Below are 57671 nucleotides of genomic sequence, written 5' to 3' on the forward strand. Positions count from 1 at the left end.
GGCGGTCGAAATCGGGAATGAAATCCAGAGTGGGGAGTATGGCGGAAGGGGCAGAGCATTGCGGCAAGGCAAGCGGTTGAGGGGCGTCGCAATAGCTGCTCCAGAAAAGCCGCTTCTCCTGCCGGTCGAAGACATAGGCGCCATCATAGCGGGCCACGCTCAGACCGGGGATAAACGGCGCATGACGCGAGGGAATCCCCTCGAACGCAAGACCGGCTTCATAGCTGGCCAAACCAATCAGACCGCCGCTGAAAGGGAGTGTATGCTCGGCGCTTTTCGGGGGTAGAAGCTCAGGCAGGTGCGCCCAGTCGCTGACCGTATTACCAGTCAGGGTCGCCGAGGGGCGAGAGCAGAAAAACGACCATCGCGCGCGCTCATTGATCGGGCCGCCACTATCGAGCAGCGCCGACCAGGGCTCGTCGCCATAATGCGCGATAAAGGCATCGGGCGAGCGCCAGGGCAGTTCCTCGATGCGCATCAGCGGATGCGCCCGTCATGATGGCAATACGCGCGTGGCGCTGCGATGGTCACCGGAGAGGGGGAGAGCAAAAGCCGCATGGATCGGCCTTAACGCGCAGCTCCCCCGTCGTCCAGAGAGCCGGCGCGCCTGCTCCCCGGATCAGGTGTTTTTCGGGTCGATCGTCCTGAAGCCATAGGAGATATATTCAGGCAGGACACGGCCTTTTTCGACACGCACGCTCAGATAGCCCTCTGGCGTGCCAAGCCGCGTGCCGTGCCACCAATTGCCCGATACGGCGCCGCCGGTGATATAGGGCACACCATGCCAGGTGACGGTCTCGTACACATGGGTATGACCCTGGAAGACACCGATCACATTGTAATGGTCGAAGAGATCCAGCACCTGATAGGCGTTCTTTATGCGTATCCCGAGATGAGCGGGTGGCCTGTTTGGCGGGGGTGCGTATTCCTCGACTGCGGTGACGAGCGGAATATGGGTCGAGACGATGACCGGCGTACCCACGGGCATGGACGACAGATCATGGCTCAGCCAGGCAAGCTGGGTCGGGTCGATATAGCCCTCATAGGCGCGATCGGGCGTGATGCCGATTGAGTCGAGCACGATGAAATGCACGCCTTTATGGTCGAAGGAATAATAGGGCGAGCCGAAATTATCGATATAGTATTTCTTGCCATAAAGCGGATCTGAGGGCTCGATACCGCTCTTCGTATAGATGCCAAGGCAATCATGATTGCCCATGGTATTATAGACCTGATGACCCAGCGTATCGGCTGTCTGCTTGTACAGATCCATCAGGCTCATCGCGCGTGATTTCGGCACGCCGAGCGCATCGAAAACATGATCGCCACCCTGCAGGGTGAAATCCGCCTTGTGGGTGCGCGCCTGATTGAAGCAGTCGAGGCAGCCTTTTGACGCGTTGAGCTCCGGCTGGATGTGGGTGTCGGTCAGAAACAGGAAGGTGAAGTCGTCATGAGGCAGCAGGGCTGGGCGCTGGGGCACCAGAGCCAGGGCGCTTTTGTTGACGCCGAGCGTGCCAGTTGCGAGGCCGGCAAGCGCGGCTGAACGAAGAAAACGGCGCCGAGGGAGAAGCATGATGACACCCGGTCTGCTGAAGAGGTTGTGTGACCCCTCGCAATAGACGCGTCCCAGATAGGATTGGGTGAAGTTTCAGTGACAGGAACGGACGATATGCAGAGGTTTGTGCTGTCGCTGCTTCAGTCTGCTTCCAGAGCCAGGAAGGCGGCTTTCGTGGTGATGTTGATCAGGCTCAGAAACAGGTTCTGTGCCTTGTCGCTTGTGCCTTCTGCAGCAAAACAATTCTGAGCTTCGCTATAGGCGCGGCTCCATCCGGCAACGAGCAGCGTGGCTGCGAGGCGAAGGCGTGGCGTTCCCGAATGAAGGCCAAGAGCGGAGGCTGTACCTTGCGCCACGTCGGTCGTGATTTCATCGCGCAGGGCGCGTGCCCGCGATTTGAGCGTCTCGCTCTGGCTTAATGTGACGATGAAACTCTGACTTTGGGGTGTAAAGCGCAGAAACGGCGCGTCTTCGGCAATGAGGCGATGCGCGCATAGCCTCAACGCCTCGAACGGATGCTTCGGGGCCGATTGGGCGAGCGTCTCGCGCAGAAGCGCGCGTATCTCCGGCTCGCGATCGAAAAACAGGTCTTCCTTGCGGGCAAAATGGTTGAAGACCGTCATGCGCCCGACATCGGCAGCCTCGGCGATGGTGTCGATCGTGACCCTGTCGAAGCCGTGCTCGGCAAAGAGTGCTGTGGCGATATCCGAGATTTTCTGACGTGTCGCCATGCGTCGGCGGCTGTGGCGGTCTTTTCCGATTGACATGAACTGACCCTATCAGAAAACTATACTCAGTACAAATATGGATTCGGTCTATGAGTCATGTTGACGTCGCCATTATCGGGGCAGGGCCTGTGGGGCTGCTTCTGGCAATCGAACTGGCGATCGCGGGTGTTGACTGCGTGGTGCTCGAAACGCGGGCCGAGCCTGATACGGTGCAAAAGGCGTTGTCTCTTGGGCCGCTAGGCGCCGAGGCTCTGATGCGTCGCGGGTTTTCCAGTCAACTCGACGCGCTGGAGGCGCACACACGGGCTGTCATGGCGCCGTTCATGCAGCGTGGCGGCTGGGGCACCAATGAGGCAGGCAAGCCGCGTTTCTCCGGGCATTTCGGCGGTATCCCGCTTCTGACCCAACCCATTGATCGCGCCCGCCCGACCAGGCTGATCGACCAGCGCTTTTTGCAGGAGTGTCTGCTCAGCGAAGTGCAAGAGCGTGGCATTCCGCTCAGGCGCCCCTGCACCGTGACGGACGTACAGTCGAATGAGGAGAGCGTGACACTCAGTCTCCACGGCGCTGATGGTCGCAAAGAGGCTCTTGCCTGTCGCTATGCCATTGGATGCGACGGAGGGCGCAGTTTTATGCGCCGCCATGGGCAATTTGCCTTTCCCGGTACGGCGCCCAGCCTGGCCTTCTATCAGGTCTTTGCCGAGTTTGCCGACCCGGATCAGACGCCACCTCCGGGCTGGCTGATGCAGCCCGGAGGCGTACTGGCCTATGGCCCGGTGCCGGGCAGGTTGTTCATGGTCGATTTCTCAGGACCTTCGCCCAAGGAGTTGCGCGCGCCTTCGCAAACCCAGGTGGAGGAGGCGCTTGCCCGCGTCTGTGGGCATCCTGTTCCGCTCAAGGCGTTTACTGGTGGGCGCTGCTGGGCGGATCACACGCGCCTCGTTGATACCTATCGAAAGGGACGGCTCATTCTGGCGGGGGATGCTGCCCATATTCATCCCCCTTTCGGGGGGCAGGGTCTCGGACTGGGCCTCGTTGATGCGGCCAATCTGGGCTGGAAGCTTGCGGCAGTAGTCAATGGCAGAATGCCCGAGACGCTGCTCGACAGCTACGAGGCCGAACGACGCCCTGTGGCGCGCGAGGTTCTCGACAACACGCTGGCCCAGACCGCCCTCATGCGTCCCGATCCGCAATCCCGTGCGCTGCGTGCGCTCATGGCTCAGCGTCTCTCTGACGAAGGAGAAAGTGCGACGCTCAGCAGCAGAATAAAGGGGTTTACACTACGCTATTCGTTGGGAGGCAGTCACGACGCCGTCGGGCGGCTTGTGGCCGATCAGCCGCTTTGTGACGGGCGACAACTCTACGATCTGATGGCAACCGGACGGGGCGTTTTCCTGCAGGCGCAGGGCGTCGCTTCTGGCAGGAGAAGCCGCTTTCCCTCCTCCATCGCGCAGGGCGAAAGCGAAGGCAAAACATCCTGTCTGATCCGCCCCGATGGCTGCATTGCCTGGGCAGGAGAGGGGAACGACGTGTCCGGGCTGGATGACGCCATGGCACGCTGGTTTGAAAGTAATTTGCCGGGTGCTGCATTGACGCCCTGCTCCTGACAGGTCGTTATGCCTGCGAATTGTTTTGTCAGGAGGCAGGATGCGCGTACTGTTCAGGAAGAAATCCTTATCCGGTCGCAGGGTTGCCCTGCTGATGGGGATTGGTCTGGTTCTGGCGCCGCTTCCGGCGCATGCCGATGATGTCGGCTCACTCGTCAGCGACTATGATCGCTTTACGGCGACGCTCGATCCGGTTTCGGCAGCGTCGCGTGGAGATCAGGATGCGGCGGAACGCTGGCCTGATGACAGCCCCGCCGCAGAAGCTGCGCGCCTGAAGCAGAGACTGGCCTTCAGGGACCGTCTGGCACATCTCGACCTTGCCACACTCAAGGGCGAGGCTCTGCTCAATGCGCGTCTGATGATGTGGGAAAATGATCTGGCGATCGAAGGTCAGAAATTCGACCCGTCGCGCATACCCTTCACGAGCGATGAGGGTTTCTATCAGGAAATCGGTTATGCGGCCGATAATACGCCCCTGCGCAGCGAGGCCGATGCCCGGCATTGGCTGGTGCGCATGAGCCGTATTCCCGCCTATGATTTACAGCAGACAGAAAACATGCGTCGCGGCATCGCCACGCATTTCGTTCAGCCGCGTCTCATCGCCGAGATTGCGCTGCGTGCCGTCAAGGCGCAGGCGGCACTGCCGGAAAATGAAAATCCGGCTCTGCGTCCTTTCGATACGCTCCCTGCCGCCATGCCCGCAGCACTGCGCCAGTCGCTGCGGGCAGAGGGCGAGCGCATCGTGCATGAGAAGATCAAGCCTGCCGAACAGGCCCTGGCCCGGTTTTTCGAGACAGAGTATCTGCCCGCCAGTCGCACCAGCCTTGGCGCCTCCTCCCTGCCTGACGGGCGCGCCTATTATGCGTATCTCGTCAAAAGCGAGACGACCACGACGCTCACCCCCGATCAGATCTTCGCGTTGGGTCAGTCGGAAATCGCGCGTATCCACAAGGAAATGCAAAGCCAGATGGACGCTGTTGGCTTCCACGGTGATTTCAAGGCTTTTGTCGCCACCATCAAGGCGGATCCACGCTTTTACGTCACGAGCCGTCAGGCCCTGATGGAAAAGGCGAGTTTTCTGGCCAAGAAGATCGACGGTGAATTGCCAAGGGTCATCGGCAAACTGCCGCGCCTTACCTATGGCGTGCGCGAAGTGCCGCGTGCGATCGAAGAAGGATACACGACGGGTCGTTATGATCCGGGCAGTCCGGCTCTGGGCATTTCGGGCGGGTTGATGATCAACACCTCGCATCTCGACCAGCGTCCGCTTTACGAATTGCCGTCCCTTGTCGCTCATGAGGGGGTGCCGGGCCATCATATCCAGATTGCCCTGGCACAGGAGATGACCGATCTGCCCGGTTTTCGCCGCGACTATGCCACGACGGCTTTTGTCGAGGGCTGGGCGCTCTACGCCGAGCAGTTTGTGAGCGAAATCGGCCTCTATCCGACGCCGTATGATCGTTTCGGCCAGCTTTCGATGGAAATGTGGCGTGCCTGCCGACTGGTCATGGATGTCGGTATTCACTGGAAGAACTGGTCGCGTGACCAGGCGCTCTCCTGCCTGCGAGACAATACCGCGCTGGCCGAGAAAAACATCCAGAACGAGACCAACCGCTATATTTCATGGCCGGGTCAGGCGCTGGGATACAAGATCGGCGAGTTGACCATTCTCGATCTGCGTCATCAGGCGGAGAAAGCCCTCGGGGCGAAATTCGACGAGAGACGTTTTCACGATCTGGTTCTGGACGAGGGGGCAATGCCTCTGGCGCTGCTGCGCGAGCGCGTGAAAAACTGGATCGAAACCGAAAGACAGCGCGCCGGTTAAGGCCGGCGGGCCGGTCACGGAACAAGACATCCGTGACCGGCCCTGAATGGTTTAGCGCAGGCCACCCGACGCGATGAGCGTCTCACCTGTCAGCCAGCGTGAGTCTTCCGAGGCGAGGAACACGGCAAGCGGACCGATATCCTTCACCTCTCCTGTGCGGCCCAGCGGTGTCTGGGCGATGATGGCCTGCTCCATTTCCGAGCCGATGACGCTGGCGGTCTGCGTGCCCTCGGTCTTGATCAGACCCGGATTGATGGCATTCACCCTGATCTGGCGCGGGCCGAGCTCCTTTGCCAGAGAGCCGGTAATGGCATCGACGGCGCCCTTGGTCCCTGTATAGACGGCGCTGTTCGGCGGAGTGATGCGTGAGACAACCGAGCTGATATTGATGATGCTGCTGCCAGCCTGAAGATGCGGGCTTGCGGCCTGCGTCACGAGCAGCGTGCCCAGCACGTTGATGTCGAACAGGCGATGAAAATGCTCTTCGGTGATGTCTTCTATCCCGGCAAATTCATAGACACCTGAATTATTGACCACGATGTCCAGCCGCCCGAACGTGCTGATGGCCTTGTCGATAATGGCGGCAGCCCCGGCCTTTTTGGAAACATCCCCCTGAACCGCAACGGCCTTGCCGCCCGCAGCGCCGATGGCGGCAACGATCTGGTCGGCGCCTTCGCGGCTCGACGCGTAGTTGACGACAACAGAGGCGCCTGCCTCGGCCAGGGCTCGCGCAATTTCGGTGCCGATCCCCTTGGAGGCACCGGTAACGACAGCGACTTTTCCTGAAAGCTTGCTCATGATCCTGATACCTGTCTGGTGGCGGGTCCGTCTCAACTGCCTGAGCTGGGAACACGCGATGGTGAGAAAAGAGAGAGAAAGAACGACTTTATTTGTGGAGTGATCGCTCCAACATCATGCATATGAGGGGCGTTCTGGCGGTTTCAAGGATTTGTGGAGCGATGGTTACAAAAAATATCCAGACACAGCGTAAGGCGCGTGGGCGCCCGTCTTCCTTCGATCGAGAGACTGCGCTCATGGCGGCCATGCGTCTGTTCTGGGATCGTGGCTATGAAGGCACGAGCTTTGACGATTTGACCGCTGTCATGGGTATCAGCGCCTCCAGTTTCTACAACAGTTTCGGCAGCAAGGAGGCGCTCTATCATGAGGCGATCGACGCCTATGCCAGACAGGCAGGTGCCTGGTTCGTTGCAGCGCTTGAGACGGGACAGACCACAGCCGAGGCCTTTCGCGCCCTTTTCGAGGCGGCAGCCTGCGCCTTTACGCGTTGTGACAGCCCGTCAGGATGTATGATCGCGAGTGCTGCGACCCAGTGCTCACCTGCTCAAAGTCGCCTGAAGGAATTGATGATCGAGCAGCGACGCCTTGCGGAAGACGCCATGAAGCAGCGCCTTGCCCTTGGTGTCGAGGCTGGTGATCTGGCGCCCACAACCGATCTCGATGCTTTGGCCGGTTATTTCAGCACGGTCATGCAGGGGCTCGGCATTCAGGCACGTGATGGGGCCAGCCGCGAAAAGCTGATCGAAATTGGCCATATGGCCCTGTCTGTTTTCAAGCAGTGACACAAAACAAAAACGTCGTGCAACAGTAACAAGGACTGCGCAGGAACGTGGCTGAACGATATGATTTGAAAGAGTGTAAAAAGATTCTTACGTTGTAGAATGGCAAACGGGGTTTTAGATAGAGCCACCCGTTTCTGCCCGTTCGGAACACGGGTCGGTTATTCGGATCACGGGGAAAAAATCGACCCGGGATGTATCCGTCTGCGTTCATCTCATGGAAACAGCTAAGAAGGCGTAAACGCGGCCCATGTCCACAGATAGCTCTGCCAACGCCCCGACCTCAGAGGCTCAGACGGCACCTGCGGCCTCCCCGATGCCGAATCCCTATGTTCTGCCGCCAGACCTGCCCACAAATGACGCGGGGCAGGGCATTCATTTTGATTTCAACTGGGGCGCGCGTGTCCTTCTGCCGAAAAAAACCGGCGGCCGTTGGCGCGCCACACTGACCGATCTTGATAACTCGACGATCATCTTTCAGGGCGAACTCGAAGAGGGGCATCTCTCCTCGACCAAGAAATTCTTCATACGGTTCGCGGTCGATGTACAGCGCATTGCCGATGACGGCACGGAAACTGTCGTACTGCACCATGAGTTTGATGCGCGTGGCAAGATTGTGCTGGTGCAGCTTCCGGTCGGTACGCTCGGCGATACGCTCGGCTGGTTTCCCTATGTGGCGCGCTTTGCTGCCAAGAGCGGGGCACGTGTAATCTGTTCCCTGGCTGGCGTCTTCATTCCGCTTTTCGCCAAGGCCTATCCTGAGATCGAGCTTACGACGCGAGAAGAGCTGGAAAAAAGCCCGCTGCGTTCGCAGATTTACGCCACCTATAATATCGGTCTGTTTTTCGACGATACCGATAACATCCATCAGCCCTGCGATTTCCGTTATGTCGGGCTGCATCGCACGGCAGGGTATATTCTGGGCGTCGACCCCACAGAAGAACCGCCCAAAATCGTGATCGAGGATGATACGCGGCCGATCGAAGAGCCCTATGTCTGCATCGCGACCCAGGCTTCGGCACAGTGCAAATACTGGAATAATCCGGGCGGCTGGCTTGGCGTGATCGCCTATCTTAAGAAGCGCGGCTATCGCGTGATCTGTATCGATCAAAAACCATATAGCGGCGCGGGGATTGTCTGGAACCAGATCCCCCACGGTGCTGAAGATGAAACGGGTAATCGACCTCTGAGCGAGCGAGCGCGCTGGCTCAAGCATGCCGATCTGTTTATCGGACTGAGTTCCGGTCTTACATGGCTTGCCTGGGCGACCGGCACCAAGAGCATTCTGATCTCTGGTTTTACCCATCCGAATAACGAGTTCCACACGCCATGGCGTGTCATCTCATGGCATGCCTGCAATTCATGCTGGAACGACCCGCGCCACATGTTTGATCACAATAATTTTCTGTGGTGCCCCCGTCATGCCAATACCGACCGTCAGTTCGAATGCTCCAAACTGATCTCGACAGACGTGGTCACCAAGAACATCGCTCTGGCCCTGGAGGCCTGATAGTGCGGCAAAGACGGGCGCCTCTCGGGGCGCCTGTCATTTGAGCGGCAGATACAGTTCGGCAACTGACTCGTGCTCAGGCACTTCCGGGAAGAACGCGATACGCTGGCAATAGAGCGGGAAATCACGCATCTCTTCCCCGCTTTGGGGCAGCCATTGCTGATAGAGTTCTGTGGCGGCCTCTTCCAGATGGTCGATTATGCCGGTGACACGCAACACCGCACAGCGCCCCGCGGACAGGCTGCTGATCTCGATTGCCTCATCAAAAGCAGAAAACGGTTTGTCTGTGCCGACGCAAAGCCCGACACGATAATGATCTGGTGGTGTCGTTGCCGGGTCGTCAGGGAGCAGCGTATAGGTGGCACTGTTACGCGGGGTCAGGCCATTGGCACGGCGCCAGGCGATAAAGCGCTGTATGGTCTGCCCGAGACCCTCCGGCGCCCCCTGATGGGTCATGACCGCAATGCGTGTTGCGGCGACTTTCCGGATGGTGACGGCATCAAGCGTATAATGCTGGGTCATCAGGGTGCTTCTTGCGAGATCGAGTGCCGTGCAACTCGCCTCCCACGCGGCCCAGTCAGGGCTCTTGCGGAAGGAGGAGGGGATCTGTCCCGCACGAAGGCGAAAGGCGCGGGAGAAAGCCTGCGGCGTTTCATATCCGGCCTCAAGCGCAATCCGCGTGATGCTTTCGCTGCCATAGGCAAGCCGGGTGGCAGCGCGCTTGAATCGCGCAAGCTGGATATAGCGATGCAGCGTGACGCCAAAAAGCGCCCTGAACTGTCGATGGAAATGGGCGGGTGAAAATGATGCCACGGCGCTGATTGTGTCGAGATCGAGCGCTTCGTCGAGATGGCTGTCGATATGGTCACGCGCCCGACGCATACGGGCGAGGTAATGAGAGCGGGCTTTGTCAGCGGCATCGGTCATGGGGCCATCCTGCGAAAGGGACGCCTCTTCTGAGCAGGTTCTGTCGTGCGCCGCGTGTCCGATCCTGCTTTTTTCTGCGGTGCCGATGCCTCCCGGTGAGGTCGGTCTTCAGCCTGTTTTTGCCTGGGCAAGCCTGATCTTGACCTCGCGCCAGAGCGCTTCCTGCGCCGCAAGGTCGAGATCGGCAAGAGTGCTGCCGGTTTCGGCCAGTACGGATTCCATGGTTTCGATACGTCGGGTGAACTTGGCATTGCCCTGCCTTAGGCAGGCTTCCGGGTCGAGACCGAGCTTGCGGGCCAGGCTGGCGACCGTAAAGAGCACGTCGCCGATCTCATCCTCGAGACGGGTCTTGTCGCCAAGGGGTAGTTCGGCGCGTACTTCTTCAAGCTCTTCGTTGATCTTTTCCAGAACCTGCTCGGGCGTGTCCCAGTCAAACCCGACGCGTGCGGCGCGTTTGCCCAGTTTCTCGGCCCTGATCAGGGCGGGCAGGGCAGGCGCGATACCGGCAAGAAGCCCATATTCCGCCTTTGCCGCGCGCTCGGCCTGCTTGTTGCGCTCCCACAGATCAGCATCGAGTTCGGCTTCGGCAAAGACATGAGGATGACGGCGCACCATCTTGTCGCTGATCTGGCGCGCGACTTCTGCAAAATCGAACCGTCCGGCCTCTTCGGCAATACGCGCCTGGTAGACGACCTGGAGCAGCAGATCACCGAGTTCGTCAGGAAGCGCCTGCCAGTCCTCCCGGGCGATCGCATCCATGACTTCATAGGCTTCTTCAATGGCGAAGGGAGCAATGGTCTCGTGTGTCTGTACCCTGTCCCAGGCACAGCCTGTTTGCGGATCGCGCAGACGGATCATGATGGAAAGAAGGCGGTCGAGTTCTTCTGCAGCGTTCAAGACAGGCTCCGGTCTCGGAATGGACGACGCAGATTATAGGCTGCGCCCGCTCCGCAGGTCACCTGCCTCGGAAGAGTTTCGGCTCAGTTATCGTGATCCTGCTTCAGAGGCTTCTGGAATTTCAGCACAACCTGATCGGTACACCCGCGGATCGACTTGTCGAAGACCGGCAGGGTGTGGGTATCGCCAGGGTTGTGCAGCGCAGGGCTGCTGGTAACGAGACGGAAACCGGCCGACTCAACCTGCTTGACGATGAGATCGGGGTCGATGCGATGCAGTGTTGTGGGGGCGGTTGTCCCTGTGCCAGCCAGGGCAACATGATCGATCACCATGAAAATCCCCCCCGGCTTGAGAGCCTGATAGATCGCCTGATCCATATGCAGGGCTGTTTCCGGCCCCATCCCGCCATAGACGTCATGGTAGTTCTGCGAGGTCCAGACAAGGTCAAGGGGCTGGGCTACCTTGAAATCGACGATCGGTGTGACAACCACCGAGACATTGGCAAAAGCAGGATTGGCGGCAATGGCCTGTGCCATTTGCGGTATCTGCGGATGGCGCGCCACCATTTCGGCGGGAATGACCGCATAGACATGGCCTGACGCGCCGAGTTCGAGACTGAGCAGCCGGGTGAAGTAACCGCTTCCGGGCATCAGATCGGCAACTGCCGCGCCCTTGGGCAGCGGCGTGAGGGCGAGCAGATCGAAAGGCTTGCGCTGGGCATCCTTGGCGCGATCGGCATCGGGGCGGGCAGGTGAGGCCAGAACTGCAGCCGATGGCAGTGCCGTCGCAGCGTCAGACGCATTTTGCGCATGCACTGCAGCGACCGGTGTCAGGGCCAGCCCTGTCAGGATGAGGGCGAGGGTGGAACGAGGTGTCATACCGGTCATCCTGAAAAAGGGGGAAACGGAACTCTGGCTTATCTGCCTTTGCGGCACAAGGCATACAGCCCAAGGATGGCCGCAACGCTCACGAGGCTGGCAATGATGGTCTGACGTCCGTCTGCCTGTACCAGCATGGCAATGACCACCAGACCGATGGCAGCAAGCGTGCCAAGATTGAGTACTGTGCCGAAGGGCAGGGTGAAGACGCGGTTCTGCGGGTCGGCCAGACGGAAGACGCGATGGGACGACACGATCAGCCCGTAGATCAGCAGCATGACCGCGCCGGTTGCGCCAAGCAGGAAGGCGAAGATCAGCTTGGGAGAGAGGATCGAGCAGAAGGCGACCACAAGCCCGATAAGGCTCGAGAAAGTGACGGCGCGCTGAGGCACATGGCTGCGCGAGAGGGTTGCGAACCATTTGGGGGCGTCGTGCAGTTCCGCGAGGCCCAGCAGGGTGCGCGATGTGATGTAGATGCTCGAATTCAGGCAGGAGAGAATGGCTGTGAAAACCACGATCTGCATCAGTGTCGCCGCGCCGGGTACGCCGATATGACGCATGACGGTCACGAAGGGCGAATAGCCGGGTTCGATCGACGTCCATGGCACGAGTGTCAGGATGAGCACGACAGAGAGCAGATAGAAAAGCGTGACACGCACGCCGATGGTGCGGGTGACGCGCGCAAGGTTTTCTTCCGCATTCTCTGACTCCGCAGCGGCAACCGTCGCGGATTCAGAGCCGATCATCGAGAACAGTACGGTCGGGACCGTTGCGAGAATGGCTCCCCAGCCATGCGGAAAGAGCCCATCATGGTTGAAGACATTATGAATAATCTTCGGATGCGGCCCGACGAAATGGCTGAGGCTGAGCAGGCCGAGCGCGCAGAAGGCAATAATGGTGGCCACCTTGATGAGAGAAAGCCAGAATTCGCATTCGCCGAATACGCGCACCGAAACGAGATTGATCAGGTTGACGGCGATGATGAGAAAGGGCGCCAGAACCCAGACGGGCAGATTGACCCAGTCCTGCATGGCGATGGCCCCGCCAATGGCTTCGGCGCCGATCGTGACCACCCAGAACAGCCAGTACAGCCAGCCGGACAGGAACCCTGCCCAGTTGCCATGAGCCGTGCGAATGCAGTCGATGAAAGTGCCGATACCGGGGCGCGCCAGCAGCATCTCGCCCAGCATGCGAATCACGATGACAACCAGAAGACCGGTGCCCATATAGGTGAGCAGGATAGCAGGCCCGGCAGCAGCAATGGCGGCAGAACTGCCTATGAAGAGACCCGCGCCGATGACACCGCCAAGGGCAATCATGGCAATATGGCGGTCCTTGAGCTTGCCACCATGCAGGAGCGGTGGCTCACCTATTTGAGAAAAACCTTGGGGTGAAAGTTTATCTTTATCCATCATGCATTGGACAAAGCCATGTAAATGCTTACTTCGTCCAGATGGAATATTTTAGTGAAGGAATGAATTGATGACACGGGTCTTCATCGACGGTGAGGCAGGAACGACCGGGCTGGGCATTAGGGACCGCCTGCGCGCCCTGCCAGTCGAGGTTCTCTCCATCGATCCTGCAAAGCGCAAAGACCCGCAGGCACGCCTCGAGATGATGCAGGCAGCCGATATTGTCGTGCTGTGCCTTCCCGATGATGCGGCGCGCGAGGCGGTAGCGCTGGCTGCCGGTCTCGATAATGTGAAAATCCTTGATGCCAGCACCGCTCATCGCGTTGCCGCAGATTGGGAATATGGCTTTCCCGAACTCGACTCGGCTCAGGCCGACCGTATCGCTTCGGCCCGTCACGTTGCCAATCCCGGATGCTACCCGACCGGTGTGATCGGGTTGCTGCGCCCTCTGGTCGATGCCGGACTGGTGCCCGCCGATCACCCGATCACCATCAATGCCGTCAGCGGCTATAGCGGTGGCGGTCGCAGCGAGATCGAGGCCCATGAAGCGCATGGTGGTCCCGCTTTCGAATTGTACGGGCTTGGGCTCGAGCACAAGCATGTACCCGAGATCATGGCTTATGCGGGTCTGAAACGCCGTCCGCTCTTCGTGCCCTCGATCGGTCATTTCGCGCAAGGCATGATCGTTTCGATTCCGCTGCAGCTGGCCGATCTGCCCGGCTATGTGCGCGTCTCCGACATCGAGGCCTGCCTGCGCGCCTATTACGAAGGATCGGACTACGTCTCTCTGGCTTCGGCCGATCTGGCCCGTCTAGACGCCGCAGCTCTGGCCGATCGCGACGAGATGGCGCTGCGTGTGCATGGCAACGAGAAATGGCGGCATGTGCTGCTGACGGCCAGTCTCGATAATCTGGGCAAGGGCGCTGCTGGTGCCGCTTTGCAGAACATCCGCCTCATGGGGGGCATCAAAGACTGAACAGCTGACGCAACCGGAAGAGAACTCCCGCGATATCAGTATGTTGCCTGATGCGGGAGATCTTTCCCAAAGAGTGGGTGCGTTGATGGTTTTTATGCGGTATGTCGCGGGTAGCGCAGTGAAAACAAGGCGTTAATCGCCACATGGTGGCGCATTTGGAAGTTACGTTCTGGTCATCAATCCAGACCTATAGTCCCTTAAGGCTTTCTCTCGGGCGACGGGTCCGGTTCGAATGGGTCGAAAGGGCATGGCGCATATGAGAGGAGTGACTGGGGAGACAAGACCGGATCGCGCCGGGCATGTGCTCGACTGGCTCCCTCTGCTCGTCTGTCATGTCGAGGCCGATGGAAGAATCTCCTATCTCAATCGCAGCTGGGAAAGGTTTTCAGGGATCGATACCAGATGCGGTGCTGTCGTCTGGACGGATCTGCTTGAAACCTCCGGGCCAGTTTCCTGCCTTCCCGAACACTGCGTCGCTCCGGCTGAGTGCTGCGTCCATGATAATGTAACGCTTCGGCATTCCGGAGGGGCTCCTGTCAGGACCAACCTCCACTGGCAGAAAATGGGCGATACGGAGGGCGGTGGCTGGATTTTGTTCTGCCATCCGGAACCCGATTTTCCTCTCCTTCTTCCCCGCCTTTCCCGGAGCGAAGTGCCCGTTGGTGGTCCGGCGCGGGCATTACCAGGCGTTCAGATCGATACCGGGCTCGATACGCTTCCCACGCGTCCCGACGTCACAATGCCACTTGTGAGCCCCGGCCCATCTGCTGAACCTGCTGACGAGCCGTGTGAGGAGCGCGAGAAAGAGCATGCATCGTCTCTTCTGGCAGCGCGATCGGCCTCCTACACGGCGCGCAGGGCTTTTCGCACTCTTGGCAGGGAACTGGCAGCGCGGGCTGTCGGGCGGGATGGCAAGGATGAGCTGACCGGGCTTTGCGATCGCGCTGGCTTTGATCTGCGTTTCGAACAGGCGCTGGCATTGGCCGCAGCGGAAGGTCAGACGCTTGGGTTTCTGCTTGTCGATATCGACTATCTGGGCGATCTGAACGATGTCTACGGGCGTGATGTCGGCGATCAGGTGCTGAAGCTCGTCGCTGACCGGCTTAGCCTCGTAACCGCCCATGAGGGCGACGCAGCGCGTACGGGTGATGATGAGTTTTCGGCGCTTCTGACGGGCGATGTCTCCGCATCGACCTTGGCCGGACATGCCCAGGCCCTGCTCAGTTTCATCGATCTGCCACTCAGGCTTGGCAACAGGCAGGTGAGATTCGGCCTCAGCATCGGTGCGGCGCTTTATCCCCAGGACGGCGAGGGGTTCTCGCAACTCAGGCAGGCAGCCCTGCTTGCGCTCCATGATGTCAAGGCGCATGGACGAGGCGGTTTTCGCCTCTACCATGTCGGCATGGCGCAGCGCGGCAATGGCGTGACTGCCCAGACCAATTCTGTGCGACAGATGCTGGATCAGGACCAGATCTACCCTGCCTATCAGGCAAAGGTCAGATTGTCCGACGGTCACATCACGGGGGCCGAGGCCCTGATGCGCTGGCATGGACGTAGCGATCTCTCCAGCGGTCCTGACGCATTTCCAGAGATTTTCCGCAATTATGATCTGGCGAGCCGTGTTTCGGCGCGTGTTCAGGAATGTGTTTTCGAGGATATCGCCCTGTGGCGCAGCGCGGGGCTCATGCCGCCGCCGATTTCGATCAATGTCGCGCCGGTCGAATTCATGCAGGACGATTACGCCGAAAAGCTTCTGGCGCGGCTCGATAGCCACGGACTGTCTGCCAGACTGATCGAGCTCGAACTGACCGAGCATGTTCTCTACCAGAACAGTGAGCATTACATTCATCGTGCTCTGGCGCTGTTGCGCCGGGCAGGCGTGCGGATCACGCTTGATGATTTTGGTACGGGCTATTCGTCTCTCGGCTTCCTGCGGGATTTTCCCGTCTCGTCCATCAAGATCGATCGCAGTTTCATTCGCAAGATCTGCTCTGAATCATCCATGGAGGTGATTGTCGAGGCGATCATTCGTTTTGGTGAGGCGGTATCGGTCGATGTGGTGGCCGAGGGGATCGAGACCGAGGCCCAGCTTGCCCTGTTGCGCCGCATCGGCTGCCCTACAGGTCAGGGCTTCCTGTTTTCATCTCCAGTGGCGTCAACAGGGTTTGCGCATCTGCTGGCCGGGTCGAGGCGTTTCGATTTGTGACCCTGCCGGGTATCCGTTGCCTTTTTTCCTGAACCTCGCTAACAATTCGCCCATCATGCGAGAGTGACGGAACGGTAGACGTAGTCGGCTCAAAATCGACCGCCGCAAGGCATGGGGGTTCGAATCCCCCCTCTCGTACCATATTTTTCATCGAAAACATGCTATTGACCGGGCCATGACTTGCGCCTTTGGGCCTGCCTCCGGCATATCTCGCGAACTTTCTTTCAGTTTGCCGGACTCATCATGCCCCAACGCCCTGTCAGAAAACCCGCCCGACCGTTCTTTTCGTCAGGCCCTTGCGCAAAGCGCCCGGGCTGGACGCTGAACGCGCTCGATGGCGCGCTGCTCGGGCGGTCGCATCGCGCGCCAGAGGGCAGGGCGCGGCTCAAGGAAGTCATCGACCGCTCGCATAGCCTGCTTGAGGCCCCGGGCGACTGGAAGATCGGGATCGTGCCTGCATCGGATACCGGTGCCGTCGAAATGATCCTCTGGGCCCTGGCGGGCGAACGCCCCGTCGATGTGCTGTCATTCGAGAGTTTCTCCGGGCTCTGGGCGCAGGATCTGCGCGACGTGCTCAAGCTCGACGCCCTGACGGTGCATGAAGCGCCTTATGGGGCGCTGCCTGATCTATCGACGGTCGACTGGTCGCATGACGTGGTCCTGACCTGGAATGGCACCACTTCTGGGGTCTGTGTGCCGGGGGCAGATGCCATTCCGGCGCAGCACGACGGACTTGTAATCTGCGATGCGACCTCGGCTGCTTTTGCCATGGATCTGCCATGGGATCGTCTCGATGTCGTGACCTGGTCGTGGCAGAAGGCGCTGGGTGGAGAGGCCGCTCACGGCATGATCGCGCTCAGCCCCCGTGCCGTTGCCCGGCTCGAACAGGCCTCGCCACGCCCGCTTCCCAAGATCTTTCGCCTTACCAACAAGAAGGGGCTGATCGACGCGATCTTCTCGGGCGACACGATCAATACGCCCTCGATGCTGTGTGTTGAAGATGCGCTGGACGGGCTGAGATGGGCCGATGCCATTGGCGGTCTCAAGGCGCTCAAGATCCGTTCCCGGGCCAATTTCGAGGCCGTTGCGCGCTGGGTCGCGCAGACCGACTGGGTGGAATTCCTTGCCGCCGAGCCCAGCCAGCGTTCGACCACGTCGATCTGTCTGCGCATCGTCGCCCCCTGGTTTGCCGAACAGGATATCGCAACCCAGCAGAAGATCGTGAAGACCCTGACTGGCCTGATTGCGGATGAAGGGGCGGGTTTCGATCTCGCCTCGTATCGCGATGCGCCGCCGGGCCTGCGGATCTGGGGTGGGGCCACGGTCGAGACCGACGATATCGAGGCGCTTCTCCCGTGGCTCGACTGGGCCTATGAAAGCGTCAGGATGGAATACAGCGTATGAAACTGACCGACGAGCCCGATACAGCCCTTCTCCCCTCGGGGTTTATCGACCTGCTGCAGCACGAGGCCGAGGCCGAGGCGCAGGGGATCGAATCCGTGATGGAAGTGTTCGCCGCTCATGGCTATGAGCGCGTCCGCCCGCCCTTGCTCGAATTCGAGACATCTCTGCTGCATGGTGCCGGTCAGGCGCTCGAGGAACAGACTTTTCGCCTGATGGACCCGGAATCGCGTCGTATGATGGCGCTGCGCCCGGACATGACCACACAGATTGCACGCATTGCCGCAACGCGTCTGGCAGCAACGGCGCGTCCGCTGCGCCTCTCCTATGCCGGGTCATGCATTCTGGTCGGCACGCCAGGCCGTGAAGGCCAGCGTCAGATCAGTCAGGCCGGGATCGAGCTGATCGGGGCTGATTCCGTCGAAGCCGATTGCGAAGTTGTGCTGATTGCCGCAGAGGCGCTCGAGAAGCTGGGTGTCGAGGAATACTCCTTCGATCTCTCCTGCCCGGCGCTGGTTCAGGCACTGGTCGGCCTGTCGGGCTATACAGGGGCCCGACGTGCTGCGCTGGTGCATGCGCTTGATCGCAAGGACATTGCTGCTGTTGCCGAGCTTGGCGGGCCGGTGGCTTCGGTGCTGACCGCTCTTGTCGAGGCATGTGGTCCTTCGGATGCGGCACTGGCCATTCTCGAGACGATCGATCTGCCTCCTGAAATCAGGCTGCACGCCGATCGGCTGGTCGCCGTTGTGCGCGCCCTGCATATGCGTGCGCCGCAACTGCGTCTGACGGTCGATCCAGCCGAGTTTCGCGGCTGGCAGTATCACACCGGTATCTGCATGACCGTTTTCGCCAGGAGCCAGCGGGAAGAACTGGGGCGTGGCGGACGGTATCAGGCACAGGGTGAGGAACCGGCTTGCGGTCTCACCTTCCGTCCTGAAATCCTGCTTCGTGCCGCCCGGCCGATCGTCCTGCGTCCGCGCGTCTATGTGGCCGCTGAAATGCAGGACTCAGCTGGCGCGGCCCGCCTGCGCGCAGAGGGCTATGCCACGGTAGCCGGTCTCGACACGGTCGACGATCTGCCTGCCGAGGCCCGTCGCCTCAATTGCACTTTCATTTTCGTCGCTGACGAACTCATCACGCTGTAAAGGGATAAGAGCATGTCCAACGTCACCGTCATCGGCACCCAGTGGGGTGACGAAGGCAAGGGAAAGATCGTGGACTGGCTGGCCAGCCGTGCGGATATCGTCGTCCGCTTCCAGGGCGGTCACAACGCCGGTCATACACTCGTGGTGGGCGATCAGGTCTACAAGCTCTCCCTGCTGCCTTCCGGCCTCGTACGCGGCAAGACCGGCGTCATCGGCAATGGCGTGGTGGTCGATCCCGAAGCCCTGCTTTCTGAAATCGACCGCGTGTCGGCCCAGGGGCTGGTGGTCAATCCCGAAACGCTCTGGGTGGCTGATAACGTGCCGCTCATCCTGCCGCTGCATGTTGCGACAGATCGCGCCCGCGAGGCTGCGCGTGGCGATCGCAAGATCGGCACGACCGGCCGCGGTATCGGCCCGGCCTATGAGGACAAGGTGGCCCGTCGTGCCATCCGTCTGTGCGATCTGGCCGAGCCTGAAACGCTCGACTGGAAGCTCGATGAACTCCTGTTGCATCACAACACGCTTCTCGCGGGTCTGGGTGCTGCGACCTTCACCAAGCAGGAAATTCTTGATCATCTGGCAAAGCTTGCGCCGCGTGTGCTGCCTTTCGCCTGCTCGGTATGGGAGCGGCTGGATGAGGCGCGTCGTGCTGGCCGCCGCATCCTGTTCGAGGGCGCGCAGGCCGTCATGCTCGATGTCGATCATGGCACCTATCCCTTCGTGACCAGTTCGAACACCGTTGCCGCCGTTGCTGCCAGCGGCAGCGGCGTCGGTCCGGGAACGGTCGGTTTCGTTCTGGGTATTGCCAAGGCCTATACGACCCGCGTGGGTGAGGGACCGTTCCCCTCCGAGCTTTTCGACGATGTCGGCCAGAAGCTGGGCGAACGTGGGCGTGAATTTGGTACCGTAACGGGCCGTCCGCGTCGCTGCGGCTGGTTTGATGCCGTGCTCGTTCGTCGTGCTGCCCGTGTGGGTGGTGTGAACGGCATCGCGCTGACCAAGCTCGATGTGCTCGATGGGTTCGAGGAAGTGAAGATCTGCGTCGGTTATGAACTCGACGGCCAGACGATCACATCCTTCCCCTCCAGCCCCGCTGCCCAGGCCCGTCTGAAGCCGGTTTTCGAATCCATGCCCGGCTGGCAGGAAACGACTTTCGGTGCGCGCAGCTGGGCCGATCTGCCTGCTGCAGCCATCAAATATATCCGCCGTATCGAGGAACTGATCGAGGCGCCGGTCACGCTGCTCTCGACTAGCCCCGAGCGCGACGACACCATTCTGATGCGCGATCCTTTCGAGGATTGAGACGAAAAAAGCGGGTCGGAAGGCCCGCTTTTTTTATGCCTATTCCGCGGCAGCGGCGATTGGTGCTGCCGAAGGCAGGCGGATCAGATAGTCAAAGGCTGACAGGCCGGCTTTTGCCCCTTCGCCAGTGGCGATGATGATCTGCTTGAACGGCGTCGTCGTGGCATCTCCGGCGGCAAAAATGCCGGGAACGGAGGTGGCGTTATGCGTATCGACAACGATCTCGCCGCGATCGCTCAGCATCACGCTGTCCTGCAGCCATTCGGTGTTCGGTACCAGACCGATCTGAACGAAAATCCCTTCCAGCGCGATCTTGTGCGGCGTGCCTGTGGGGCGGTCACGATAGGCCAGAGCTGTGACGCGCGTGCCATCGCCTTCGACCTCGGTGGTCTGGGCATTCATGATGACGCGAACATTGGGCAGACTGAACAGCTTGTCCTGCAGCACTGAGTCGGCGCGCAGCACATCGGCAAATTCAAGCAGCGTCACTTCCGAGGCCAGGCCGGCAAGGTCGATCGCGGCTTCGACGCCACTATTGCCACCACCGATCACGGCCACACGCTTGCCCTTGAAAAGCGGGCCGTCACAATGCGGGCAATAGGCGACACCCTTGTTGCGATACGCCTCTTCACCCGGCACGTTCATGGCGCGCCAGCGGGCACCCGGTGCCAGAATGATCGAGCGGCTGCGCATCACGGCCCCGCTTTCGAACCGGATTTCATGCAGGCCGCCCGGTTCGGCCGCAGGGATGAGGGCTGAGGCACGCTGGCCCGTCGTGATATCCACCTCATAACTGCGCACATGTTTTTCCAGCGCCGCAGCCAGCTTCGGCCCTTCGGTTTCCGGCACCGAGATGTAGTTCTCGATGGCCATTGTATCCAGCACCTGACCGCCGAAGCGCTCACCGACGATGCCTGTGCGGATACCCTTGCGGGCATCATAGACAGCTGCCGCCGCACCGGCCGGACCGGCGCCCACGATCAGCACCTCGAAAGGCGCTTTCTCCGAGAGCTGTTCGGCCTTGCGCGAGGCCGAGCCTGTGTCGAGCTTCGAGATGATGGCCTCCACATCCATACGACCAGAAGCAAAAGGCTCGCCATTCAGATAGATCTGCGGCACGGTCATGATGTTGCGCTCGGTGACTTCCTTCTGGAACAGCGCGCCGTCAATCGCCGTATGGTCGATAGCCGGGTTGAGCGCGGCCATGGCGTTGAGTGCCTGCACGACATCCGGGCAGTTCTGGCACGACAGCGACATGTAGGTCTCAAAGCGCAGCGGGCCTCTCAGGCTGCGGATCTGATCGGCCGTTTCTGCCTCGATCTTTGGCGGATGGCCACCGATCTGCAGCAGGGCGAGCACGAGTGACGTGAATTCATGGCCCATGGGGATGGCCGCAAAACTCACCGCCTCTTCGCCGTCTGTCCGACGGATACGAAAAGCGGGTGCGCGCGGTGCCTCCGGAACCAGCCTGACGGCGATGCGGTCGGAAAGGGCTGCGATATCCTCGACCAGCGCGAACATTTCCTGTGACTTGGCGCTGTCATCGAGCGAGGCTTCAAGCGTGATATCGTGGCGCAGATTGGTCAGATAGCTGCGCAGCTGGTCCTTGATCGTCGTGTCGAGCATGGAATTCTGTCCTGAAAAGAGGCGACGGGTGAAGCCCCGGATTGCGGGGCGTGCGCGAGGCACGCCGCGCCGCAATCTCTGTGGCGCCGGAAAGTGAAAGAGGGCGTGGTGTCGTGAAAGCGGATCAGATCTTGCCGATGAGATCGAGCGAGGGCGCCAGTGACTGATCGCCTTCTTTCCACTTCGCCGGGCAGACTTCGCCAGGATGGGCGGCGACATATTGTGCGGCCCGGATCTTGTCGAGCAGTGCGGTCGCGCTGCGCCCCACCCCGCCCGAAGTGATCTCGATATACTGGATGCGCCCCTCGGGGTTGATCAGGAAGCTTGCCCGGTCTGCAACGCCAGCCTCTTCGATCATCACATCGAAATTGCGCGCAATGGTGCCTGTCGGATCGGCGAGCATGACGTAGTCGATCTTGCCGATGGCTGGCGAGGTGTCGTGCCATGCCTTGTGAGTGAAATGCTTGTCGGTCGATACCGAATAGATTTCAACGCCCAGCTTCTGGAATTCGGCGTAGTTGTCAGCCAGATCCTCAAGTTCCGTCGGGCACACAAAGGTGAAATCAGCCGGATAGAAGAAAACAACAGACCATTTTCCCTTGAGGTCCTGATCTGAAACGGTCAGGAAATTACCGCGGCAATAGGCGTCGGTTGAAAAGGGACGAATGGATGAATCTATTCTTGCCATGAACCTGTCTCCGAAAAATCTTGATCTCAGTGAGAGCAAGGTCACCCTGTCACGGCGCGTTATTAAAGCAAAACAGATCGTTCTGATTTGTGTGATAGGAAAATCTTTTCAACGGAACGCTGATGCGCGCTCCTGAAGAGCGCCATGGCGGTGGATGGCTTGGCTGGGCTACCTGACTGGCTCATGTCCGGCAGGCGGGGCGTCGCGGCATGGCCTCACCCGGATGTTCGCTTGTCATCAGGGGGAGCAGCCTGCGCTACCGCAAACCGGCTGGGTCGGCAGCCGGTGCTGCGTCTGAAGCTGGCCGAAAAGGCACCGATACTTTCATACCCAACCGCAAGCGCCACATCGGTCACGCGCTCGCCACGCGCCAGTCTCTGCTGGGCGTCGATCATGCGTCTTTTCTGCAGCCAGACGGCAAAGCCAGCCCCGGTATCCGCTCTGAAATGCCGGACGAAAGAGCGCAGCGACATGCCGGCAAGCGCCGCCCATTCGGATTGGGAGCGTCTGTCGCCCGGTGCCATTTCCAGATGGTCGGTCACACGTCGCAGTCGTGGATCAGAGGGGATCGGCAGCCCGGAAAGGCGTCGAGGCAGGGCGATCCACTCATCCCAGAAGCTCTCGGCCAGACGTGTTGTGACGAGGCTGGTCTTTCCCTCTTGTGTGGTCTGTGCAAGGCGCTCTGCCTGGGCATTGAGAAGGGGCGTGCCTTCGGCAAGAAAAGGTGTATCGGGCAGGTCGGTGCAGCGGGAGGGATGGAGATAGAGCGTCCATCCGGCCATTGCGCCATGCGAGCGGGCTTCGTGGGGCAGATCCGGTGGCAGCCAGAGCACCTGCCCCGGGCCGACCGACCAGCAGGCGCGGTTTGTCCGAAACACCATCACGCCGCTTGCAAGGCCCAGAATCTGCCCGCGCGCATGGTGATGGCGTGGTGCGATCCGTCGCGTGTCCTGCGTGAGGCTGCCACCATGCAGCCAGAACCAGGAATCGTCGCGAGCCGCGTCAGGCGGGGTGATGGAGAGATTGGCGCACATGAGTCGATCTATGGCGCAGAGGCGCAAGAATGCCAGAGCGCAGTCCGATAAAACCTTCCTCGGCGCATGATCTTACGCATCTGAAGCGTCGGCATAGCAAGGAGACACGTCATGAAAATCGGGTTTATTGGATTGGGCGCCATGGGTCAGGCCATGGCCACCCGCCTTCTGAACGAGGGGCATAGTCTGAGCGTCTGGAATCGGACATCCAGCAAGGCAGATGCGCTCGTTGCCAAAGGCGCCTTTCGGGCAGAGAATCCTGCCGAAGTGGCGCGCCGCTCGGAGATCGTTTTCTCCATGCTGTTCGACGATGCCACGACAGAGAGCGCGACATTCGGCGATCAGGGCATTGCCGAGGGCCTGCGTGAGAACGGTCTGCATATCTGCTGCAGCACGCTTTCCCTAGCTCAGGCAAGGCGCCTGCGCGACGGCCACGCAGAGCGCGGGCAGGCCTATATCAGCGCGAATGTTCTCGGTCGACCGCCAGCTGCCGCAGACGGCTCTCTTTTCATCATCGCTTCCGGCGCTACCGATCAGATCGAAAGGGCCAGCACGCTCTTTGCCTGCCTTGGGCAAAGAACATTCAATGCAGGTTCCGATCCGCTCCAGGCCAATCTGGTCAAGTTATCGCTGAACTTCATGATCTATTCCACGATCGAGCAGATGGCTGAGGTGTTCACAGTCAACGAGAAGCTGGGCACCGACCCTGGTCTGGTGTTCGAGATCATGACCAACAGCTTCTACACAGCCCCGGTGCACAGGAACTACGGCAGACTGATGATTGATCGAAGCTATGATCACCCGGGTGCTCCTGTCACGCTGGGCCTCAAGGATGTGAAGATGTTCCTCGAAGCCGGGGGCGAGCAGGGCGTCCCGCTGCCTATCGCTTCGATCATGCGTGACCGTTTGATCGGGGCCATCAGTGCAGGAGATGCAGAGCGCGATTTCGTGGTGCTGCAGGAACGCGTGCGTCAGGAGGCAGGGCTTGAGCCGGGATGAACGCCATCAGCCATGGTGCCAGGCAGCGCCGGTATAGAAAAACCGGCCCATGCCGATGGTGAAGATCAGGCATCCATAAAGACTATGCTCAAGACAGGAGAGGCGCAGGGAGCGGTGGCGCTCGTAGTCCATCGCGAAAAGCGCCCCGCCAGCCACAGTCAGGACAATGGCAATCCAGTTCAGAAAAATGACATGGGCAAAGCCGAAAGCGGCGGCGCTGGCGGCGATGCGCGCCGAGGCCGTGCGCAGCACGGGGGCGTAACGGGTAAACAGAAAGGCACGATAAAGCATCTCCTGTGGCCAAACCGAGAGCAACGGGTAGAGCAGCAGGATCAGCAGCCAGAATCCGGGTCTGTGGCGCGGCAAATCGAGGAAATGAGCAGGCCAGAGCCACCATGCACAAAGTGTCAGGACCGGCCCAAGCAGGCCAAAGCGCAGAAGGATCGCCTTCACTTCCCGCCCTGGCTGATGAGGGTGAGGTAATTGATGGCGCGTTACGAACAAGGCAAGCAGGGCGCCGAGCCACAGGGCTGCGAACAGAATGCCTGGGCGTCTGAGAGCCAGAATGACGAGGGGACCGCCAGCAAAGAGGGCCAGCATTTCAGCCCAGAGCAGAGCCTGCCGGGTCACGCGGCCCGATCTCGACCACGGTAAGCCGTCTCAAGGCGAAAGGCGGGCCACCAGCTTTTTCGGTGATGCCCCGCCTTCATCTCAATTGGTCACAGGATCGCGAAGCGAAATGCCTTCGTCCTGACGGCGACGCAGTTCGACTTCGGCCGCCATGGCTTTTTGCAGTTTCTCGAAGGCCCGTGCCTCGATCTGGCGGATACGCTCACGCGAGACACCATATTCGTGGGAGAGTTCTTCGAGTGTTGAAGGGTCATCCTTCAAACGGCGCTCGGTCAGGATATGACGCTCGCGCTCGTTGAGAGACTTCATAGCTTCGGTCAGGAGCGCCTGACGGCCACTCATTTCCTCTGCTTCGCCCAGAGTGGTTTCCTGGCTCTCCTGATCATCGACCAGCCAGTCCTGCCACTCACCCTCGCTGTCGCTGCGAAGAGGGGCGTTCAGGCTGTGATCGGGCGCAGACAGACGCTGGTTCATCGACACCACATCCTGTTCGGGTACGCCAAGCGTCGTGGCGATCTTGTCGACCTGTTCCGGCTTGAGGTCACCGTCATCAATGGCCTGCATCTGCCCCTTGAGGCGACGCAGATTGAAGAACAGTTTCTTCTGGGATGCTGTGGTGCCCATTTTCACAAGCGACCAGCTATGCAAGATATACTCTTGCATCGCCGCGCGGATCCACCACATCGCATAAGTAGCGAGACGGAAGCCACGGTCAGGATCAAAGCGTTTGACTGCCTGCATCATGCCGATATTGCCTTCGCTGATCAGTTCATTCAGCGGCAGGCCATAGCCACGATAGCCCATGGCGATCTTGGCGACGAGACGAAGATGAGAAGTGACGAGCTTGTGGGCTGCGGCATCTTCCTCATGGTCGCGCCAGCGACGGGCGAGTTCGCCCTCTTCCTGCTGGGTCAGGATGGGGAATTTACGGATTTCCTGAAGATAGCGTGTCAGATTGCTTTCAGGACCAAGGGACAAAACGGCGGAAGAGGCCATTGGGCTGCAACTCCTTTCGCCCGGTGCAAAGTGGAACACTATCTACGGGGTGTGCCCGTCAGAGTTCCCGTCACCGGGTGACGCTTGGTTAGGGAAGGATTTTCGTCCCCGCGCAGCACCCTCAGCATGAGCGATGCCAGGCGGTACGTCCATTCCGGCGGCGCGTCACTTCGTCGGATTGACTATGAGCAGATCATACCCCGTTTTTGCTGTCAAGAAAACGTACCACATTACTCCTAATTAACCCCCACGCAGGGTTCGCAGCAAACCCTGAAAATCCTCAGGGGGTTCGGAGGTAAAAAGCAGTGTTTCCTTCGTGCGTGGGTGGGTAAAGCCAAGCCGTGCCGCGTGGAGCGCCTGACGGGGAAAATCGAGTGCTGCGCGGCGTGCGGTTTCATCCAGCCCCCGCGAGGCTGCGGGAATGCGTCGCAGATAGACCGGATCGCCCAGAAGCGGATGGCCGGCTTGGGAAAGATGAACCCTGATCTGATGCGTTCGCCCGGTCGCAAGCTTGCAGCTCACCAGGCTCACAGCCGCGTCGAAGGCCTCGAGGCAGCGCACATGCGTCAGGGCATGTTTGCCGCCTTGGGTCACTACGGTCATGCGTTTGCGGTCACGCTTGTCACGCCCGATGGCGCCATCATAGCTGATTTCGGATGGCAGAAGCCCCCAGGCAAGGGCAAGGTAGGAGCGGTCGATATCGCGCGCGGCGAAGGCTTCCGACAGTGCGTTATGGGCCATCGGCGTCTTGGCGACGACCATCAGCCCTGAGGTATCCTTGTCGAGGCGATGCACGATTCCCGGGCGTTTTTCGCCGCCGATACCTTCAAGATCATCGCCGCAATGGCCGAGAAGCGCATTTACCAGCGTGCCGGTCTCGTTGCCGGGCGCCGGATGCACGACCAGCCCTGCCGGCTTGTCGAGTACGATCAGATCGCGATCTTCAAAGATAATGGGCAGGGCGTGGTCTTCGGCCTGGGGGCGAGCAGGGGCAGCCGGTGGTACGACAAGGGTGAATTGTCGCCCGGCTCTGGTGGTTTCCGAAGGCTCGCGTATGATGGCCCCATCGCAGAAAACCTGCCCGGCTTCGATCAGGGATTTTACGCGCGAGCGGGAGAGGGAACCGATGCCATCGGCCAGAAAACGGTCGAGGCGCTGCCCCGCCTGTTCAGGCGTCACGATGAAATCGAATCGGGTGGGCATGTTGGCGCTGGCATCGGTCATGCGCCCCTTTAGCAAACAGGATCGTCTGTCGCCATGGATACGCCTCCGCCCAAGGTTTCTCGCACACTCATGGCGGCTGTCATTATCATGGGCGTGCTGATCGTCCTGGGTACGGCAGGCCTGATCGGGGTGATCGTGCATCGCGCCATGGCACCGGGGCACCACAAGCCGGTGATGGCTACGCAAGGTTCTGCCTCGGTCATGGCCGTCAGTCATGCCCCGGGAGAAGCCCCCCGTTTCATCTATGGCGGGGGTGGCCGGATCGTTGCTGAAGCCGTCAGGCCGGACGGGTCTGTTGCAGTACAGATAAACGGGCCTCAGGGCGACCGGATCGTGATCTGGAACCCTGAAAGCAACCAGGTCACGGCGCAGTTCGCCCTCACCCCCTGATCGCTTTCAGGGCGGGCATTCGTATGCTCAGGCGGGGCGCCCCAGCAGGCGGGCATGGTCCGGGTTCATGCCCAGCCTGGTGAAAACGGGGTCCATGTCGACAATGCCTTCCCAGGCGCCAAAGCTTCTTTTGTCCATGCCGACATGGTGCGGCATGATCACGATGGCCGGATCGTCATCCATGAAGCGAATGCGCAGGCTGTCCCATCGCGGGGCGATGTGGCGATGATAGACCGCTGACAGGGCACATTGATCGACGCACCAGTTGGTGGGATTTGCCGAGCGATAGGCCTTCACGAGGTAGTCGTGCAGCGCCTGTGCAATCACCGGAAGATGATCCGTCTCGCCGAAATAGGAAACGCCGGCACCAAAGCCCCATGGTTCGCCAAAATACTGATGACCGGCCCTGTCGAAAGCATAGAGACGAAAGCCATAATCGAAATCTGCCTGCAGCGTCGCAATGAGATCCGGAAAATCTGACGGGATCATCGCGTCTATATCGAGCGTCAAAACGGGGCATGATTGACGCTTCACGATTTCCGGCATGAGCAGATAACGCAGGCTGGCGTAACTGGCACCGTCAGGATGCGTCAGCTGCCCATGGGCGAAACTCAGCGCCAGAGAACTGCCCGACGCCGCCAGCGAGGCGCTGCACTGGGTCAGAAAATCCAGTTGTTTGCCGGTAGGGCTTGAGAGGCCAAGTACGAGATGAATGCGGGGAGGGGTAGGTGCTTTCTCCAGCGCATTGACCAGGGATGCCAGAAACTTGGGCACGAAGCGAAAATACGAGGCGTCGCATCCTGCGACGAGGCAAAGCTGCGGCTCAACGGCGGCATTGGCTGCATGATGCCAACGCCAGTTCTGGACGCTGAGAGGATCGGGCTCGGGGGGACGTTCTGTATCGGTCAGCCATGAATAGGCACCGCAGTTGAAATGAATGAACCTGAAACCGTCCTCGATGGCACGCAGTCTGGCCTGATCGTAGCAGGCATCTGCTGCTTCCCACGCGCCCTTGAGCCAGTGATTGTGTCCCTGAATGACCAGCAGCGCGTGTGAGACCCCATTCAGGCGCTCTTCCTGCGCAAGAAAGCCATCACGCCCGGTTTGCGGGCAGGCGGACCAAACCTCTTCCAGCGCATGATAATAATCCGCACGAAGGTGATAATCGGCATCGGGGGGGAGCTTGCCGGGCATGAGAGCCAGATCGAAAGCCCCGTCAAACCTGACCTGAAGCAGCGTTGCTGATCCGCGCAGTATCGACCGATGGGTGAGGTTGCCCGCAAGGATCCGAGCGGTATGAGGGGCGATCGCAGCCGTGTCGTGACGTGTCCCGGCCGCCTTTGTGAAGGCCTCAGCCAGAAGACGAGCTGCTGTCTCATCATCGTCTGCGGCTGCCGCCACGATCGAGCTTGCCCAGAGACGATCCGCCTCATTCATGGCACCAGACAGGGCCTGAAGGCAGAGATCGGCTTCATCGAGAAGGCCCAGCAACGTACAGAGGCGGGCAAGATAATAGAGATGGGCTGGATGATCGGGTTCAGCGAGCGTCAGTGTGACCTGTCGCGCCAGATCGGGCCATTGTGCCCAGATTGTCTTTCGCCCTGTGTCTCCTTGCGCCAGAGCCAGGAGAACCGCAGAGAGGGCTCGTCCGGCCATGGCATTCGGCCAGGGGCGCAGAGGGTGCGGTATCGCCGGGTGGCGTATTGCCCCATCCGGCTCCATGGTGAAGCCGCGCGGGTCACAAGGCACATCGCTGATTGATATCCTGAAAGAGTCGAGGCGAGGTCGGATGATGCGGATCTGATCATCCAGCCAGCGCCGGGAGGTAAGGGCATCGAGCGGATCGAGCGTCTCGAGAGACACAGGCAGATAGTGCTCCCAGTCGTCGCAGGCATCGCTCAGGCGCATGGTGTTATCAGGGTTGGCAGTCAGATAGGTCTGCCCCGCTCGAAGCGCGATGACGCCTTCAGGATCGGACACGACATCGGTAACAACCGTGAGTGAACAGGGCCCTTCGACCATCTCGTTGCACTGGCTGACAAGGACGGGGCGTGCGCGCCCGCTCGCGACATCTGCCAGAGGGGCACAGAAAAGACGGGCCTCTTCGTGACAGAGGATCGTACCGTGCCAGGAAAGCAGGAAACGGGGCATTCACTCGGGCCTTTCGCGCCTGGGCGCCTGTTGTTCTTATTGTGGGGCTGGCAGGCGTTTATCCCGCCAGAATGGCATCCATGAGGCCAGGAAAGCGCAGATCGAGATCTGCTTTACGCAGCGAGTTGAAATGCTGCACGCCCTGGATGCGCGTATGCAGCAGGCCGCTCTCCCTGAGTACCTGAAAATGATGCGACATGCTCGATCGGGGGCGATCACCAAGCAGTGCAGCGCAACTGGCTTCGGGAACCGAACCGAGGTGCTGAACGATTTCTAGACGGATCGGGTCGGCCAGACCGCGCAGGACTCCCAGCAGGGTCAGGCTTTCTGAAGCGGGGTGGTCATAGTCAGCCATCGGCGTCGTCCGGTTCCAAAAAATGCGGGGGAGGGGTTGTCTTGAGACAGACGCATCCCCATTCCTGATATTGTTCGATCAAAGTCGAATTAAACCCCCCACGGGTTCATGAGGACACAGCATTATGACAACTCTGTTCGATCCGATCCAGCTTGGCGCCATCGACGCGAAGAACCGCATACTCATGTCGCCGCTGACGCGCGGCCGCGGTACACGCGAGCACGTGCCGACGCCGATCATGGCCGAGTATTATGCACAGCGTGCCACAGCAGGACTTATCATCTCCGAGGCGACAGGTATCAGCCGTGAGGGGCTTGGCTGGCCTTACGCTCCCGGCATCTGGTCCGCCGAGCAGGTAGAGGCATGGAAGCCGATCACCAAGGCGGTGCATGATAAGGGCGGCAAGATTGTCGTTCAGCTCTGGCATATGGGGCGTATGGTGCATTCCAGCGTGACCGGTCAGCAGCCTGTCTCGAGCTCGCCCACCTCGGCGCCAGCCCCGCTTCATACCTATGACGGCAAGCAGGATCCCGAGCAGGCGCGAGCGCTGACGAAGGATGATATCACGCGTATTCTGGGCGAATACGAAGTCGCTTCGCGCAATGCGATCGAGGCCGGGTTCGATGGCGTGCAGATTCATGCCGCCAACGGCTATCTGATCGACGAATTCCTGCGTGACGGCACCAATCATCGTGAGGATGAGTATGGTGGCTCACCCGAAAATCGCATTCGCTTCCTGCGTGAAGTCACCGAGCGCGTTATTGCCACGATCGGAGCAGACCGGACTTCGGTGCGCCTTTCACCCAACGGCGATACGCAGGGATGCATCGACAGCGCCCCTGAGTCCGTTTTTGTCCCGGCGGCAAAGACGCTCAATGATCTGGGAATCGGCTTCCTCGAACTGCGCGAACCCGGCCCGAATGGCACTTTTGGCAAGACCGATCAGCCGAAGCTGCATGGAGCGATCCGAAAAGTATTCAGGAACCCTCTGGTCCTGAATCAGGACTATACAAGAGAGGAAGCGATCGAGACTGTTGCAGACGGCACGGCAGATGCCATTGCATTCGGTCGTAAATTCATTGCAAACCCTGATCTTCCTCATCGACTGAAGGAAAATCTTCCTATCGAGCAGGACAATATCAAGACCTGGTACAGCAGGGGTGAAGAAGGATATACGGATTATCCTTTTTATAACGAATGATGACTTTCGCCTGATCCTGCCTGCGGGACATTGACGAGACGCAGCCGCTGAGTTTCAGGGAGATACATTTTGTTTCTCTCTGGAACTTTCATGCGCAAACTCTCTGGCCTCATGCTCTCTCTCGCGTCCTGTCTGACTGTCTCGACAGCACTTGCTGATCCGCTTCCGGTTGTTGCGGTCAATCGCGAGGTTGGTCTCTCGATGGCAGGCATTTTCGACAATCTCGTTGGCGGCTATGGTTCACAGTCTCAAACGACTGGCAGCCAGTGGTATCGCCCATACAACTCCAGCTCGCAGTCCCGCTCGCGGCGTATCGGCTGGGTTCCCGGCTTTCAGGTCGATGCCTCGGGCATGATTGATCTGGGACGTGTCAAGAATGTGTATGCCTCAGCACTTTTTCGTCTCGGATCTGGGACGCGCAACGATAAATACGCTCATAGCTACACCTCCTCCTACGGTCAGGATTCCTGGCGGGTGGGCGGCGGAGAGGATGCGCGTTCGACCTATACACGCGGCGAGATCGGCAAAGGGTTTCTGTTCCTAAATGACAAGGCACTTGTCACGCCTTTCGTGCAGGGAGGTTATGACAGTTACGGCTACTCGTCTTTTGGAGGGCAGAACGCGTTTTTCGTGGGCCTTGGCCTGAATGCCGATTATGCCCTGACTGATCGCCTTGTTCTTCGTGGTCGTTTCGGCTGGGCCGAGATTCTCAATACTCTGGCGTTCCGCACGACCACATCGGCTACTCGTCCACGTTGGGAAGGCAGTCTTGGCGCGGATTATCGTGTAACCCGTCATTGGCATCTGACCGCAGGAGGGGATTATGCCTATACCTCTTACGGTCATGACTCAGACCGCTATAGCTATCAGAATGTTGTTGATGGTCTTGTTACTGGGAACGCTACATCCAGTGGCATACAGAATGGCCTGACCCTGCGTGCAGGTCTGGCTTACGCCTACTGAAAACCGCTTGGGGGACGCCTGATCGCGTGCCCCCCCATCCGGATCAGCGGCCAGTCTGGCCGCTGAAAACTTCCGCCAATGCTTGATGCTGCACCAGAATATCCTGTGGCACCTCGACATGGCCGATAAAGCCTTTGCCGTTCGGACCATAGCCATCGGGCGTATCATGCAGGCGAGGAATCTCGCCAAGCAGCAGGGACAGGTAGCGCTCTTCCGTCCATGACGCTGTTGTCAGTGCCTCACCGAGCCGTGGCACAAAGGGGGGAGAGGAAAAGAAGCGTGTCTGCTTGTCCTGCCAGACATGGCGGAACGTCGCTTCAGTACGTCGCTGAAGCAGCGGATCCTGGATCAGCTCGATATGGTGGGGCGTAAGACCGAGCTCCTCCAGCGTGTCGCGCGTGAAGGCAGCATTTTCGCCCGTATTGGTCGAACGGGTTTCCAGAATGATCTGATCGCGTGGGACGAGGGCGTCGGCCGTGATGAGACGCGAGACCAGCTCGGCTTCCGAAAGTCCGGCTAGGGCTGATGGTGCGCAGTCCAGCCTCGCAGCGAGAGCGGCCGTCAAAGGCGGGGTCGAGTGTCCGACGCCTCCTGTTATCAGCAGAAGGCAGCCATGATGACGGGCAAGGCTGGCGGCATGATCGACACAGGCCAGAACGCCATTACCGGCAAGGCAGATGAGATCGATCCTGTTGGGTGCGTCATCCACACTGGTCAGGGCCAGAAACTCAGCGATGCGATCGGCACGCGCCCTGACTTCAGGGGTATAGAGTTCTGCAAACCTCTCCGACATCGCGATCCCTTTTTTTTTGCTCTTTCCCCTCGCGAGGGGCGGCGCAATCAGGGCAGTGATGTGTCTGATTGCGCCCGTTATTCAGTGGGGGAACAGTATTGCCGATGCCGGGGATAAACCCGGCATCACCATCCGGTCAGACCGTGAAATATTTTGCCCTCGGGTTGAGGATGACGAGCGCGGAGGTCGATTGCTCCGGGTGCAGCTGATAGCCGTCCGAGAGGGACACGCCGATACGCTCGGCCCCCAGCAGCTTCAGGATCGGTTCCTGGTCTTCCAGACGCGGGCAGGCCGGATAGCCGAAGGAGTAGCGCGAGCCTCGATAGGATTGTGCGAGCATCTTTTCCATGTCGCGGTCGTCTTCGGCGGCAAAGCCAAGCTCGGCGCGAATTCGCTTATGCGTATATTCCGCCATGGCTTCGGCCATCTCGACCGAGAGACCGTGCAGATAGAGGTAATCCTGATAGCGATTGGCCTCAAACCAGTCACGGGCGAGGTCTGAGGCCTTCTGCCCTACTGTGACGACCTGCAGCCCGATCACGTCGCGCTCCTGCTCGCCGATATCGCGCACAAAATCGGCGATGCACTCGCCATCCTCGCGAGGCTGGCGCGGCAGGGTGAAGCGTGCGGCTTCGGTCGTGCCGTCCTCTTCAAACAAGACGAGATCATTGCCATCACCTGCGGCTTTCCAGTAGCCGTAAATGGCCTGAGGCTTGAGGATCTGCTCGTCGGCACACAAAGCGAGCATCCGCTTTAGAACCGGGCGCAGCTCCTGCTTGGCATAGGTCATGAACTCGTCGAGCGAGCGACCCTGTTTTCTGAAGCCCCACTGGAACTGGTAGAGCGAGCGTTCATTCAGAAAGGGCAGAACCGCAGCTGGGGCTGATTCCACGACGCGAGCCCCCCAGAAGGGTGGGGTCGATACGGGGACCGATCCTGCAACCCGGGCACGACGGGCGCGGGCCTGCTCCGGGTCGATGGGGGTGAAGCCGCGTGTCTCCGCAATTTCAGGGGCGCGTTCGGTCTTTCTCTGGCTCTTGCCTGCGCGCCGCGTCTGGATGGCGGTCAGATAGTCGTCGAACTGGTTGTTCACGACCTTGTCCATCAGAGAGAGACCATCGAAGGCATCGCGGGCATAGGCCACACGACCGGGGGCGTCGCTGCCATAAGAGCGGGCACATTCCTCTTCGACATAATTACGTGTCAGGGCGGCGCCACCAAGAAACACCGGAACATCGATGCCCTGACGGGCCATTTCCTCAAGGTTTTCGCGCATGATTACGGTCGATTTGACCAGTAGTCCCGACATGCCGATGGCATGGGCATTATGCTCTTTCGTGGCTGCAATCATGTCAGCCAGAGGCACCTTGATGCCCAGATTGATGACGCGATAGCCGTTATTGGTCAGGATGATATCGACAAGGTTCTTGCCGATATCATGCACGTCGCCCTTGACCGTGGCGAGCACCATGGTGCCACGCGCCTGACCTTCGACGCGCTCCATATAGGGTTCGAGCCAGGCGACGGCGGTCTTCATGGTCTCAGCCGATTGCAGAACGAAGGGAAGCTGCATCTTGCCGGCGCCAAACAATTCGCCAACCACCTTCATGCCATCCAGCAGCACGGTATTGATGATGTCGAGCGGCGGCATTTCTTCCATTGCGGCTGCCAAATCGTCTTCGATGCCCTTGCGGTCACCATCGACAATGCGGTCTTTCAGGCGTTCAGCCGGGGTCTCGGCACGACGCTTCTGCACGGCATCGGCTGCCTTGCGACCGGCAAAAAGCTCGAGCAGCTTCTGCAGCGGATCGTAATTCTCGGTGCGGCGATCAAAGATCAGATCTTCCGCGACCTTTACTTCCTCGGCGGCGATCAGATGCAGCGGGCGGATCTTGCTGACATGCACGATGGCGCCCGTCATGCCCGCTTTCACGGCGTGATCCAGGAAAACCGAGTTCAGTACGGCACGCGCAGCCGGATTGAGGCCGAAGGAGATATTCGACAGACCGAGAATGATCTGGATATCGGGGAAGCGCTCGCGGATCATCCGGATGCCTTCCAGCGTCCACACACCCAGCTTGCGATCGTCTTCCACACCCGTGGCGATGGTGAATGTCAGCGGATCGATCATCAGATCGGATTGTGGCAGACCGTGCTTTGTGCAGGCGAAATCGACCAGGCGCTCGGCAATGCGCAGCTTGTCTTCCGGCGTCTTGGCCATGCCGACTTCATCAATCGTGAGCGCAATGACGGCAGCGCCGAATTTGCGCGCCAGGATCATGCGGTCTTCTGCATGTCCCTCGCCATCCTCGAAATTGATCGAGTTGATGATGGGCTTGCCGCCATGCAGCTTGAGGGCTGCCTCAATGACCGGCGTCTCGGTTGAATCGATTACCAGCGGCGCATTCACGGAGGAGGTGAAGCGTGTGACGACCTCGTTCATCTCGGCGATTTCGTTGCGACCGACAAAGGCGGTGCAGAGATCGAGCGCGTTCGACCCTTCAGCAGCCTGCTCGCGGCCTACAGCCACGCAGCCATCCCAGTCACCGGCTTCCTGCAATTCGCGCCATTTCTTCGATCCATTGGCGTTGCAACGCTCACCGATCGAGAAATAGGAGTTTTCCTGACGCAACGGCGTCTGGCTGTAGAGGCTCGCCACGGACGGCACCCAGTGGTGCAGACGCTTGACCGGGGCAGGGCGATGGCTGGTGCTGCCGCCCCGCCGGCGCAGCATGTCATCCAGAGCCTGGATATGAGGGGTCGAGGTGCCACAGCAGCCGCCAACGAGATTCAGCCCGTCTTCCGTGATGAAGCGATCGACCCAGCTTGCCATCTCGCCTGGCGAAAGCGGGTAATGGGTGGTGCCGTTGACCAGTTCGGGAAGGCCTGCATTGGGCTGGATCGAAATCAGGCCCGGCCAGTTTTCCGACAGCCATTTGACATGCTCGGCCATTTCCTGCGGACCTGTGGCGCAGTTCATGCCGATCAGGGGGACGTCGAGGGCATGAATGGTGGTGGCGGCTGCGGCGATATCCGGGCCGACAAGCAATGTACCGGTCGTCTCAACCGTTACCTGAACGAAGATCGGTGCATCCGAGCCGAGTTCGCGGCGTGCAGCCTTGGCCGCATTGACGGCGGCCTTGATCTGCAACGTGTCCTGGCAGGTCTCGATCAGGAAGGCATCGACCCCGCCATCGATCAGCCCGCGGCATTGTTCGATGATGCCCGCTTCGAGTGTGTCATAGTCGATATTGGCAAGGCTGGGCAGTTTGGTGCCTGGCCCGATGGAGCCCACCACATAGCGCTGGCGCCCGTCGCAGAAGGTCTCGGCGGCTTCGCGTGCAAGTTCTGCCGAGCGCCGGTTGATCTCGCGCGCCCTGTCCTGCAGACCGAATTCGGCAAGGGTCACGATCGAGCCACCAAAGGTGTTCGTCTCGACCATGTCGGCGCCGACTTCGAAATAACCGCGATGGATTTCGCGGATCAGTTCCGGGCGTGACAGGGTGAGAATCTCGGTGCAGTTCTCCTGCCCCCAGTAATCGCGCTCCACTTCCAGATCGAGCATCTGGATGCGCGAGCCCATGCCTCCGTCACAAAGCAGGACATGGTCGCGCAGGGCATCGAGCAGATGGGGGCGTGTCATGATGGCTATTGGTCTCGTCGTCAGGATCAGGCACGATCGGGGTACTGGGGCAGGAAAAGCCGCAGCAGCCTGCTTTTTTCAGAGGCGTCTGATTATGTCCAGAGTAGCAGTCGATTGCTATACTCTGCATTGCGCTGCGTCAGGAAGGAAAAGCCATGTCGGGAACGGGGCGTATCCCCCTGTTGATCCAGGAAGCCGGAGAGGCAGTAGGCACGACGTCGTTTCATGATCCAGGTCGCGGCGCCCTCCTGCGTCTTGTGCCGGTCGGTGGCTTCGCTGGGGAGTGGCTTGTCAGTCGTGATGTTGCACCAGTGCGGGCTTCCTGGATGGGGCATACGTCCTCCTGCGCCTGCTGCGCCGGACAAAACCCGCTTCTGTCTGCACTGAACCAGTTGTTTCTTGATCGTGTGCGGGGACAGTGCCCGTTATTCTCGTTCGTCGTGATTTTATGTGCGGATAACCGTCAGCGGCAGATCAGACAAATGCTTGAAAGTGATGTTTTGGCCAAGGCACGTTACATATTTTAGATATTACGTATTTTTAGCGAGCCTCGTCAGGAATTTACACAATATCAGTTAAGGAATATGAAGAGATTTGTTGCGAAGTTCGGCAATTTCGATGACTTGAGATGAGAAACGGAGATTCCTGCTCGACAGGGGGAGGGGTTTTCGCGCTATTCGGGCGGCCTGAAGTCTGAGCGGCTAAGTGGAACACAAGAGGAAGCTTCGTGAAGCATCGTGATGGCCTCGCTGCGAACAGCGAAACCCAGAACCCCGTTTATATCCGCCTGCGGGCCGCGATGGCGGCTGCAAAGTTTCACGGGCTGGATCTCGACATCCGGGATTTTGCAGCCGAGCCTGGTGAAGACTCGCCTTCGCCGGCTGCTCTGGCGCGATGGCTGAATGATAACGGTGCCGTTGCCAAGGGAATGCGCATCAAATGGCGCTTCCTCGTGCGTATGCAGAATACGCCGCCGATTGTTCTCATGTTCCGCGATGGTTCCGCCGCCCTGATGGTGCGCGCTGATCCCGAGAAAAACATCGTGTGGCTGCGCGATCCGCTCGGCGATGAGGGAAGCATCCCGGTAGCTGTCGATGAACTGCGTCTGTCACAGGTCTGGACAGGCGATATCCTTCTGGTGAAGCGTCGTCGCGATCTTTCAGAAGCCGATGCGCCGTTCGACATGATGTGGTTCGTCAAGGTCGTGATGCGCGAAAAGCAGTCGCTGCGCGATATTCTGTTCGCGTCGATGGTGCTGTCGATTCTCCAGATCTTTCCGGCCCTGATCGTGATGCAGGTGATTGACCGCGTGGTGAATTACCATTCGATGTCGACCCTCGTCTCCATTACGGCCATCGTCGTCGTCCTGAGCTTCTACGAAACACTTCTGAATTACGGGCGACGTGAACTCACGCTGGTGATGACCACACGTGTCGACACACGCATTTCACTGCATGCCTTCAATCGCCTTCTTGCGCTACCGCTCGAATTCTATGAGCGCGAGCAGACGGGGCGTATTCTTGGTCGCTACATGGCCATCTACAAGGTCCGTGACTTTCTGACCGGCAAGCTGATGTCGACATTTCTCGACATGTTCACGCTCGTCGTCATTCTACCGCTGCTCTTCTTCATGAGCGCCACGCTGGCCTGGATGACCGTTGCCTGTGCCGGTCTTATCGGCCTGATCATCGTGATCTTTCTTCCGCCCATGACGCGGGTCTACAACAAGCTCGTCTTTGCAGAGATGGAACGCAGTTCCATTCTTTATGAGACAGTCGCAGGTATCCGTACCGTCAAGACGATGGCCCTTGAGCCCACGCGCCGTGAAAAATGGGACGAGACAACGGCCGATGTCATTCGCTGGAAGCTGGCTGCAGGGCGTATGCAGAACTGGCCCAGCACTTTGGTGATGCCACTCGATCTGTTCATCAATCGCGGTATCATTCTCGTCGGCGCCTATCTCATTCTCTCCGGGTCGAGCACGATCCAGCCTGGTGCTCTCATGGCATTCATGATGCTTGGCGGCCGTGTGGCGCAACCCCTCGTCGGGCTTGCTAAGATCCTTGAAGATGTCAACGAGGTCCTGACATCGCTCGGTGAAGCCGGACTGGTGCTGAATCAGCCGACCGAAACCAAGGCGCTTACCTCGGGCCTGAGGCCTCCTGTCAAAGGGGCGCTCTCTTTCTCGCAGGTTGATTTCAGCTATCCGGGATCGAGCATCAAGGCGCTTAACGACGTCAATTTCGAAATCCCTGCGGGGACCATGCTTGGGCTGGTCGGGCGTTCAGGATCGGGCAAGTCGACCGTCACGCGTCTGCTGCAAGGCGTCAGCCGCAATTACACCGGCTATCTGCGTCTTGATGGTGTCGAGCTGCGTGAAATCAATCTGAGCCATCTGCGTCGTTCGTTCGGCGTCGTGCTTCAGGATAACTTCCTGTTCCGTGGCTCGGTGCGTGACAATATCACTGCCGGTCGTCCCGGTTATACGATGGATGACGTCATTCGCGCAGCCCGCCTTGCCGGTGCGGAGGAATTCATCGATCGCATGCCGGCAGGTTACGACACCCCGATCGAAGAAGGGTCGACCAATATCTCCGGCGGCCAGAGGCAGCGTCTTGCCATTGCGCGTGCCGTCATCAGCGATCCGAAGCTCATGATTCTCGACGAGGCGACGTCTGCCCTCGATCCGGAGAGTGAAGCGCTGGTCAATGCCAATTTGCAGCGTATCGGCAAGGGCCGCACGATGGTGATCGTGTCTCACCGCCTGTCATCGCTGGTTGATTGCCATCAGATCTGCGTCATGGACAAGGGCAAGGTTGTCGATGTGGCCCCTCATGAAGTGCTGCTCGAGCGCTGTGAGATCTATCGCATGCTTTGGATACAGCAGAATCGCCATGAAACTCGCAGTCATGGCGGTCAGACCAACCGGAACGACCAGAATGACGATCCCATGCTGATGGATGAGGAATAAGCCGTGAGCAACAAGGATATTGTCCCCGAAAACGGTAAGGACGAAAGCCGTGAGGTTCAGGCTCATGTGCCACGTCAGGCCGATGATCCGTTTGCCCAGCAGGGCATGCCGCTTGCGTTGCTTGAATTCCATTCTCCCAGTGCGGCGATGGTCAACATGCCGCCAACTGCGACGGCACGCTATATCATCTGGATTGTCGGTGCGCTGTTCATGTCCGGGCTTATCGCGTCGGCTGTGTTCCCCCTCAACAAAGTCGTCAGCACGCCAGGCAGGCTGGTTGCGGTGGATCGCGATCTGATCATCCAGCCGCTCGAAATGTCGATCATCCGCTCAATCGATGTCGAGCTCGGTCAGTATGTGAAGAAGGGGCAGGTTCTTGCCCATCTCGATCCGACCCTTTCAAAGGCCGATATCGTCAATCTGAAAGCGCAGCGTGATTCCTATCAGGCGACGCTGGCGCGTCTTCACGCAGAAGCAGATGGCAAGCCCTACACGCCTGATCTGAATGACAGCTATTCGGTGCGTGAAGCAGCGGCCTATGAGCGCCGTCATGCGGAATACACGGCCAAGATCAATCAGTTTGATCAGGAAGTTGCCGCCCTTCAAAGCCAGATGACGGGCGCACTTGCCAGTGCCGCCATGCATCAGAGCCGCGGTCGCGTCGCAAATGAAGTGCTCCAGATGCGTCGCCGCCTGCAGGCCGACCAGGTTGGCAGCAAGCTCTCAACGCTTGCGGCGCAGAGCGAACTGATGGATGCCGAGCGGGCCCAGATCGAGGCGCAACAGACGGCAGCGTCAACCAAAGCCAAGCTTGCTGCGACCCAGGCGGAACGCGATGCGTATGTCCAGAACTGGAAAGGGCAGGTCTATACGCAGCTGACCGAAGTGCAGCATCATCTTGATGAATCAGTCGGCGAATATGACAAGGCGGCCCTGCGCAACAAGCTTGTTGTGCTCAAGGCGCCCGATGACGGGGTCATTCTCAATATTGCCAAGCTGTCGGTAGGCTCCGTCATCTCGCCCGCCCAGATGCTGATGTCGATCGTGCCTACCGGCGCAGCGCTCGAGATGGAGTCAGTGCTGCGAGGTAACGATGCAGGCTTCGTCAAGCTGGGCGATCATGCGCTTCTGAAGTTCTCGACCTTCCCTTACACGCAGTATGGCGGTGCCGAAGGGACGGTGCGCCTGATCAGTGCTGACAGTTTCAGTGCGGGTGACATGAAGAGCGCAGCGGCAGGGCAGCCGCCCAGTGGTGATGACGATCCGTCGCAGAGCGGCTTCTATCGCGTCAGGTTGCGCATCGACCGCTATACACTGCATGGTGTGCCGACCTTCTTCCATCCGACGCCGGGCATGCCGGTTACGGCAGATATTCAGGTCGGCAAGCGCACCGTGCTCCAGTATCTCTTCAGTAAGGTGATCCCCGCTGCTACCAACGGGATGCGCGAACCCAGCTAGGCAAGGGCGGCATATCCGCGAGAAGGAGAGTGGTTTGGCTCTGAAGGAAAAGCTGGCCTCGGTTATATCGCGTGATGCTCGTCTTAGGCAGGCAATCGCGCAGCTCGAGTCCGGAGATGATGCGGTCAAGGGCTTCAAGGCCCTGGGCCAGCTTGCCCAGCAGGGCAATGTCGAAGCGCAGTACCGAACCGGGAAGGCCTATCTCGAAGGTTGGGGTACGCCACCTAGTCTCGAAGATGGCACGAGATGGGTGCGCAAGGCGGCGGAGGCCGGGCATGTCCAGGCGCGCCTGACGCTTGCCACGCTCTATCTCGTAGGCTTTCCTGAAGGCTTCGATGAAAACCGCGCCACCATCATGCGTGATGGAAAGGAGCGCAAGCGCGTTCCCGATTTGGAGCAGGCGGCCCATTGGAGCCGTCTCGCCGCCAATGAGGGGCAGCCAGACGCACAGGCCCTTCTCGGTTATGTGCTGACGAATGGCCCCGAATCATTGCGCAATCCTGCCGAGGCGCGGGAATGGTATGAGAAATCCGCTTCTGCCGGATCGGCCCAGGGGCATCTCGGCCTTGGTATGGCGCTTCATTCCGACCCGAAATCACCTGAAGATCTCGCGCGCGGCACGGCCGAACTGGTGCAGGCGGCTGATGCAGGTCTGGCGACAGCGTTTTATTTTCTGGCCTGGATCAACGAGCAGGGTATTGGTCAGGCGCAGGATCTCGCTGCGGCAGCCCGCTATTTCGAGAAAGCGGCTGAGCGCGGCATCGTTCAGGCGCAGACACGCTTCGCGCTTTATCTGCTGCAGGGAAAGGGGCTGGCTCGTCGGCCGGATCGCGCCGAAACCTGGCTGCGTCGCGCTGCTTTGGGGGGCGATGCAGAGGCGGCGGCCCTGCTCGGCGATCTGCACATCCGGGGCGAGGAAATGGCCCCGAATTATCTTGAGGCAGCCACCTGGTATCAGGTCGCTGCCGAGTTGGGGCACGGCGCTGCGGCGCGTGGTCTGGGTCTGCTCTATCTGACCGGTACCGGTGTGCATCGCGATCCGGACGAGGCCGCCAGATGGTTCCGTGTTTCGGCAGAGTGCGGCGATCGTGTGGCTGATGCCGATCTTGGCAATCTGGCCCTGACGGGCATCGGGTCGGAAGAAGGCCGGGTCGCTATGCAGAAGCGTTTTCTGCAGGCCGCGGAAAACGGCGATCTGGTCGGCGCCTTCAATGTTGGCGTCTGCTATGCCGAAGGTGTCGGTACCGAGCGTGATGATGCGCGGGCTGCTTACTGGATGCAGCGTGCGGCAGATGGCGTCGTCAATGCCCAGTACTGGCTGGGCCGCATGTATCTCGAGGGCCGTGGCGTGCGAGAGGATGCAGGAGCTGCAGTGCAATGGCTTGAAAAAGCGGCACAGGCCCGAATGACTGAGGCGATGATCCTGCTTGCGCAGCTTTTTGTTTCGGGGCGCGTTCCGAAAGGCAGGGACCACGCGCGCGCACTTTCCCTTTATGTCGAAGCCGCGCAGCACGGAAGTGTCGAGGCCATGTTCTCGGCCGGTGCGATGCTTGGAGGAGGACATGACGTGCCAGTTGATCGTCGTGAGGCACAGCGTTTCTTCCGTCTTGCGGCAGAGCGGGGTCATGCGCTGGGGCAGCTCATGCTGGGGCGGTATCTCAAGAGAGGTCTGGCAGGCGAGGTCAATCCGGTCGAAGCCCGTATCTGGCTAGAGCGTGCGCAGTCTCAGGGTGTAGACGAAGCCTCGCCCGAGCTGGCAAAGCTTGAACGACGGCTGGGCACACGCCCAGGAGGGCAGACACCTGCCCACTAGGCGGCCCCCTCCCGTTCGATCGGGCTTTGGTCATGTCATAACTGACAAGGATCGGGCAGACTGGCAGCGTTGGCATGACGCGCGTGCTCAGGAAGCCTATCGCCGCGGGACCGATGCCGTTCAGGCAGGGGACCAGAACACAGGTCTCTACTGGCTGGGCCGTGCGGCTCGCATGGCCCGTCACGATCCTAACGTCATTTTCGCTTTCGGCATGGCCTTGTTGTCTGCCGGTCGCTGGGCGGCCGCCCATGACGCGATGGTCTGGATTACCGAACGCTTCATCATGCGCAAGGCGCTGGTTGGGCAGGCCATCGCCCTGTCTCATCTTGGCCGGATGGCGGAGGCGGTTTCGGTCTTTGAGAGAATGCTCTCAAATTATGCGCCTGCGCCCGAGGCCTTTCCATGGGTTCAGCGTTTTCTACCCTATTCGGGTCGTCCGGGGTGGTGTGCTACCAGCAATGACGGCATCGTCATGGGCCAGTGCCCCAATCCGGTGATGATATGGCTTGATGGGGAATGCGTCGCGCAGGATGTGGTCCTGCCGTTTACCCTGCCCGACAGCTGGATGCGAGCCAGCCAATTAACCGTGTCGTCCCAAGGACAAGCACTCTACGGCGCTCCGATCGCGCTGGGTGCAATCCGTACGTTGCAGGGTTTTGCAACGGTCGCTCACCACCGTCTGGAAGGCTGGATCTGGTATCCTGCCGATCCTGATTTCACCCCTCATGTCGTGATCGATACCGGCGCAGAGCGTATCGAACTGACGGCGTCTGAGCTTGAGCAGGGAGCCAAGCTGGAGAAGCCGCTCGCCAGACCACGTCATTTTGACATTCCCTTGGCGAATCTTCCTTCACGCGACATCCGTATCCTCGATCGCTACGGTCAGCCTCTGACCGGGAGCCCGATTGGGCCTGCGGTCATGTCGCTGCTGGACAGGAAGGAGGAACCCACCACACGTCCTGCGCGCACCACCCGACGAAAGAAGCCCCGTGTTGCGGCGCGTCCCACGGGCTGTCTCGTCATCATTCCAGCCTATCGCGATGTGGCTCTGACACGCGCCTGCATTGACGCTGTGCTGGCGCAGCAGGGTGACGATATCGAGTGTCTCGTCGTGGATGACGCGTCTCCCGAGCCGGAACTCTCGTTCTGCCTCGACGAGTTCGCTGCCCGTGGCGCTATCACGCTGATCCGTCATGAGCAGAATCACGGCTTCACGGTCAGCGCCAATGCGGGGCTCGCCTGCGCAGCAGGACGTGACGTGATCCTGCTGAACAGCGATGCGCTTCTGCCCGCTGGTGGGATCGGGCGACTGCGCGCCTGGCTGGATCGCGACGCGGCGATAGGCACGGTCACGCCCTTCTCCAATGACGCGACCATTCTCTCTTATCCATCGGTGACAAAGGCGAACCCGACACCAGATCCGAAAACCGGTCAGGGTTTCGACCAGATCTTTGCGTCGCTGCCGCAGACCGGATTGATCGATCTGCCGACAGGTCATGGATTTTGCATGGCGATCAGGGGGGATTGTCTGGCCCAGACCGGTCTTCTGAACGTCGAGATTTTCGCGCAGGGTTACGGGGAGGAGAATGATTTCTGTTGCCGTGCGGCCGAACTCGGCTGGCGTAACATTGCGGCGACAGACCTTTTTGTACGTCATGTAGGTTCGGTGTCGTTCGGGCGGACGCGCACCCTGCTGCTCGATCGTAATTTGCGCATGCTCAACAAGTTGCATCCCGGGTATGACAGGCTCGTTAGGCAGTTCGTCGATGCCGACCCTCTGGCGCCGGTCAGGCGTAATGTCGGGCTGGTGCGTATGCTCGCCCGGCGCCGGTCCATGAAGCAGTGCCTCATGATGGTCTCGCATGATTCCGGTGGCGGGGTTGAGCGTGTGGTGCAACAGCGACGCGTCGAGGCGGAAAAAGAGGGCACGCAAGTGCTGATCCTGCGACCGCATCTGAAAGGATGCCGGATCGAGGATTGCGGTGGCGATGTCACCAATCTCGTTTTCAGCCTTCCCTATGAATGGTCCGACCTCGTGACGGTCCTGCGTCGCATGCAGATTGGCCGTATCGAGTGGCATCATCTTCTTGGTCACGCTCCCGGCATGAAGACGCTGGCGTCGGCGCTCGATCTGCAATGGGACATCGTGCTGCACGATTATGTCTGGTTCTGTCCGCGAATCTGCCTCGTCGGCCCGAACCATCATTATTGCGGAGAGCCCTCTCTTGCCGGGTGCGAGAGCTGCGTGGCCCAGCAGGGCACACTGATCGACTCCGATCTGTCTGTGTCTGAGCTGGTTGGGCGCTCCAATGACATGCTGCGTGGTGCACGCGCGGTCTTTGCCAGCTCGCATGATCTGCAGAGACGTATGCGACGTCATTTCCCCGGGCTGGATGTCACGCTCGAACCGCTCGAAACGGGACATTACCCCCCACTCAAGCCTGCACGGCCCCGTGACGGCCACCGCCGTCGTATCTGTGTGCCCGGAGCCATAGGGCGGGAGAAGGGCTTCGAGATTCTGTTGCAACTGGCCCAGGACGCGGCGAATCGTAATCTGCCGCTGGATTATGTCGTCGCCGGTTATACAATCGACGACGACCGCCTGATGGCGACAGGCCATGTGATGATTACGGGCGAGTATCGTGAAGACGAGGCGACGCGTCTGATCGAGTCTTTTGAATGCGACCTTGGTCTCATTCCGTCAGTCTGGCCGGAGACCTGGTGTTTTGCTCTTTCCAATCTGTGGAATGCCGGATTGAGGGCGGTAAGTTTCGATCTGGGGGCGCAATCGGAGCGTATTCAGAAGTCAGGCAGGGGGGCAGTGGTGCCACTCGGGATGCCTGTGCCATTATTGAGTAATTTCTTGCTACACTTATCACATTAAAGGATGCGACTTTAATAATTGCATATTAGCTGATATAGCTCGTGAGATTTCTTAACGAAATGTGGTCAGGTTCGGTGTGCCTGTATCTTTTGTCCAAGCTCAAATAAGTGGTGAGTAAGTATAGATGTCTAACTCGACGAGTTCTCCGGGGCAGGATCAGGTAGTTCAGCTCAAGGTCCATGGATCTCTGATGACATTCGATGCGGGGCTGTATTGTGTTTTCCTGCCGCCTGAAAGTGCCGCGCACTGCGTCAATGGCTATCCGGCGGTTACGGTCACCCAGGCGCCCAACATGCCGGCAGGTGTCGTGTCCATCACCACGATCGACGATGACGGGGTGATCAGCGCAAGCCATGGTGCAGGGGCGGGTGCCGCTCTGGTGCGTGTGTCACGCGGTCCGGCGCAGATTCTCGTCACGACCTATCAGGCGCCCGACAGCACCCTGCCTGCGCCGGGCATCCAGGTTGCCCGTCTTTCGGGTGAGCCGGTCGCATCAGCTGGTGCCGCAGCTGCATCTCAGACCGCTGTTGCGGCTCAGCCCGGCGCCGTGGCGCAGGCCTCTCATCCTGACTTCAAACCTGAAGTCGCAGCCCATGTTCAGCGTCGCGGCGATGTTCTTGCCGCGATTGGCGAATGGATGGGTGAGCCCGGCAGTCAGAACTGGATCGAGGGTTTTGGCATTGCACCGCAGAGCCAGATCGCGCCGGAAGATATCGAATACCAGGCAGTGCTTGGCAAAGGCTGGTTGTCTCCCTGGGCTGAAGCGGGTCAGTATTGCGGCTCGCGCGGCATGGCGCTGCCGATCCTTGGTTTGTGTGTTCGCCTGAAGAATGGCGCTGAAGACAAGTTCGACATCGTTCTGAGCGCGACCTTCACCGATGGCACGCGGCTTGGCCCTGTGTCCGGCGGAGAAACGCTGGAAGCTGAGTCACTGGCACCGCTTGAGGCTTTCCACCTGGAAATCCTTCCCCGTGACGCTGGCACGAGCGCCGCTGCCTCGGGCAAGGGCGCCAAGAAGGCCTCACCTCGTCGCAAGGCCTCGTAAGCCTGATATCAAGAGGCTCTCTGCCAGGCAGCGATGGCATGAGAGCCCCCATTTGCCTGGTCATGGGCGTGTCTGGCAGGGGGCTTGAGCCCGCTACCGGAATCACGGCAGGAAGAGGACCGCTCTTTCATGTCGAGCAATTGAAAGTCTGTCGGTCGTGCGTTTCCTGTTCGTGCATCAGAATTTCCCCGGCCAGTTTCTCCATCTGGTCCGGCATCTGCACGCGCAGGGCGAGCACGAGATCGTCTTTATTTCCGAGGCCAATGAGGGAGCGCTTCCCGGTGTGAGGCGTGTGTTGTATCGGCAGGACAGGGCCGTCTCACAAAATACCCATCCCTCATTGCGCGAACTGGAAATGGGACTGATCCGGGCCGAGGCGGTGGCGCGTGCTGCCCAGACGCTCAAGGGGCTTGGCTACACACCCGATATCATCATCGGCCATCATGGCTGGGGCGAGTTGCTGAATATTGTCGATGTTTTTCCGACAACGCCAATTCTCGGTTATTTCGAGTTCTTCTACCATACAGACCGGAATGACGTCGATTTCGACCCGGAATTCCCACCCCGGCCAGACCTCTTTCCGAATGTGCGCGTCAAGAACGCCATCAATCTTCTGGCGCTGAACCTCAATCAGTATGGCCAGACCCCGACCCTTTTCCAGAAAAGTACCTATCCGGACTGGGCGCAAAACCGCATCAGTCTTCTGCGTGAGGGTGTGAATCTGGATCTCTGTGCGCCTGAGCCGGCGATTTTCGAGCGTGATGTCGCGATTGGTCCGCATGTCATTCGTCCGCAGGACAGGCTGATCACCTTCGTGGCGCGCAATCTCGAACCTTATCGTGGTTTTCACAGTTTCATGCGCGCCCTGCCGCGTATTCTTGCTGAGCGTCCCGATGCCCGGGTCGTGCTGATTGGCGGTGATGGCACGAGCTATGGCGCCCCGCCGCCGGTCGAGGCGGGTAGCTGGCGCAATGTGTTCCTCAATGAAGTGGCCTCACGGCTCGATCTTGATCGGGTACATTTCATGGGCAAGGTCGATTACGACATTTTCCGCACCGCGCTCAAACGGTCCGATGCGCATGTCTATCTTACCTACCCGTTTGTCGCCTCCTGGTCCCTGCGAGAGGCCATGGCCACGGGCTGCGCGATTGTAGGCAGCCAGACGGCCTCGGTTGAGGAATTTGTTACCGACAGGCACAACGGGCTTCTGGCGCCGTTCCTGGAGCCGGATCGTATTGCCGATTCCATTCTCGAGATTCTCGAAGACCGCAGTCTCGCCGCCACACTCAGGCAGGGCGCGCGGCATTTCGCCGAGTCTGAATTGTCGCTTGATGGCTATCTTGCAAACTACGACGCCCTGATAGGCTCCATCGTCAACTGACAGAAGCCTTCAGGGCGTTCGGGTGAAACCTGTATTTCTGCCCCGGCAGGCCGGGGCAGGGGGATGGGTCAGAAGATTTCGATGTGCGACTTGAAGCCAAGCGTCGCTGCATCCTTCAGACCCTGCTGGGCACCCGGGCGGATGAAGTACTGGAAGTCAGGAGCGAAGGTGATGCCGCGCCAGACGCGGATCTGATACATCGCTTCGATTACCATACCGTTGGTCTGCGGGAAGAAAGAGCCGTTGAGCAGGGTCTGATAGCCCAGGCTCTGCTGGATTTCCTGCGCGGTCTTCACCTTCTTCGAAACCTGGATGTAGCTGAAGTTCACACCCCAGGCGTCCAGCGGGCGGGATTTCCAGAAACCGCGATCCAGCACACCGATCGAGTACTGACGTTCACGCGTCTGGGTGACGGGTGAGTTGTTGTAGAACACACCTAGCAGGGTGATGCCGGCGTCAGGGCCATTGCCCTTGTGGCGCATGATCATCTGGTCGGCCAGGGCATAGGCAGACCACGAGTTGTTATGCACCTTGCGGGCCTGACCCGTCACAGCCCAGTAATTGTCGTTGATATCGTACAGCACGTCAGGATGGGGCGCCGTATCGACAATGCCACCGATTTTGTAGTGACCGGGCAGCTTGTCCTTGCCAAAGATGGGTTCCCAACCGGCTTCGACCGGTGCTGCTTCACCATTGATATCCGCGCCGTTCCACTTGAAGCCGGTGCGCATCTGTTTGACGCCGTAGATACCCATCGTGTTGAAATACACGCCTGCCTGAATATAGGTGTATTGCGACGGACGCACACGTACACGGGCAGCCCAGTTTGAATCCGGATAGGATGAATGGCTGGTATTATCGGACGATGCTTTCGGGTTACCGCAGAAAGCATTGTTCATGAAGTTGCAGTAGAGGGGGTTCGACGAGAAATCCGTCAGCAGCGGAATGCGACCGGCTGCGATGTCGAGATGACCGTTGAACAGGGTTTCTTCACCATAGATATAGACAAGGTGGACAACCACGTTGCCGCCGCCGCCATAGATTTCCTGGCTGGGGTTCAGATTGTCACCAAACATGCGGCTGGCAGGAATGCCGTAACGGCCTACGAACACGGCATGGGTTGAAAAGCCGCGAATGCCAGCGAGCTTTTCCCAGTCGATATCGTTTTCAAAGCCGTACTGACCGGCATTGCTGCTGCCCTGACGCAGGCCCAGACCCTTGGTCGGGCTCGTGATTGCGCCTGCAAATTCATTGGTCGTATCCAGCAGGATCGCCACGCCATGCTCACGCAGCCAGGTGTTCCAGCCCCACGGATCATCGAAGATCGCTTCGGGGTGCGGCAGCGGAGGAACTGACGAGTTCTGCAGGTTATATGTGCCGATCGGACTCGAAACGCGCACGGCGGGAGCAAGGCCCGTACCGTTCGGGGCGCCACCAGCCAGAGGCGACTGTGCCTGGGCTGCGGGGATGGCAGAGAACGTGGCAAGAGCTGTGGTGACCACACCCAGCGCCTTGATGGAGATACGGGGAAGAGACATGAGGGCAGTCCGCCAGTCGGATGGAAAACGCAAAGTTCCGTTACAGGATGGGAGGAGGGGGTTATTCCTGATCCCAACATGACCTTTTTATTACATATGATTTAGAATTGGCAACGGGCCGAGGCCCCGTTTTCCACTCACAGCCCTGTGAGTAGAAAAACCGGAAAGACGCTGTGTCTTTCCGGTCACTGTTTATTACAGCGTGTCGGCTTTACTTGGCGGCTTCAAGAGCAGCGATAATAGCCTTCTTTGCCTCTTCAGGGCCTTCCCAGCCAGAGACTTTCACCCATTTGTTCGGCTCGAGATCCTTGTAACGCTCAAAGAAATGACCGATCGCCTTCAGTGTGATTTCGGGCAGATCGTTGATCGTCTTCACGTCGGTGTACTGCGTGTGGATCTTGTCGTGAGGCACGCAGATGATCTTCTCATCCTGTCCGCTCTCATCTTCCATCTTCAGCATGCCGATCGGGCGCGCACGGATGACAGCACCCGGAACGATCGGGCCGGGGGCCAGAACGAGGGCATCGGCCGGATCACCATCAGCAGCCAGCGTATTGGGGATGAAACCGTAGGCTGCCGGGTAATTCATCGGTGTGAACAGAAAACGATCCACAAATACCGCGCCGCTTTCCTTGTCGACTTCGTATTTGACAGAAGAGCCCTGCGGAATTTCGATCACGACATTGATGTCATCGGGAACAGACTTGCCGGGGGAGATCTTGGTGACGTCCATCACTTCATTTCCTGGTGGGGTTGAAATTATGGCATGATCTTAGCCGTTCATTTCTGTCCTGCCCAGATGCCGTAACGTTATGTACCGGTCATGTTGTTATAATTGTCACGGTGCGCCGTTTCTACATTACTTTCGCGATGCTGTTCTAGCGATCGACATGACCCAGATCGCGTTCCGGGGCGATGACATCGCGCAGGCGCTGCTTGATATCCTTGGGCCCTGGAAAGCCGCCATCGCGCTTGCGCTCCCAGATCAGAACGTCACCGACCGTAATGCTGAAATGCCCCCCGGTATCTGGCACAAGCGCCACCTCGCCAAGATCGGTGCCGAAGCTGGACAGAAGTTCCTGCGCGATCCAGGCAGAGCGCAGCATCCAGTTGCATTGCGTGCAATAGCGTATGGCAACGCGTGGTCTGAGGGGTTCCGTCGGAACGGGGCGGGGAGTTTCGGTGGTCATCCATTCTGCTCCTTCAGCCATGTCAGGCGGGCTGACAGCCATAGCGGCACCTGTCGGGGGCCAGCCATGTCAGCACGAAGCCGTCCTGTCACTGCTAAATTGGGGCGAACACGGATTTCTTTGCCCCGTCATCTTGCAAAAAGCCCCGAATTGCGCGATTTCCAGCCTATCCTATGCGCCTGTAGCTCAATTGGTTAGAGCAGGCCGCTCATAACGGCTTGGTTGCGGGTTCGAGTCCTGCCGGGCGCAGGGGTCTCGCTCCATCATGGAGCGCATTCGAGCCGCGTTCTCGTCTTTTCCGACCGACCATTTCATCAGGAGATCCGTCATGGCCGCCTATCAGTATGTCTATGTCATGAAGGACCTGACGAAGGCCTATCCCGGGGGGCGTGAAGTCTTCAAGGGCATCACCCTGTCCTTCCTCCCCGGCGTCAAGATCGGTGTGCTCGGTGTTAACGGCGCCGGTAAATCGACTCTGCTCAAGATCATGGCCGGCATCGAGAAGGAATATGGTGGTGAGGCCTGGGGCGCAGAAGGCGCGCGCATCGGCTATCTGGAGCAGGAGCCCAAGCTCGACGAGTCCCTGACCGTTGGTGAGAACGTGGCGCTCGGCTTTGGCGATCTGAAGCACGCTGTCGATCGTTTCAACGAGATCTCGATGGCTTTCGCCGAGCCGATGACCGATGACGAGATGACCGCTCTTCTGGCCGAACAGGCCGAATTGCAGGAAAAGATCGACGCCGGCGACGGCTGGGAGCTGGATCGCAAGCTCGAGATCGCTCTTGAAGCCCTGCGTTGCCCGTCTGCCGACAGCCCTGTCACCATGCTTTCCGGTGGTGAGCGTCGTCGCGTGGCGCTGTGCCGCCTGCTGCTCGAAAAGCCCGATCTGCTGCTGCTTGACGAACCGACCAACCATCTCGATGCCGAGAGCGTGGCCTGGCTCGAAAAGACCCTGCGCGATTATCAGGGCACCGTCATGGTCATCACCCATGACCGCTACTTCCTCGACAATGTCACGAACTGGATTCTCGAAATCGAGCGTGGCCGTGGTTATCCGTTCGAAGGCAATTACTCCTCCTGGCTGACCCAGAAGCGCAAGCGCCTTGCCCAGGAAGAGAAGGAAGAAAGCTCGCGCCAGCGCGCTCTTGCCGCCGAGCAGGAATGGATCAGCGCCTCGCCCAAGGCCCGTCAGGCCAAGAGCAAGGCCCGTATCACCAAATACGAGGAAATGCTGGCCGCCAGTCAGGAGCGTGCCGGTGGCACGGCCGATATTGTCATCACCCCCGGCCCCCGTCTGGGCGGCACGGTGATCGAGGCCGAAAACCTCTCCAAGGGTTTTGGCGATCGTCTGCTGATCGACGGGCTGAACTTCAAGCTGCCGCCGGGTGGCATCGTGGGTGTGATCGGGCCGAACGGTGCGGGTAAGTCCACGCTGTTCAAGATGATCACCGGTCAGGATCAGCCTGATGGCGGCTCCCTCAAGATCGGTGACACGGTCAAGCTGGGCTATGTCGACCAGTCACGCGACTCGCTCGATGACAGCAAGACGGTCTGGGAAGAGATCTCGGGCGGCACGGATGTCATCCAGCTGGGCAAGCGCACGGTGCCGTCGCGCGCCTATGTCGGTGCCTTCAACTTCAAGGGCTCCGATCAGCAGAAGCGCGTGGGTGTGCTCTCGGGTGGTGAGCGTAATCGCGTGCATCTTGCCAAGATGCTCAAGAAGGACAGCAATGTCATTCTGCTCGACGAACCGACAAACGATCTCGATGTCGACACGCTGCGTGCGCTCGAAGACGCTCTGGCCGAATTCGCAGGCTGCGCTGTGGTCATCTCGCATGATCGCTGGTTCCTCGATCGTCTGGCCACGCATATCCTCGCCTTTGAGGGCGATAGCCATGTCGAGTGGTTCGAGGGTAACTTCCAGGATTATGAAGAAGACAAGCGTCGCCGCCTTGGCCCGGATTCGACCGAGCCGAGCCGCATCAAGTACCGCCCCATCGCACGCTAAGGGATGAGGATGTCGGAGTGGCGTTTCTCTGACATCTCTTCTCCTGATGTCATGTCTGGAGCCGGGTCGTGATGCTGGGTCGTCAGATCCGCACCCAACGTCTTGTCCTGCAGCCGGTCAACTGGCGCGACATGCAGGACATGATCCGTCTCAAGACCAATGGCGCCTCTTTCGGTCGCATGCTGGGTGGGGTGCGCTCACTCCAGCAGGTCGAGGATGAAATGGCCGATGACCTCGCTTTCTGGGCGAAGCGGGGGATTGGCATTTTTACCATTCGTGAAAATGACCGCTTTGTCGGGATCACAGGACTCCATGAGCGCCCCGATGGTCGCGGACTCGGTCTGCGCTTTGCGCTCGTGCCCGAGGCTGCAGGGCGCGGTATTGCCCGTGAGGCGGCTGGTGCCGCACTGCGCTTTGCGCTTGATGCCGGAATCGAGCGCGTGGTGGGGGTGACCCGTGAGGACAACATGCCCTCGCGTATCGTTCTGGGCAGTATCGGTATGCATTATGTCGAGAGCTTCGAGCGCGACGGCTATCTGATGCTTGTCTATGAAATCACGCAGGACCGGCGCGCCGCTCCGTCCTAGAGGCGCCCCGTACGCAGTGCCCTGGCCCAGTCTGGCCGACCATTTCTTTCTGCAATCTGAGCCGCCTGCTCCCAGTCATAGGCGACGGCATGGAAGCTGGCAGTCCAGTTGCCGTTTGCGCCGTTGAGCAGCGCGTAACGTGCATGCGGCGAGGCATTGCTGATCTGATGAGGGAATGGTTCGTTATCCTCATAGGCAGGCAGGCCCACGCTGCCGGGATTGAGTGCCAGTCTCCCTTCTCCGAATGCCACCTCGCGCTGAATATGGGTATGACCGCACAGGATGAGGCGGGCGTCGGTGCCCTCGGTGCGGGCGACAATTTCTGCCTGAGTGGCAGGACGCAGGCCTTCAGTCGAGGCAGTTTCAAGGAAATAGGCGGTGTCGCTGGTGGGGGTGCCATGAACGAGAAGGATATCGTTCTCCAGCTGAAGCGTTGCCGGGAGCCTTGCCATCCAGTCGAAATGGTGAGGGGCGAGGGCCTGGCAGGTAAAGCGGTCGGACCCCCCCATCTCATGAAATGATTGCGTGAGAAGCTGCCGCTCGTGATTGCCGGCAATGGCAGTCGGGGCGATGGAGATCAGTCTTTCGGCTGTTTCGAAGGGCAGGAGCGGACCAGAGAAATGATCGCCCAGAATGACCAGCTGGTCGACGCCTTGCAGGGCGCAATCTGCCAAGACGGCATCAAGTGCCGTGAGATTGCCATGTATGTCCGCAAGGACGGCTATTTTCATGGGGTAGGTCTTTTCGTCGGGAGCGTCACAACTCCCGACGAAAAGGATGTGTCGTCAGTGACGATGCGAGAGCTGACGCTCCAGCGCGCTGATGAGCGTCGCGACATTGCCGCCATTGCGGGCAAGGTAGGAGCTGTAATCCTGACGCTGGGTCAGACGCAGGCTCGTGCCTTCACCAATCATGTCGACAATCTTCATCCCGCCGTCCTTGGCGATCAGAAGACCCATATCCGCCGTGGGCTGGCCGGGGCGCATGATCTGTGCGCTGACAAGCTCGCCATTGGGCGTGTTGGTGGCGCCGGTCACGCGAAAGCTGACGCCCTTGTAGTCGCCAATCTTGTCGGTCACCGCATTGACCAGAACCTGATGGAACAGCTTCAGATATTCGGCCTGCTGCTCAGGCGTTGCCGAACGCCAGTAGCGACCAAGGCAGAACTTGCCGATCGTGGCGATGTCGACATTGTCCTGAAGCAGCGGCAGCACTTCCTGGCGCTTTTCGCTGAGGGATTTGTCGCTGTTGATGATGCCAACCAGCTTGCCACCGAAAGCAGTGACAAAGCCCTGGGCATCTTCAGCATGAGCAGGCGTGCTCAGCGCAGCAACGGAGACAAGAGCCGTGGTCATCAGACCAAGGGCTGTACGGCGGGAAAAGGAAAGGCAGGTTTTGAGCATGTCGGGAGGTCCTTAATTGTACCAGTCCGGCACGGTCGCCCGGTGGTCATTACGTATGGCGTCAACCTGGCTTTGGCGGTTCTGCTGCCAGGCGCTTCGGATGAACGCATAGGGATCAAGCGAATCCTGCTCGACCTGGTCGATCTCGTCAATATGAGAGGAGAAGCCGCCCAGAACGCCCGCGATGTTATAGGCCCAGTTGAAGGTCAGCAGGCCATAGCCGCGCGGCACATAGTTGATGGGGGAAAGCCCCTGTGCAATCGCATAACCGCCTGCATCGCGCAGGGTGTTCGGACCAAGGCCGGGCAGGAACATGTAAGGCCCGCTCGGTACGCCCCAGGTGGCCAGCGTCAGGCCGGGGTCGCTGTCATGATGCGGATAGCCGAGTGACGTTGCAACATCGATGAACCCGGCAGCACCAAGAGTCATGTTGATGATGTAGCGCATGAAATCGTCACCGGCGCGGCGGGGCTTGCCAGCGCCGACATCGCTGAAGAAGACCGTGGGCATGTACCAGGTCTGGTTCAGGTTATCGATCGAGTTGCGGATCGGCTTGGGAATGGCCCAGGCCCAGGCCTTGCCGACCGGACGCAGCGCATGATGATAGGCCCACATCTGGACATTATACATCTTGCGATTGACCGGTTCGTACGGATCGTTGGCTTCCTTGTAGTCCGCGAGAGCCTCGGGGTCCTTCGGCGGCGGGTTGCGCCAGCTTGCACAGGCGCTCAGGGAAAGCAGAGCGGTCAGACCGACAAGAAGACGGCCGCCCTTGCGCTGTCCACGCCGTTGCGTCCGGCTCTCGACGGCAGATCCGGTTTCAGGCCGGTTATCGGAATCACCTAGCGGTGCGGTCATCGCAGTCCCCAAGTCGTGTCAGCGCGCCTGGCGGCGCCAGAAGTCGCGCACAAGCCCACGATCGTTTTGTTACAGGCTGCAGAACAGCCCCGGTCTCACTCACTCAAAAGCGTAACCAGAGACGCAGCGTGACGTCTTCCCCCTCGCTGGGGGAGTGGCCGACGCTGTCTCCCGGGAGACGCAGCATTGTCGTTTTCTAACATGATGTCCGCCAGACGCCAGACTGTAGATAAAAACTCACGCTGCCAGCATAGCGTTTGAGCGGGGCCAGGGTTGGGGAAGATGGATTTTATGTAGTTTGACACAGATCATTTCCCTGACCAGTGTGGCGTCAAATCAACAGATGGAAGCACCTTGTCCATGAGAGCAATTGTTAAGAGCGCCGTTTGTCTGGCGGCGCTTGCCGGTATGGCTGATGGTGCGGCGCAGGCAGCGCCCGCTGTAACGGTCCAGCCCTGGGGCAAGACCCCTGCCGGGCAGGACGTGAAAATCGTCACCCTGACCAATGACCATGCCATGACCGTGCGGGTCATCACCTATGGCGGCATCATCCAGTCCGTCGAGGCACCCGATCGTGCCGGTCACGTGCAGGATCTGGTTCTGGGCTTCGGTACGCTTGATGGCTATACGAAGGACTCGGCTGAAGGCGGACTGTTTTTCGGCGCCATGATCGGCCGTTATGCCAATCGTCTCGCTCATGGCACCTTCACCATTGATGGCAAGAGCTACCATACCGATCTGACCGATCCGCCGAACGCGCTGCATGGCGGCAAGATCGGCTTTGACAAGCATGTCTGGACGCTGGTTGGAACCAGGAAGACGGAAAAAGGAGCTTCGGTCACACTGCGTCTGGTCAGCCCGAATGGCGATCAGGGGTTCCCGGGTAAGCTGACGACCGACATCACCTATACGCTTGACGAGAACAACGCGCTGAGCCTGCATTATCAGGCGACGACAGATGCGCCGACCGTGCTCAACCTGACCAATCACAGCTACTGGAACCTCAATGGCGAGGGTTCGGGCACCATCGAGAACGAGATCCTTCAAGTGAATGCCGAGCGTTACACGCCGACAGATCCGACCTCGATCCCGACGGGTGAGTTGGCTCTTGTCGAAGGCACGCCGCTCGATTTCCGCAAGCCGACGCGTATTGGCGACCGTCTGCGCAGCGATTTCGCCCAGATGGTCTATGCGCGTGGTTACGATCATAACTGGGTCGTCGATGGCGCCTATGGCAAGGCAGTGCGTTCGGCTGTGACGGTCTACGACCCTTCCTCAGGCCGCACGCTCGAGGTCTCGACAAACCAGCCCGGTGTTCAGGTTTACACCTCGAACTCCCTGACGGGAAAATATGCGGGTATCTCGCATCGGACCTACCGTCAGACGGATGCGCTGGCCATCGAGGCCGAGCACTATCCTGACAGCCCGAACCATCCGTCCTTCCCGACGACGGAACTGCGTCCGGGTCAGAAGTTCGACTATACGACCATCTTCAAGCTCGGCACGCGCTGAGCTGGTTTCTGCCCACCCGCTCAGGGTGGGCAGGAAGCTAGGCCTCCCGGTGTTTGTGCCGGTGGCCATGCTCGGGTCCGAAGGCCCGATGCGTGACAAACACGCCGCGATTGGCTGCGAGATGCAGTACGGTCAAACGCTCGCTTCTCAGCCCGGTATCAGGGTCGATCGAGGCAGCGACGCGATGCTTCACTTCAATCTCGAGTGGATGTTCGATCTCCAGCGCCAGACGATGGCTGCGCCAGGTCATGGCAAGCTCCGTCTCACCATGAAACTGCCCGTAATGCAGTGACATGGCGTCTTTCTGCACGATCTGTCTGGACGCTGTGACGAGCATGAACATCCCGGCAAGGGCGGCAGCGGCATGGCCGATGCGGCAGAACT

At 59.6% G+C, this 57671-nt stretch carries 48 protein-coding genes and 2 tRNA genes (2 of these 50 cut by a window edge); 24 read left to right on the forward strand and 26 right to left on the reverse strand.

Annotation, left to right across the window (positions count from 1 at the left end; all coding sequences use genetic code 11):
* The 3 genes from AA105894_RS14020 to AA105894_RS14030 form a co-directional block, all read right to left on the reverse strand.
* Positions 1-478 carry the 5' end (the start) of an anthranilate synthase component I family protein gene (locus tag AA105894_RS14020; RefSeq protein WP_267312307.1) on the reverse strand. Its footprint begins 800 nt before the window's first position, so the window shows 478 of its 1278 coding nt (coding positions 1-478); the start codon lies at positions 476-478; its stop codon lies beyond the left edge, outside the window.
* Positions 479-619: 141 nt separating this feature from the next.
* Complete coding sequence (locus tag AA105894_RS14025) at positions 620-1573, reverse strand: metallophosphoesterase family protein (protein WP_267312308.1); 954 nt, start codon at positions 1571-1573, stop codon at positions 620-622.
* A gap of 122 nt (positions 1574-1695) precedes the next feature.
* A complete protein-coding gene (locus tag AA105894_RS14030; protein WP_267312309.1) occupies positions 1696-2322 on the reverse strand; it encodes a TetR/AcrR family transcriptional regulator in 627 nt (208 codons plus the stop codon).
* 50 nt (positions 2323-2372) lie between these two features.
* Between AA105894_RS14030 and AA105894_RS14035 the strand changes: the two genes are divergently transcribed.
* Positions 2373-3890: an FAD-dependent monooxygenase gene (locus AA105894_RS14035; protein ID WP_267312310.1), complete on the forward strand. Its 1518-nt coding sequence runs from the start codon at positions 2373-2375 to the stop codon at positions 3888-3890.
* 40 nt (positions 3891-3930) lie between these two features.
* Entirely contained in the window at positions 3931-5715 is a 1785-nt protein-coding gene (locus tag AA105894_RS14040; protein ID WP_267312311.1) for a DUF885 domain-containing protein, read from the forward strand.
* Positions 5716-5766: 51 nt separating this feature from the next.
* Here AA105894_RS14040 and AA105894_RS14045 read toward each other — a convergent pair whose 3' ends face one another.
* A complete protein-coding gene (locus AA105894_RS14045; RefSeq protein ID WP_188426175.1) occupies positions 5767-6513 on the reverse strand; it encodes a glucose 1-dehydrogenase in 747 nt (248 codons plus the stop codon).
* Positions 6514-6674: 161 nt separating this feature from the next.
* Between AA105894_RS14045 and AA105894_RS14050 the strand changes: the two genes are divergently transcribed.
* Positions 6675-7295 (forward strand): TetR/AcrR family transcriptional regulator, encoded by a 621-nt coding sequence (locus AA105894_RS14050; RefSeq protein WP_267312312.1) that lies wholly within the window; start codon positions 6675-6677, stop codon positions 7293-7295.
* Positions 7296-7542: 247 nt separating this feature from the next.
* On the forward strand, positions 7543-8802 hold the full coding sequence (locus AA105894_RS14055; protein WP_267312313.1) for an autotransporter strand-loop-strand O-heptosyltransferase: 1260 nt from the start codon (positions 7543-7545) through the stop codon (positions 8800-8802).
* Positions 8803-8838: 36 nt separating this feature from the next.
* Here AA105894_RS14055 and AA105894_RS14060 read toward each other — a convergent pair whose 3' ends face one another.
* The 4 genes from AA105894_RS14060 to AA105894_RS14075 all read right to left on the reverse strand — a co-directional run bounded on the left by AA105894_RS14060 (position 8839) and on the right by AA105894_RS14075 (position 12919).
* Positions 8839-9729 carry an AraC family transcriptional regulator gene (locus AA105894_RS14060; RefSeq protein ID WP_267312314.1) on the reverse strand — a complete coding sequence of 297 codons (891 nt, stop codon included), beginning with the start codon at positions 9727-9729 and terminating at the stop codon, positions 8839-8841.
* 108 nt (positions 9730-9837) lie between these two features.
* On the reverse strand, positions 9838-10626 hold the full coding sequence (gene mazG, locus AA105894_RS14065) for a nucleoside triphosphate pyrophosphohydrolase (RefSeq protein ID WP_267312315.1): 789 nt from the start codon (positions 10624-10626) through the stop codon (positions 9838-9840).
* Between the two features lie 83 nt (positions 10627-10709).
* On the reverse strand, positions 10710-11504 hold the full coding sequence (locus tag AA105894_RS14070; RefSeq protein WP_267312316.1) for a class I SAM-dependent methyltransferase: 795 nt from the start codon (positions 11502-11504) through the stop codon (positions 10710-10712).
* Positions 11505-11542: 38 nt separating this feature from the next.
* Positions 11543-12919 (reverse strand): amino acid permease, encoded by a 1377-nt coding sequence (locus tag AA105894_RS14075; RefSeq protein ID WP_267312317.1) that lies wholly within the window; start codon positions 12917-12919, stop codon positions 11543-11545.
* Positions 12920-12986: 67 nt separating this feature from the next.
* Between AA105894_RS14075 and argC the strand changes: the two genes are divergently transcribed.
* The 6 genes from argC (at position 12987) to AA105894_RS14105 (ending at position 19946) form a co-directional block, all read left to right on the forward strand.
* A complete protein-coding gene (gene argC / locus AA105894_RS14080; protein WP_267312318.1) occupies positions 12987-13892 on the forward strand; it encodes an N-acetyl-gamma-glutamyl-phosphate reductase in 906 nt (301 codons plus the stop codon).
* 247 nt (positions 13893-14139) lie between these two features.
* Positions 14140-16098, forward strand: a complete 1959-nt coding sequence (locus tag AA105894_RS14085) for a sensor domain-containing protein (protein WP_267312319.1) — start codon at positions 14140-14142, stop codon at positions 16096-16098.
* A 57-nt stretch (positions 16099-16155) separates the two neighbouring features.
* Positions 16156-16239 (forward strand) — tRNA-Leu (locus tag AA105894_RS14090).
* A 102-nt stretch (positions 16240-16341) separates the two neighbouring features.
* The gene (locus tag AA105894_RS14095; protein WP_267312320.1) at positions 16342-17502 is read left to right on the forward strand and encodes a phosphoserine transaminase; all 1161 of its coding nucleotides are present in this window, start codon (positions 16342-16344) and stop codon (positions 17500-17502) included.
* A complete protein-coding gene (locus AA105894_RS14100) occupies positions 17499-18644 on the forward strand; it encodes an ATP phosphoribosyltransferase regulatory subunit (protein WP_267312321.1) in 1146 nt (381 codons plus the stop codon). The genes AA105894_RS14095 and AA105894_RS14100 overlap by 4 nt, the downstream gene beginning before the upstream one ends.
* A 12-nt stretch (positions 18645-18656) precedes the next feature.
* The gene (locus AA105894_RS14105; RefSeq protein WP_188426168.1) at positions 18657-19946 is read left to right on the forward strand and encodes an adenylosuccinate synthase; all 1290 of its coding nucleotides are present in this window, start codon (positions 18657-18659) and stop codon (positions 19944-19946) included.
* Positions 19947-19985: 39 nt separating this feature from the next.
* Here AA105894_RS14105 and ahpF read toward each other — a convergent pair whose 3' ends face one another.
* The 3 genes from ahpF to AA105894_RS14120 form a co-directional block, all read right to left on the reverse strand.
* Positions 19986-21572, reverse strand: a complete 1587-nt coding sequence (gene ahpF / locus AA105894_RS14110) for an alkyl hydroperoxide reductase subunit F (RefSeq protein WP_267312322.1) — start codon at positions 21570-21572, stop codon at positions 19986-19988.
* 124 nt (positions 21573-21696) lie between these two features.
* Positions 21697-22260 (reverse strand): alkyl hydroperoxide reductase subunit C, encoded by a 564-nt coding sequence (gene ahpC, locus AA105894_RS14115; RefSeq protein ID WP_267312323.1) that lies wholly within the window; start codon positions 22258-22260, stop codon positions 21697-21699.
* Positions 22261-22475: 215 nt separating this feature from the next.
* The gene (locus AA105894_RS14120; protein WP_267312324.1) at positions 22476-23294 is read right to left on the reverse strand and encodes an AraC family transcriptional regulator; all 819 of its coding nucleotides are present in this window, start codon (positions 23292-23294) and stop codon (positions 22476-22478) included.
* 111 nt (positions 23295-23405) lie between these two features.
* Here AA105894_RS14120 and AA105894_RS14125 point away from each other — a divergent pair, with 111 nt between their 5' ends.
* A complete protein-coding gene (locus AA105894_RS14125) occupies positions 23406-24293 on the forward strand; it encodes an NAD(P)-dependent oxidoreductase (RefSeq protein WP_267312325.1) in 888 nt (295 codons plus the stop codon).
* Positions 24294-24299: 6 nt separating this feature from the next.
* Here the strand turns inward: AA105894_RS14125 and AA105894_RS14130 are convergent, their stop codons facing one another.
* From AA105894_RS14130 to AA105894_RS14140, 3 genes are all read right to left on the reverse strand, one after another.
* Entirely contained in the window at positions 24300-24923 is a 624-nt protein-coding gene (locus AA105894_RS14130; RefSeq protein ID WP_267312326.1) for a CPBP family glutamic-type intramembrane protease, read from the reverse strand.
* Between the two features lie 81 nt (positions 24924-25004).
* A complete protein-coding gene (rpoH, locus tag AA105894_RS14135; protein ID WP_188426163.1) occupies positions 25005-25919 on the reverse strand; it encodes an RNA polymerase sigma factor RpoH in 915 nt (304 codons plus the stop codon).
* 240 nt (positions 25920-26159) lie between these two features.
* The gene (locus tag AA105894_RS14140) at positions 26160-27143 is read right to left on the reverse strand and encodes an RluA family pseudouridine synthase (protein WP_267312327.1); all 984 of its coding nucleotides are present in this window, start codon (positions 27141-27143) and stop codon (positions 26160-26162) included.
* 33 nt (positions 27144-27176) lie between these two features.
* Here AA105894_RS14140 and AA105894_RS14145 point away from each other — a divergent pair, with 33 nt between their 5' ends.
* Complete coding sequence (locus tag AA105894_RS14145) at positions 27177-27533, forward strand: hypothetical protein (RefSeq protein WP_267312328.1); 357 nt, start codon at positions 27177-27179, stop codon at positions 27531-27533.
* Positions 27534-27560: 27 nt separating this feature from the next.
* Here AA105894_RS14145 and AA105894_RS14150 read toward each other — a convergent pair whose 3' ends face one another.
* Entirely contained in the window at positions 27561-29684 is a 2124-nt protein-coding gene (locus AA105894_RS14150) for a hypothetical protein (RefSeq protein WP_267312329.1), read from the reverse strand.
* A 58-nt stretch (positions 29685-29742) separates the two neighbouring features.
* The gene (locus AA105894_RS14155; protein WP_267312330.1) at positions 29743-30039 is read right to left on the reverse strand and encodes an ArsR/SmtB family transcription factor; all 297 of its coding nucleotides are present in this window, start codon (positions 30037-30039) and stop codon (positions 29743-29745) included.
* 124 nt (positions 30040-30163) lie between these two features.
* On the opposite strand from AA105894_RS14155, the gene AA105894_RS14160 reads away from it, so the two are divergent.
* Positions 30164-31240 carry an alkene reductase gene (locus tag AA105894_RS14160; protein ID WP_267312331.1) on the forward strand — a complete coding sequence of 359 codons (1077 nt, stop codon included), beginning with the start codon at positions 30164-30166 and terminating at the stop codon, positions 31238-31240.
* Positions 31241-31330: 90 nt separating this feature from the next.
* Positions 31331-32203: a hypothetical protein gene (locus AA105894_RS14165; RefSeq protein WP_267312332.1), complete on the forward strand. Its 873-nt coding sequence runs from the start codon at positions 31331-31333 to the stop codon at positions 32201-32203.
* 43 nt (positions 32204-32246) lie between these two features.
* On the opposite strand, the gene AA105894_RS14170 is transcribed toward AA105894_RS14165, so the two are convergent.
* The 3 genes from AA105894_RS14170 to AA105894_RS14180 form a co-directional block, all read right to left on the reverse strand.
* Entirely contained in the window at positions 32247-32996 is a 750-nt protein-coding gene (locus AA105894_RS14170; protein ID WP_267312333.1) for a YdcF family protein, read from the reverse strand.
* A 136-nt stretch (positions 32997-33132) separates the two neighbouring features.
* Positions 33133-36642 (reverse strand): methionine synthase, encoded by a 3510-nt coding sequence (gene metH, locus AA105894_RS14175; protein WP_267312383.1) that lies wholly within the window; start codon positions 36640-36642, stop codon positions 33133-33135.
* Between the two features lie 89 nt (positions 36643-36731).
* Positions 36732-36974 carry a hypothetical protein gene (locus tag AA105894_RS14180; RefSeq protein WP_267312334.1) on the reverse strand — a complete coding sequence of 81 codons (243 nt, stop codon included), beginning with the start codon at positions 36972-36974 and terminating at the stop codon, positions 36732-36734.
* A gap of 464 nt (positions 36975-37438) precedes the next feature.
* Between AA105894_RS14180 and AA105894_RS14185 the strand changes: the two genes are divergently transcribed.
* The 6 genes from AA105894_RS14185 to AA105894_RS14210 all read left to right on the forward strand — a co-directional run bounded on the left by AA105894_RS14185 (position 37439) and on the right by AA105894_RS14210 (position 48191).
* Positions 37439-39610, forward strand: a complete 2172-nt coding sequence (locus AA105894_RS14185; protein ID WP_267312384.1) for a peptidase domain-containing ABC transporter — start codon at positions 37439-37441, stop codon at positions 39608-39610.
* Between the two features lie 3 nt (positions 39611-39613).
* A complete protein-coding gene (locus AA105894_RS14190; RefSeq protein WP_267312335.1) occupies positions 39614-41068 on the forward strand; it encodes an HlyD family type I secretion periplasmic adaptor subunit in 1455 nt (484 codons plus the stop codon).
* A 34-nt stretch (positions 41069-41102) separates the two neighbouring features.
* Positions 41103-42881, forward strand: coding sequence for a tetratricopeptide repeat protein (locus AA105894_RS14195; RefSeq protein WP_267312336.1), 1779 nt, complete (start codon positions 41103-41105; stop codon positions 42879-42881).
* A complete protein-coding gene (locus AA105894_RS14200) occupies positions 42832-45765 on the forward strand; it encodes a glycosyltransferase (protein ID WP_267312337.1) in 2934 nt (977 codons plus the stop codon). Before AA105894_RS14195 ends, AA105894_RS14200 begins: the two co-directional genes overlap by 50 nt.
* A gap of 190 nt (positions 45766-45955) precedes the next feature.
* On the forward strand, positions 45956-46810 hold the full coding sequence (locus tag AA105894_RS14205) for a hypothetical protein (RefSeq protein WP_267312338.1): 855 nt from the start codon (positions 45956-45958) through the stop codon (positions 46808-46810).
* A 157-nt stretch (positions 46811-46967) separates the two neighbouring features.
* On the forward strand, positions 46968-48191 hold the full coding sequence (locus AA105894_RS14210; RefSeq protein ID WP_267312339.1) for a glycosyltransferase: 1224 nt from the start codon (positions 46968-46970) through the stop codon (positions 48189-48191).
* A gap of 68 nt (positions 48192-48259) precedes the next feature.
* Here AA105894_RS14210 and AA105894_RS14215 read toward each other — a convergent pair whose 3' ends face one another.
* The 3 genes from AA105894_RS14215 to AA105894_RS14225 all read right to left on the reverse strand — a co-directional run bounded on the left by AA105894_RS14215 (position 48260) and on the right by AA105894_RS14225 (position 50919).
* Entirely contained in the window at positions 48260-49729 is a 1470-nt protein-coding gene (locus AA105894_RS14215) for a carbohydrate porin (protein WP_188426149.1), read from the reverse strand.
* 211 nt (positions 49730-49940) lie between these two features.
* Entirely contained in the window at positions 49941-50462 is a 522-nt protein-coding gene (gene ppa, locus AA105894_RS14220; protein WP_127100618.1) for an inorganic diphosphatase, read from the reverse strand.
* Between the two features lie 145 nt (positions 50463-50607).
* Positions 50608-50919 carry a SelT/SelW/SelH family protein gene (locus AA105894_RS14225; RefSeq protein ID WP_267312340.1) on the reverse strand — a complete coding sequence of 104 codons (312 nt, stop codon included), beginning with the start codon at positions 50917-50919 and terminating at the stop codon, positions 50608-50610.
* Between the two features lie 175 nt (positions 50920-51094).
* On the opposite strand from AA105894_RS14225, the gene AA105894_RS14230 reads away from it, so the two are divergent.
* The 3 genes from AA105894_RS14230 to AA105894_RS14240 all read left to right on the forward strand — a co-directional run bounded on the left by AA105894_RS14230 (position 51095) and on the right by AA105894_RS14240 (position 53514).
* Positions 51095-51168: transfer RNA gene (locus AA105894_RS14230), tRNA-Ile, on the forward strand.
* Positions 51169-51247: 79 nt separating this feature from the next.
* Positions 51248-52927, forward strand: a complete 1680-nt coding sequence (gene ettA, locus AA105894_RS14235) for an energy-dependent translational throttle protein EttA (protein ID WP_267312341.1) — start codon at positions 51248-51250, stop codon at positions 52925-52927.
* 71 nt (positions 52928-52998) lie between these two features.
* Entirely contained in the window at positions 52999-53514 is a 516-nt protein-coding gene (locus tag AA105894_RS14240; protein ID WP_267312385.1) for a GNAT family N-acetyltransferase, read from the forward strand.
* Here AA105894_RS14240 and AA105894_RS14245 read toward each other — a convergent pair.
* Genes AA105894_RS14245 through AA105894_RS14255 form a run of 3 tightly spaced genes read right to left on the reverse strand, consistent with a single transcriptional unit; the run spans position 53511 to position 55775 of the window.
* Complete coding sequence (locus AA105894_RS14245) at positions 53511-54245, reverse strand: metallophosphoesterase family protein (RefSeq protein WP_267312342.1); 735 nt, start codon at positions 54243-54245, stop codon at positions 53511-53513. The genes AA105894_RS14240 and AA105894_RS14245 overlap by 4 nt on opposite strands.
* A gap of 54 nt (positions 54246-54299) precedes the next feature.
* Positions 54300-54917 carry an MlaC/ttg2D family ABC transporter substrate-binding protein gene (locus tag AA105894_RS14250; RefSeq protein WP_267312343.1) on the reverse strand — a complete coding sequence of 206 codons (618 nt, stop codon included), beginning with the start codon at positions 54915-54917 and terminating at the stop codon, positions 54300-54302.
* A 12-nt stretch (positions 54918-54929) separates the two neighbouring features.
* Positions 54930-55775, reverse strand: a complete 846-nt coding sequence (locus AA105894_RS14255; protein ID WP_188426143.1) for an MlaA family lipoprotein — start codon at positions 55773-55775, stop codon at positions 54930-54932.
* A 360-nt stretch (positions 55776-56135) separates the two neighbouring features.
* Between AA105894_RS14255 and AA105894_RS14260 the strand changes: the two genes are divergently transcribed.
* On the forward strand, positions 56136-57287 hold the full coding sequence (locus AA105894_RS14260) for an aldose epimerase family protein (protein WP_267312344.1): 1152 nt from the start codon (positions 56136-56138) through the stop codon (positions 57285-57287).
* A gap of 37 nt (positions 57288-57324) precedes the next feature.
* Here the strand turns inward: AA105894_RS14260 and AA105894_RS14265 are convergent, their stop codons facing one another.
* Positions 57325-57671 carry the 3' portion of a sulfite exporter TauE/SafE family protein gene (locus AA105894_RS14265; RefSeq protein ID WP_267312345.1) on the reverse strand. The gene runs 661 nt beyond the window's last position, so only the last 347 of its 1008 coding nucleotides appear in the window; its start codon lies off the right edge, out of view; it ends in the stop codon at positions 57325-57327.

This window comes from Asaia spathodeae NBRC 105894 (assembly GCF_025994195.1).
In the GTDB taxonomy this organism is placed as follows: domain Bacteria; phylum Pseudomonadota; class Alphaproteobacteria; order Acetobacterales; family Acetobacteraceae; genus Asaia; species Asaia siamensis.

Coding starts and splice junctions, on each gene's coding strand:
- AA105894_RS14150 (WP_267312329.1), bottom strand. CDS start 29,684: ATGCCCCGTTTCCTGCTTTCCTGGCACGGTACGATCCTCTGTCACGAA.
- AA105894_RS14035 (WP_267312310.1), top strand. CDS start 2,373: ATGAGTCATGTTGACGTCGCCATTATCGGGGCAGGGCCTGTGGGGCTG.
- AA105894_RS14055 (WP_267312313.1), top strand. CDS start 7,543: ATGTCCACAGATAGCTCTGCCAACGCCCCGACCTCAGAGGCTCAGACG.
- AA105894_RS14250 (WP_267312343.1), bottom strand. CDS start 54,917: ATGCTCAAAACCTGCCTTTCCTTTTCCCGCCGTACAGCCCTTGGTCTG.
- AA105894_RS14070 (WP_267312316.1), bottom strand. CDS start 11,504: ATGACACCTCGTTCCACCCTCGCCCTCATCCTGACAGGGCTGGCCCTG.
- ahpC (WP_267312323.1), bottom strand. CDS start 22,260: ATGGCAAGAATAGATTCATCCATTCGTCCCTTTTCAACCGACGCCTAT.
- AA105894_RS14145 (WP_267312328.1), top strand. CDS start 27,177: ATGGATACGCCTCCGCCCAAGGTTTCTCGCACACTCATGGCGGCTGTC.
- AA105894_RS14025 (WP_267312308.1), bottom strand. CDS start 1,573: ATGCTTCTCCCTCGGCGCCGTTTTCTTCGTTCAGCCGCGCTTGCCGGC.
- AA105894_RS14105 (WP_188426168.1), top strand. CDS start 18,657: ATGTCCAACGTCACCGTCATCGGCACCCAGTGGGGTGACGAAGGCAAG.
- AA105894_RS14100 (WP_267312321.1), top strand. CDS start 17,499: ATGAAACTGACCGACGAGCCCGATACAGCCCTTCTCCCCTCGGGGTTT.
- ettA (WP_267312341.1), top strand. CDS start 51,248: ATGGCCGCCTATCAGTATGTCTATGTCATGAAGGACCTGACGAAGGCC.
- AA105894_RS14260 (WP_267312344.1), top strand. CDS start 56,136: ATGAGAGCAATTGTTAAGAGCGCCGTTTGTCTGGCGGCGCTTGCCGGT.
- AA105894_RS14165 (WP_267312332.1), top strand. CDS start 31,331: ATGCGCAAACTCTCTGGCCTCATGCTCTCTCTCGCGTCCTGTCTGACT.
- AA105894_RS14040 (WP_267312311.1), top strand. CDS start 3,931: ATGCGCGTACTGTTCAGGAAGAAATCCTTATCCGGTCGCAGGGTTGCC.
- AA105894_RS14095 (WP_267312320.1), top strand. CDS start 16,342: ATGCCCCAACGCCCTGTCAGAAAACCCGCCCGACCGTTCTTTTCGTCA.
- AA105894_RS14170 (WP_267312333.1), bottom strand. CDS start 32,996: ATGTCGGAGAGGTTTGCAGAACTCTATACCCCTGAAGTCAGGGCGCGT.
- AA105894_RS14180 (WP_267312334.1), bottom strand. CDS start 36,974: ATGCCCCATCCAGGAAGCCCGCACTGGTGCAACATCACGACTGACAAG.
- AA105894_RS14185 (WP_267312384.1), top strand. CDS start 37,439: ATGGCGGCTGCAAAGTTTCACGGGCTGGATCTCGACATCCGGGATTTT.
- AA105894_RS14140 (WP_267312327.1), bottom strand. CDS start 27,143: ATGACCGATGCCAGCGCCAACATGCCCACCCGATTCGATTTCATCGTG.
- ppa (WP_127100618.1), bottom strand. CDS start 50,462: ATGGACGTCACCAAGATCTCCCCCGGCAAGTCTGTTCCCGATGACATC.
- AA105894_RS14050 (WP_267312312.1), top strand. CDS start 6,675: ATGGTTACAAAAAATATCCAGACACAGCGTAAGGCGCGTGGGCGCCCG.
- AA105894_RS14205 (WP_267312338.1), top strand. CDS start 45,956: ATGACATTCGATGCGGGGCTGTATTGTGTTTTCCTGCCGCCTGAAAGT.
- AA105894_RS14255 (WP_188426143.1), bottom strand. CDS start 55,775: ATGACCGCACCGCTAGGTGATTCCGATAACCGGCCTGAAACCGGATCT.
- AA105894_RS14245 (WP_267312342.1), bottom strand. CDS start 54,245: ATGAAAATAGCCGTCCTTGCGGACATACATGGCAATCTCACGGCACTT.
- AA105894_RS14155 (WP_267312330.1), bottom strand. CDS start 30,039: ATGGCTGACTATGACCACCCCGCTTCAGAAAGCCTGACCCTGCTGGGA.
- AA105894_RS14240 (WP_267312385.1), top strand. CDS start 52,999: ATGCTGGGTCGTCAGATCCGCACCCAACGTCTTGTCCTGCAGCCGGTC.
- argC (WP_267312318.1), top strand. CDS start 12,987: ATGACACGGGTCTTCATCGACGGTGAGGCAGGAACGACCGGGCTGGGC.
- rpoH (WP_188426163.1), bottom strand. CDS start 25,919: ATGGCCTCTTCCGCCGTTTTGTCCCTTGGTCCTGAAAGCAATCTGACA.
- AA105894_RS14215 (WP_188426149.1), bottom strand. CDS start 49,729: ATGTCTCTTCCCCGTATCTCCATCAAGGCGCTGGGTGTGGTCACCACA.
- AA105894_RS14030 (WP_267312309.1), bottom strand. CDS start 2,322: ATGTCAATCGGAAAAGACCGCCACAGCCGCCGACGCATGGCGACACGT.
- AA105894_RS14160 (WP_267312331.1), top strand. CDS start 30,164: ATGACAACTCTGTTCGATCCGATCCAGCTTGGCGCCATCGACGCGAAG.
- AA105894_RS14060 (WP_267312314.1), bottom strand. CDS start 9,729: ATGACCGATGCCGCTGACAAAGCCCGCTCTCATTACCTCGCCCGTATG.
- AA105894_RS14125 (WP_267312325.1), top strand. CDS start 23,406: ATGAAAATCGGGTTTATTGGATTGGGCGCCATGGGTCAGGCCATGGCC.
- AA105894_RS14085 (WP_267312319.1), top strand. CDS start 14,140: ATGGCGCATATGAGAGGAGTGACTGGGGAGACAAGACCGGATCGCGCC.
- ahpF (WP_267312322.1), bottom strand. CDS start 21,572: ATGCTCGACACGACGATCAAGGACCAGCTGCGCAGCTATCTGACCAAT.
- AA105894_RS14225 (WP_267312340.1), bottom strand. CDS start 50,919: ATGACCACCGAAACTCCCCGCCCCGTTCCGACGGAACCCCTCAGACCA.
- AA105894_RS14075 (WP_267312317.1), bottom strand. CDS start 12,919: ATGATGGATAAAGATAAACTTTCACCCCAAGGTTTTTCTCAAATAGGT.
- AA105894_RS14045 (WP_188426175.1), bottom strand. CDS start 6,513: ATGAGCAAGCTTTCAGGAAAAGTCGCTGTCGTTACCGGTGCCTCCAAG.
- AA105894_RS14120 (WP_267312324.1), bottom strand. CDS start 23,294: ATGTGCGCCAATCTCTCCATCACCCCGCCTGACGCGGCTCGCGACGAT.